The organism is Stenotrophomonas sp. YJH_SMC_91 (assembly GCF_059368495.1).
On the sequence record NZ_JCAFRT010000003.1, the window covers coordinates 171,400 to 229,070 of the forward strand.

Below are 57,671 nucleotides of genomic sequence, written 5' to 3' on the forward strand. Positions count from 1 at the left end.
ATCGTGTGCAGACCTTTGCCGGTCACGCGAAGTGCTGGTATCCGCCGTCGGCGGCTTCGCCATCCACGTGCACGCCCTGCCCTTCGGCGATGCGGCCGATGCGGGTGAGCGGCACGTCCAGCGATTCGGCCAGATAGTGCAGCGCATCGCGCTGGTCGGCGGCGGCGGTGAAGCACAGCTCGTAGTCGTCGCCACCACGCAATGCGTAATCGCGTGCACCGTCGCGGCCGAGCAGCTCACGCAGCGCGTGCGAGATCGGCAACGAATCGGCATCGACATGCGCGGCCACGTTGCTGCGCGTGGCGATGTGGCCCAGATCGGCCAGCAGGCCGTCGGACACATCCACCGCCGCATGCGCGAAGGCACGCAGGCGCAGGCCCAGGGTCACACGCGGCGTCGGCCGCAGCAGGCGCAGGCGCAGGCTTTCGTAGTCGGCCAGCAGCGTGGCGGTGGCGATGCTCAGCGCACCCTGCTGCCACAGGCGCAGCGCACCGGCGGCATCGCCCAGCGTGCCGCTGACCCAGATGTCATCGCCCACCTGCGCGCGGTCGCGGCGCAGCGCCTGGCCACGCCCGACCTGGCCCATCGCGGTCACCGACAACGACAGCGGGCCACGCGTGGTATCGCCACCAATCAGTGCAATGTCATGCTGGTCGGCGAGGGCGAAGAAGCCATCGGCGAAGGCCTCGATCCAGTCTTCAGAGGCTTCCGGCAGCGACAGCGCCAGCGTGCACCACGCCGGGCGCGCGCCCATCGCGGCGAGGTCCGACAGGTTGACCGCCAGGGTCTTCCAACCAATGTCGAAGGCCGGGGTTTCCGCCGGGAAGTGCACGCCGCTGTTGAGCGTATCGGCGGTGACCACCAGTTGCTCATTGGCACGCGGCTGCAGCAGCGCGGCGTCGTCGCCAATGCCGAGCAGGATGTCGTCGCGCTCGAGGGTGCGGGCGCGGATGCGGTCGATGAGGGCGAATTCGGCCAGGGACATGGGGCGTTCCGGCGGGTTGCATGGATGGGCGGCGGGCGCGGATGCCGACCAGGTGAACCGGCTGGGGGGTAGAGTCGACTGTCAGTCGACTGCTCTCCGGTCCGACACTACGACTGCTGATCGAAAGGCAGTCGACTGACAGTCGACTCTACCGAAGCAGATTCCCGCGCCGTTCAATGAACGATGCGGGACGCAGTGGGTCAGTGACCCGATTCGACCTTGCGCCATTCCACGGCGGCACGATCCAGCACGCCGTTGACGTAGGTGTGGCCGTGCTCGGAACCGAAGCGCTTGGCCGATTCGATGGCTTCGTTGATCACCACGCGGTACGGCACGTCCAGGCGGTAGCGCAGTTCGTAGGCGGCCAGGCGCAGCACTGCGCGCTCGATCGCGTCCACTTCTTCGATGCCACGGTCCAGGTACGGGCCGAGGGCTTCGTCGATGTCGCGGCGGTTGTCGAGCACACCGTGCAGCAGCGCCTCGAAATACGCCAGGTCGGCGATTTCGCGGGCCTGCTCGTGGGCGAACTGGGCGATCAGCGACTGTGCGTTGCCGCCGGAGATCTGCCAGGCGTAGATGGCCTGCACGGCACGACGGCGGGCGCGCGAGCGCAGCACCGGATCGACGCCATCGCGGCGGACGGGTTTACCGGAGGGCTTGCCCTGGGTGTTCTTGTTCATGGCAGCTGCTCCAGAAGATTGACCATTTCCAATGCGGCGAGTGCGACTTCCTCGCCCTTGTTGCCGTGGCTGCCGCCTGCGCGGGCCTCGGCGTCTTCAACGCGTTCCACCGCCAGCACGCCGTTCAGCACCGGCACGCCGAAATCCAGCTGCACGCGCATCAAGCCTTCGGCGCAGCGGTCGGCCACGTGCTCGTAATGACGGGTATCGCCACGGATCACGCAGCCCAGGGTGAGGATGGCGGCGTGTTCGTGGGCGGCGGCCAGGCGCGCGGCCACCAGCGGCAGCTCCCAGGCACCCGGCACGCGGATCACGTCGATGTTGGCTTCGGCGATGCCGTTGCCGGCCAGGCTCTGGCGGGCGCCGGCGACCAGCGTATCGGTGATGCGGGCGTTCCAGCGGCTGGCCAGGATGGCGAAGCGCGCCGATTCGGGAGTGCGAAGATCGCCTTCGTAGTGGCTCATATGCGGCTTGGGGGATTCGATTAAGGGGTAATTCTAGCGTGGATGGGCCCCAGGGCGCCCGTGGGTAGTGCCGGCCGCTGGCCGGCAACCCGGGGAACATGGTTGCCGGCCAGCGGCCGGCACTACCGATCCCACGTGCGGTGGAGCTTACGGGGTCACCGTCTCCACCACTTCCAGACCATAGCCGGCCAGGCCGATCTGGCGGCGCGGGGTGCCCAGCACGCGCAGCTTGCCCAGGCCCAGGTCGGACAGGATCTGCGCGCCGGCACCGTTGCGGCGCCACTGGCTCACGTCCTTGTCCTTGCCCGGTACCACCGGTGCCGGCTGCTGGCGCAGGCGGGCCAGCAGGGCTTCACCGTCGCGCGGGGCCTGCAGCACCACCATCACGCCGGCGCCTTCGGCATCGATCGCGCGCAGGGCATCGGTGGCAGCCACGCCGAAGTCGTCACGGCGCCAGTGCAGCAGGTCGGCCAGCGGGTTTTCCACCTGCACACGCACCAGGGTCGGTGTTTCCGCATCCGGCGTGCCACGAACCAGCGCGAAATGCAGGTCGTGGGCGATGCGGTCGCGGTAGGTCACCAGCTTGAACGGGCCGAACTCGGTGTCGATCTCGCGCTCGTCCACGCGTTCAACGGTCTTTTCGGTGGCCAGGCGGTAGGCGATCAGGTCGGCGATGGAGCCCATCTTCAGGCCGTGCTCGCGGGCGAACACTTCCAGCTCCGGGCGGCGCGCCATGCTGCCATCCGGGTTCAGGATCTCCACCAGCACGCCGGCCGGTTCCAGCCCGGCCAGCATGGCCATGTCCACGGCGGCTTCGGTGTGGCCGGCGCGGGTCAGCACGCCGCCCGGCTGGGCAATCAGCGGGAAGATGTGGCCCGGCTGGTGCAGGTCCGACGGCTTGGCGTTGGGCTTCACCGCGGTACGGATGGTATGGGCGCGGTCGTGTGCCGAAATGCCGGTGGTGACGCCCTCGGCGGCCTCGATGCTGACCGTGAAGTTGGTCTGGAACTGCGCGGTATTGGCCTGCACCATCGGCGCCAGGCCCAGATCGGCGGCGCGGGTACGGTTCAGCGGCAGGCACACCAGGCCACGCCCGTGGGTGACCATGAAGTTGATGTCGCTGGCCTTGACCAGCTCGGCGGCCATGATCAGGTCGCCTTCGTTCTCGCGGTCCTCGTCATCGACGATGACCACCATGCGGCCCAGGCGGATGTCTTCCAGGATTTCCGGAATAGGGGCGAAATTCATGCTGCATCTCCTTGCGGGTGCTGACCGTTGGCCGGCACGCTGATCAGGCGCTCGACATAGCGGGCGACCAGATCGATTTCAAGATTGACCGCGCTGCCCACGCCAGCGGCGGAGAACGCGGTGTTGGCCACGGTGTGCGGGATGAGGGCGACTTCGAAGCCTTCATCGTCCACTTCGTTGACGGTCAGGCTGACCCCATCCACGCAGATCGAGCCCTTCTTGGCGATGTAGCGGCGCAGCGAGGCCGGCGCGGCGAAGCGCCAGCGCTGGGCACGCGCGTCTTCGTGGATGGACAGCACCTGGCCGAGACCATCGACGTGGCCGCTGACCAGATGGCCGCCGAGACGATCGGTCGGGCGCATGGCGCGTTCGAGGTTGATGACCGCACCCTCGCCGAGCTGGCCCAGCGTGGTCAGGCCCAGGGTCTCGGTGGAGGCATCGGCCTGGAAGCTGCTGGCGTCGAATGCGATGACGGTGAGGCAGACACCGTTGATGGCGATGCTCTCGCCCATCTGCACGTTGTCGAACGGCAGATTCCCGACATTGAAGGTGAAGCGGACATCGCCGCCGATGGGTTCGCGAGCGGCCAGACGGCCGACGCCTTCGATGATTCCAGTAAACAAGAAACGTTCTCCGCAGGATGTGAGCGAAAAACGCCGCAAGGCAAACAGGCGCACGCAGGGCATTCGCCCTGTGGCACCGTCTTCTTTCATCCGGACTATGACCGTCGGCTCCGGCATTGGACCGGATCTGCTGACCCCCGGCCGTGGGCCGGGGCGCTCGCGGGCTCGTGCTTGCGCACCTACCGCCGGTGGGGAATTGCACCCCGCCCTGAAGACGTTTGTGTACCGGCGAACCGGCCTGGCCAGTGTACCAGCCCGGGCTGAACGGGGTCGGATGCCACAGCTGTGACGGCCGTCGCTCGCAATTTGTAAAACTTTCATTAAAATCCTGCCCTGGACGACATGATGTCGCCACGGGCAGCCGCAAGGGCAGGCCCGCCAATGGACTGAAATTCACAGGAATTCCCATGCGCAAGATCCTGATCGTGGCCGCCCTGCTGGCCGCCGCCCCGTTCACTGCGTCGGCCGACGCCCTGAGCTACACCTACGTTGAAGGTGGCTGGACGCAGGTCAAGGTTGACGACAACGCACTGGACGACCCGAAGGTCGACGGCGGCTACCTGCGTGGTTCGGTCGCGCTGGCCGAACAGGTCTACGTGTTCGGCGGCTGGTCGCGTACCAGCAAGACCCGCCATTACGGCGAAGATTCGCTGAAGCTGGAACTCAACCAGCCGGAGCTGGGCATTGGTTACCACATGCCGTGGTCCGATCGCGTGGACTTCACCGCCGATGCCGCCTGGGTGCGTCAGAACGCCGAATCGACCCTGCGCTATGACGGCGTGCGTTACCACGGCAAGGACCACACCAACCTGGGCCGCGTCACCATGGGTATCCGCGGCAAGCCGTCGCGCATGACCGAAGCCTGGGCCAAGGCCGGCTACATGGATGGCGGCAACAACTTCAAGGGCACCTGGGTTGGCACGGTCGGCGGCCAAATCAACTTCACCAGGACCTGGGGTCTGGTGGGCGAGATCTCCGGCTACCGCGACGTCACCCAGTACTCGGTTGGCGTGCGCGCCAGCTTCTGATCCAACGATCGCTTCTCGTCGAGCGATCGAACGGGCCCCGCAAGGGGCCCGTTTTTTTGGCCGGTGTGCAGCCACCATGTGACCGCTGGTCGCCATCGAAAGTACTGCTGGATGCGCTAGGCTTGCGCGCCTCTGGAAAAGGAAAACACCGTCATGAAGACCTTCACCCGTACCCTGCTGGCCAGCGCCCTGCTGTGCGCCCCGCTGATGGCCGGCGCCGCATCGGCCCAGCTGACCCCCGAGCAGGCCTTCGACCTGTACGCGCGCACCCTGCTGGAAGACGACGCGGCTGCTACCCGCACGCTCAACGATGCGCTGAAACCCGCCTTTGAAGGCCAGGACGCGGTGACCCCGACCCCGGGCGCACTGGCCAAGGCCCTGGCCGAACCGTGGCAGACCGTGCTGGCCAGCGCCGGTGACAAGACCGGCGCTGCGGCCACTGAAGCGCTGTACGCCAAGGCCCTGCGCGATTCAAAGTGCCGCGCGACCAAGAGCGTGGTCGAAGACAACGAATACGTTGAAGACCAGAAGCTGGCGCGCATCAGCTTCAGCTGCCAGGTGCCCGACCTGGGCAAGGTGCGCCCGCTGTTCGCCGCCAGCCTGGCCGCCGATGCCAGCCCGGCCTCGCGCAAGCAGTTCACCGATGCCTATACCCAGGCACTGCAGAGTGGCGCGCGCGTGCCGGTCAGCGGCACCTTCACCCTGTACCCGGCCAAGGACAATGGCTACTGGTACAGCGGCAACTTCGATGATCTGGTAGGCACCGTGGCCGGTGCACTGGCACCGTTCGAAGACTGGATGCAGGACGTGCAGGCCGCCAGCGCACCGAAGGTGACCGGCGTACCGGGCTGCGACCTGCTGCTGCAGCAGCACAGCGCCTGCGTGGCGAAGATCGCGCCGGACCAGATCAGCGGCGTGGATGCGATGGCCGAGGAACTGAAAACAAAGGCGCAGGTGCAGTCGGCCGAAGCGATGACGCAGGAGTGCAAGGCACTGCGCCCGATCGCCGAGATGATGTGGACCGACGAGTGCAGGTGAGGGCGCAGGGGCCGAACGCAGCCGCATTGGCGATATCCGGCTCGACCCCGGCCGCAGGTTCGGACGAGTTGCATGGACAGGCCTGGGGGCGGGGGGCATTCTCCCCCGCCCCGTCCCGATGGAATCACCGTGCACCGCCCTCTTCTCTGCCTGCTTGCCCTGGGCATGCACCTGCCTTTGGCAACTGCCCGCGACAGAACCCCGGAAGACGTCGTTTCCCAGCATCTGCAGGCCATGCATGAACGCAACGACTTCGCACTGCAGATGCTTGTCCAGAAGCAGCAGGCCGACCGGACCGGTGCAACCAGTGATCTCTTCAATGCTCCGCCCATGGCGGAGTTGCTGGCGACCTGGACGAGGAACATCGAGCGCCATGTCGATCCGATCGACGGCGTGGATTCGCCACATCTTGTCTGGGCGCTGCAGGTTCTGGCCAACAGCCGATGCAAGCCCTACCGAAGCGAGGCATGGCACAGTCTGACCGAAGGCATGCAGGTTGCCGACGTGCACTTCAGCTGCCGCGTGGGCGATGTCGAGCGTCTTCGGTACCTGTCCGAGGCTACGGTCTTCGATGGCGGTGAGCAGAGCGAGCAGCGCTTCTGGAGAGCCTATATCGAGACGTTGCGCGACGGCCCCTTCCACGAGATCGTTGGCACCACGCGCGTGGTATCGACCACTCGCGAACCCGCCTGGCACAGCGAGAAGTCGAGGCATCCGAATGAAGACTTCCCCTCCGGCCGCGTCGAACATGACATATACGTGGTTCTGACCGAAGCACTGATCGCACAGCCGCGCCACCTGGACCGCGCGGGCACGCGTGACGCCATCGCACAGATGACAGGCATCGTCGAGTGTGACGACCTGCTGCAACAGCATCGCCGCTGCATGGCACGCATTGCGCCGCAGGAACTGAAGGGGGTGAGTGACCTGGCCACTACCCTGAGCAAGCGGCGACAGCAGATTCCCGAGGCGGAGCTGCTGCAGCAATGCATGGCCTTGCGGCCCGCAATGCAGGCACTCTGGACGCATGAGTGCCACTAGGCCGCGAACAGCCGAACGCACTTTCAGAACCGTTGCATGGCCCATTGCGGTGTGCATGGTCAATGCTGTTGCTCTCTTCCACCGGGGCAACCGCATGAAACATCGTACAGGGTCGACCACGGTCATGCTGCTGGCGCTGATGGTGTGTGGACAGGCCGAAGCGCACAGGCCCAAGACCTTCATCATCCGCCCATCGGTTGCCTTCGAGTCGAACCAGCTACGCGACAGGGACATCGATGCACAGCTGAGCGAAGACGACGACTGCCGTGCATTCCTGATATACCACGATGAATGTGCGCCGACGGTATTGCCGGACGAGTACGACGACGGCATCAGCCGGCGCAGGCTGCGGTCGAAGTCAACGCAACTGACGGGGGAAGCGCTCGGTGCCTACTGCCGGGACCTGCACATGCTGTGGAAGCAGCAATGGGCAGAGCAGTGCCCCGCCGACGAGGACGAGGGCACCTGACGACACAGGAGATGCCGTCATTCCCTCACGGGCGCAACAACAGTCTGATGTCCTCGCCCACCTGGCGCTGGTCAACCACACGCAGGCGGCGCTGCTGGTCCATTGCATCGATGCCGAGGCCGGCCAGCAGCGGGCGTCCGTTATCGCCCAGCAACGTGGGGGCCTGGTACAGCAGCAGCTCGTCCACCCAGCCGCCGCGCAGCAGCGCACCGGCCAGCGTCGCGCCGGCTTCTGTATGCACTTCGTTGATGCCGCGCTCGGCCAGCAGCGCCAGCACCGCGCCCAGGTCCAGCCGCCCTTCAACGCAGGGCACGCTGGCGAATTCGGCGTCGGCCGCATCCGGTGCACTCACCGCTGCATCGTGCAGGTACAGCGTCGGTGCCCCACCCTCGCGCACACGGCTGCACTCCAGTGAGCGCAGGCGCGAATCCAGCACCACGCGCAGTGGCGGCATCACCTCGGTATCGGCCAGGCGCGCGGTCAGCATCGGGTCGTCGGCCAGCACGGTATCGGCGCCGGTCAGGATCGCACCTGCGCGCGCGCGCCAGTGCTGCACGTCTTCGCGCGCGGCCGGGCCGGTGATCCACTTGGAGCTGCCATCGGCCATCGCGGTGCGACCGTCGACGCTGGCCGCCAGCTTCACCCGCAGCCACGGCCGGTTGCGCTCCACGCGCGATAGGAAGCCCTTGTTGAGCTCACGCGCCTGCGTCGCCATCAGTCCTTCGGCAACCTCGATGCCGGCATTGCGCAGCAGATCGAAGCCACCACCATCGACCTTCGGGAACGGATCGCGCATCGCGGCAACGACGCGCGACACGCCCGCTTCGATCAAGGCCAGCGCGCACGGCGGTGTGCGCCCGTAGTGCGCACAAGGCTCCAGGGTGACGTAGGCGGTGGCACCACGCGCCTCGCTTCCGGCCTCGCGCAGGGCGAACACTTCAGCATGCGGACCGCCGGCGCGCTGATGCCAGCCCTGCCCGACCACGCGTTCGCCGTGGGCGATGACGCAACCGACCATTGGGTTGGGGCGGGTGGTATAGGCAGCACGCTCGGCCAGGCGCAGTGCGTTGGCCATGTGCAGGTGGTCGAGGACGGAGAACGGGATGCTCATGCCACCATGGTACCGCCGCTGGCGTAGATCCATGCCATCAGTGCCAACCAAGGTTGGCCCCCACCAGAGCAACGGCCATTGTGCCAACCAAGGTTGGCACCCACCAAGGCAGAAGCGGTCAGCCCTTCTTCTTCTTGGTCAGGGCAATCACGTCGCCCAGCAGCTGCAGCTGTTCGGTACTGGACGGCAGGTCACGTTCCAGCTTCTCGATCTCCTCGCGGAAATCGGCAACGTCCTCGAAGCTGCGATAGACCGAAGCAAACCGCACATAGCCGACATGATCGAGCTTGCGCAGTTCGTTCATGACGAACTCGCCGACCTTGATCGAAGGCACTTCACGCTCGCCGCTGATGCGCAGCTGGTGAACCACCGCCCGCACCGCCGCTTCGATCTTGTCTTCGGCCACCGCACGCTTCTGCAGTGCGCGGTCGAAACCAGCGCGGACCTTGCGCTGGTCGAAGGCTTCGCGGGTGCCATCGCTCTTGATGATCGCCGGCAGCTTCAGTTCAACCGTTTCCATGGTGCTGAAGCGCTCGCCGCAGGCTTCGCATTCACGCCGACGGCGGATCGTCGCGCCGTCTTCGGAGACGCGCGAGTCGATGACCCGGGTATCGGCATGTTGGCAGAAGGGGCAATGCATGGAACGCCTGGCTCAGGGGGCAACCTAGATGCCACGGTCATGGCAGCGTCGCAAAGGTACCTGAGAAAGGGTCCAGCAGCAAATGCTGCCTGCGCGAAAGCCGGAATGGGCGCCTGATGCGCTCTTGGGCCGCCACTCAGCCGGCCGGGCCGGACGCCGGAGTATTCCCGCCCCAGCGCAACCACAACAGGTGCGCGGCCAGCACCAGCAGCAGTGGGCCAAACCCGAGAAAGCCCAAGGTCGAGATCTCCCCTTCCTTGAAGGTGAAATACAGCGTGGCGGCGACGACACCCAGCGCGGCCAGTATTCCCAGCACCAGGCCAATCCATGCGACCACCGGCGCCTGATGCAGGCCTGCGCGACCACGCCACAGGAAGAGGCCGCTCAGCCACATCCAGGACAGCAGGCCGAGCACTCCGGCCGATGACCAGAGCAGCAACAGCGAGTGCTCATCGCCAGTCAGATACTTGCCATCCAGCACGACCATCAACCCCAATACTGCCCCGGTGCCTCCTGCCGCCGCGGTGGGCAGGCCCACCAGCAGGCCTGCTATCCCCATCCATCGTTTGTGCTGCTGCTCATCCATGCGTTCCATTCCCTTTGATTGGCCGCGTCAGGCGCGGCGCTTGAGCCACACCAGCATGGCGGCCGGTACCAGCATCGACGGCCCCAGCAGCAGTAGTTCCAACGCGGCGCCCCCCTGCTGGAAGCCGAACCATGCGGTCATCCAGAGAACCGGCAGCGCTGCCAGCCCACCGGCCAGCAGCAGCCACCACCAGATCGCGCGCACCTGCAGGCCGGCCCGGCCCTGCAGCAGGTAGCCGGCGCTGAGCCACAGCCAGGCCAGGCAACCCGCCACGCCGGCCAGGCCCCACAGCAGTGGCACCAGATCGGGGGAGCGGTTGCCGCCGAAGGATTGCACGCCAACAACCAGGAACATCACCGCGACCGCGCCGCCCATCGCCAGGCCGGGCAGGCCGAGCAGTACCGCCAACGCGGCATACAGGTACTTGAGGCGGCGCTCATCCATGCGCGGTTACTCCGATGCCCGCGCTCGTACGGGCGGCACATCCACGGTATCGGCACGCGCACGCAGCAACATCAGCATGCCGGTGGGCACCAGCAGCGACGGCCCTGCGAAGAGACCGCTCACCACCGCCGGGCCCAACCCGGAGAAGGTATATATCGCCAATCCCAGCAACGGCAGGCCCGCCAGCACGCCCATGCCCAGCAACCACCACCAGCGTGGCGAGGCCGTGCGCAGGCCCTGCAGTCCATCACGCAACCAGATGACGCTGAGCGCGACCCAGGCCACCAGGCCGGCAAGCGCGGCCGTTCCCCAGACGCACATGACGGCAGCGAACCACAGCTTGTCAGCATCCAGCGAGACCAGGCCGATCACCCCCATGACCAGGGCGATGCAGGCACCGACGCCGCCCGCGAAAAGGCTGGGCAGGCCGAACAGCGCGGCCAGCACCACGTACAGATACTTGAGGCGGCGCTCATCCATGCGCGGTTGCTCCAATACCGGGGTCAGAGCCCTTCCCTGCGGGAAGGGATCCGACCCCTGTTTCGATCAGCCGTAGACCGGGTACTTGCGGCACTGCGCGCTGACGGCATCGCGCACGCGGGCAATGACGGCGTCATCGTTCGGCGCGTCGAGCACGTCGGCGATCCAGTTGGCCAGGTCCACGCAGTCCTGTTCGACGTAGCCACGGGTGGTCACCGCCGGGGTGCCCAGGCGCAGGCCCGAGGTCACGAACGGCGAACGCGGGTCGTTCGGCACCGAGTTCTTGTTGACGGTGATGTGGGCCTTGCCCAGCGCCGCTTCCGCGTCCTTGCCGGACACGTCCTTGCCGATCATGTCGACCAGCATCAGGTGGTTCTGGGTGCCGCCGGAGACGATCTTGTAGCCACGCTCGATCAGCGTATTGGCCATCGCCTGGGCGTTCTTCACCACCTGCTGCTGGTAGGCCTTGAAGCCCGGTTCCAGCGCTTCCTTGAAGGCCACGGCCTTGCCGGCGATGACGTGCATCAGCGGACCGCCCTGGATGCCCGGGAACACGATCGACTGCAGCTTCTTGACCAGGTCTTCGTCGGCGCCCTTGGCGACGATGATGCCGCCACGCGGGCCGCGCAGGGTCTTGTGGGTGGTGGAGGTGACCACGTGGGCGTGTTCCAGCGGGCTCGGGTAGACGCCTGCAGCCACCAGACCGGCAACGTGGGCCATGTCGACGAACAGGTAGGCACCGACCTTGTCGGCGATGGCGCGGAAGCGCGCCCAGTCGATCACCTGCGAGTAGGCCGAGAAGCCGGCCACGACCATCTTCGGCTTGTGCTCCAGGGCCAGGCGCTCGACTTCGTCGTAATCGATCAGGCCCTGATCGTTCACGCCGTACTGCACGGCGTTGAACAGCTTGCCCGAGGCGTTCACCTTCGCGCCGTGGGTGAGGTGGCCGCCGTGGGCCAGGCTCATGCCGAGGATGGTGTCACCCGGCTGCAGCAGAGCGAAGTACACGGCCTGGTTGGCCTGCGAACCGCTGTGCGGCTGCACGTTCGCGTAGTCGGCACCGAACAGCTGCTTGAGGCGGTCGATCGCCAGCTGCTCGGCGATGTCCACGTATTCGCAGCCGCCGTAGTAGCGCTTGCCCGGGTAGCCTTCGGCGTACTTGTTGGTCAGCTGGCTGCCCTGGGCTTCCATCACCGCCGGGCTAGTGTAGTTCTCGCTGGCGATCAGCTCGACGTGGTCTTCCTGGCGCTGGGTTTCAGCGGCGATGGCCTTGGCCAGTTCGGGATCGTAGGATTCGATGCGGACGTCACGCGGGAACATCGGGTACTCCAGCAGGCAGGGAAAAGGGGTACGGCTCAGCCCTCGATTGTAGCCCCGCACTGGCCCGCTGGGGCCGAAACAGACGGGGCCGGCATCCCCGAAGGAATCCGGCCCCGTATGGTTTCGATTGATGTCGTGGGGTCAGAGCCCTTTCCGTTGGAAAGGGATCCGACCCCAGCCGCGCCCCTCAGCGGCTGCTGAGTACGTACTGGGCGATCACACCGGTCGCGATGGCGACCAGCAGCATGTTGCCGCGATCATCGCGGATCCACTGGTGCCCGTAGGGCGGGCGACGCAGGTTGTAGCGCGGGTAGTCGTTCACCACGTAGATCGGGCCGCGGTAGTAGTCGCGATAGCGGTGGCCGACCTTCCAGCCATAGCCCGGGCCGTAGGCCGGACGATAGACCACGCGCGGCGGTGCCGGCCGGTAGTAGCGGTCATGGTCGCGATGCCAGTCGCGGCGGTCGCGTTCCCAGTCGCGACGGGCCTCGCGGCGGTCGCGCTCCCAGTCGCGGCGGTCCTGGCGCCACTCACGGCGATCCTCGCGCCACTCGCGGCGATCGTGGTCGCGGCGATGGTCGTTGTCGGCGAATGCCGGGGCCACGGCGCCCAGTGCCAACACAGAGGCCACGGCACTGGCCATTACTCGATTGATGCGCATGTCAGACCTCTGCTTGGTGGGTGGTGAGCCCATATTGCGCAACCGATCTGAACCGTTTCCGGCTGGAAACGCTTCCCGCTGCAGGACTGTGACCGAGTATTCAGGCGATAGCCAGCCCGGCGGCGCCTCCCGGGAGCGGCCCGGAACCGGTTCCGGCTATAATTGGCGGTATTCCATTTCAGTCTGTGCCCGCTGCCGCAACGGGATCTACCCGTGACGGGTCGGGCGCAGGGCCGCGCCTACGGAGACCGCATGTCCTCGCAATACATCTACACCATGAACCGCGTGTCCAAGGTGGTCCCGCCCAAGCGGCAGATCATCAAGGACATCTCGCTGTCCTTCTTCCCGGGCGCGAAGATCGGCCTGCTGGGCCTGAACGGCGCCGGCAAGTCCACCGTGCTGAAGATCATGGCCGGCGTGGACACCGATTTCGAGGGCGAGGCCCGCCCGCAGCCGGGCATCAAGGTCGGTTACCTGGCGCAGGAACCGGAACTGGACCCGACCAAGACCGTGCGTGAAGCGGTCGAGGAAGGCGTGGGCGAAGTGCTGCAGGCCCAGGCCGCGCTGGAAGCGGTGTACGCCGCCTACGCCGAGGAAGGCGCCGACTTCGACGCGCTGGCCAAGGAACAGGAGCGCCTGGAGGCGATCCTGGCCGCTGGCGACGCACACACGCTGGAAAACCAGCTGGACGTGGCCGCCGACGCGCTGCGCCTGCCGCCGTGGGATGCCATCGTCGGCAAGCTGTCAGGTGGTGAAAAGCGCCGCGTGGCCCTGTGCCGCCTGCTGCTGCAGAAGCCGGACATGCTGCTGCTCGACGAACCGACCAACCACCTCGACGCCGAGTCGGTGGAATGGCTGGAACAATTCCTGGCGCGCTACACCGGCACCGTGGTGGCCGTCACCCACGATCGCTACTTCCTGGACAACGCCGCCGAGTGGATCCTGGAACTGGACCGCGGCCGCGGCATTCCGTGGAAGGGCAACTACACCGACTGGCTGACCCAGAAGGACGAGCGCCTGAAGCAGGAAGACAACCAGGAAAAGGCCCGCCAGAAGGCGATCCAGAAGGAACTGGAGTGGTCGCGCCAGAACGCCAAGGGCGGCCGCACCAAGGGCAAGGCCCGTCTGGCCCGCCTGGAAGAGCTGCAGTCGGTCGATTACCAGAAGCGCAACGAGACCAACGAAATCTTCATTCCGCCGGGCGAGCGCCTGGGCAATGCGGTGATGGAGTTCAAGAACGTCTCCAAGAAGTTCGGCGACCGCCTGCTGTTCGACAACCTGAGCTTCCTGGTGCCGGCCGGTGCCATCGTCGGCATCATCGGCCCGAACGGTGCCGGTAAGTCGACCCTGTTCAAGATGATCACCGGCCAGGAAAAACCGGATACGGGCGAGATCGTGGTCGGCCCGACCGTGAAGCTGTCCTACGTGGACCAGAGCCGCGACGCGCTGGAAGGCAACCACAACGTCTTCCAGGAAATCGCCGGCGGCCTGGACATCCTCAACATCAACGGCATCGAGATCCAGTCGCGCGCCTACATCGGCCGCTTCAACTTCAAGGGCCAGGACCAGCAGAAGATGGTCGGTTCGCTGTCCGGTGGTGAGCGTGGCCGCCTGCACATGGCCAAGACCCTGCTGCAGGGTGGCAACGTGCTGCTGCTCGACGAACCGTCCAACGACCTGGACATCGAAACCCTGCGTGCGCTGGAAGATGCGCTGCTGGAGTTCCCGGGCAACACCTTCGTCATTTCGCATGACCGCTGGTTCCTGGATCGCATCGCGACCCACATCCTGGCGTTCGAAGGCGACTCGCACGTGGAGTTCTTCCAGGGCAACTACCGCGAGTACGAAGAAGACAAGCGCCGCCGCATGGGCGACGACGCCGCGCCGAAGCGCCTGCGCTTCAAGGCGCTGAAGTAAGGCAACCGGAAAGGCCGCGCTCGCGCGGCCTTTCTCCTTTTTGCAATGTGTACCGACCATGCATGCCGGCCAGCGGCCGGCATCTACCCATGAGCGACCCCATGTCCCTGTTCGAGCGCCTGTTCCAGCTGCAGCAGCACGGCACCACCGTGCGCACCGAGCTGCTGGCCGGTGTCACCACCTTCCTGACGATGTCCTACATCGTCTTCGTGAACCCCGAGATCCTCGGCACCACCGGCATGGATGCGGGTGCGGTGTTCGTGGCCACCTGCCTGGCCGCCGCACTGGGTTCGGCAGTGATGGCGCTGGCCGCCAACTTCCCGGTCGGCATGGCGCCCGGCATGGGCCTGAACGCGTTCTTCGCCTTCACCGTGGTCGGCGCCGCCGGCCTGCCGTGGCAGCAGGCACTGGGTGCGGTGTTCATCTCAGGCCTGGTGTTCCTGGTGCTGTCGCTGACCGGAGTACGCGCGTGGCTGGTATCGGGTATTCCCTCATCGCTGCGCTCGGCCATCGTGGCCGGCATCGGCCTGTTCCTGGCGATCATCGCGCTGCAGAAGTCGGGCGTGATCGTCGGCAATGAAGACACGCTGGTGGCACTGGGCCCGTTGAACACGGCGCCGCCGCTGCTGGCACTGGCCGGCTTCCTGCTGATCGCGGTGCTGGAAGCGCGCCGCATCCGCGGTGCGATCCTGATCGGCATCCTGGCCGTGACCGGCGCTGGCTGGGCATTGGGCGACGTGCAGTACCAGGGTCTGGTCTCGCTGCCGCCGAGCCTTGCACCCACCTTCCTGCAGCTGGACCTGCCGGGCCTGCTGCACCATGACGGCGGCGCACCCATCGCAGTACTTCTGCAGGTGGTGCTGGTGTTCGTGCTGGTGGAAGTGTTCGATGCCACCGGTACCCTGTACGGCGTAGTCGGCCGGGCTGGCCTGCTGAAGCTGCCGGGCGCGCAGAAGCGTTTCGGCCGCGCGCTGCTGGCCGACAGCACCGCGATCGTGGCGGGCTCGATGCTCGGCACCAGCAGCACCACGGCCTTTGCCGAAAGCGCCTCCGGCGTGCAGGTGGGCGGCCGCACCGGCCTGACCGCACTGGTGGTGTCGGCGCTGTTTCTGGCGGCGCTGCTGTTCTCGCCGTTGGCAGCGATGGTGCCCAGCTATGCCACCGCGCCGGCCCTGTTGTTCGTGGCTGGCCTGATGCTGCGTGAGCTGGTGGAAGTGGACTGGAGCGACCTGACCGAATCGGTGCCGGCGGCGCTGTGTGCGCTGGCGATGCCGTTCACCTACTCGATTGCCAACGGCCTGGCGTTCGGCTTCATCGCCTATGCCGCGCTGAAGGCGGGTACCGGGCGCTGGCGCGAAGTGCATCCGGCGGTGTGGCTGGTGGCGGTGCTGTTCACCCTGCGCTACGCGTTGGAATAAGTGGTAGGCGATGCCGGCCAGCGGCCGGCACTACCAGATGGTGATTCACCTGCCATCCGGGGCGCGATGCCGGCCAGCGGCCGGCACTACCAGATGGTGATTCACCTGCCATCCGGGGCGCGATGCCGGCCAGCGGCCGGCACTACCGGGTGGTGATTCACCTGCCACCTTGGGCGCGATGCCGGCCAGCGGCCGGCACTACCAGGCGCGGGGTTCACCCGCCACGCACGGCGCTCTGGGATGATGCAGGCATGGTTCGGCCCGACCTTCCCGCGGATCCGTCTTCGCCGTTGCGCCGCCGGCTGCTGCGCGCGGCGGTGCTGGCGCCGTTGGCCAGCATGCTCGCCACCCTGCCCGGCTGCTCGCTGCCGGTGCAGGTGGATGGCACCTTCCTGCAGCCGTGGCGCAGCCACCTGCAGTGGGGCCTGGCCGACTGGCAGCGATCCTTGAAGCTTGCGCGTACGTTGGGCTGCCGTCAGCTGGTGCTGCAGTGGACCGGCATCGTCGGTGGCAGCGACGGCGACTGGTCGCTGCCCGACGGCAGCCTGCAGCAGCTGTTCACCGCGGCCAGCGAGAACGACATCCGCATCCGCGTCGGCCTGCCCTTCCAGCAACGCTGGTGGCAGGCGATCGGGGCCGACGATGCCACGCTGCAGGCGTTCCTGGCCGACAGCCTCGCGCATGCACGCAACTGGTTGGCACAGGCCCCCTGGGCGCAGCAGCCGGCCTTCGAGGGCTGGTACCTGCCCTACGAACTGGAGCAGTACCACTGGGCTGACCCGGCCCGCCAGCAGTGGCTGGCGCAATGGCTGCACCGGCTGGTGGAGGCCGCCAGCGCGCGCGGCGGCGACTGTGCGATTTCCTGCTACTTCAGCCGCCTGCAGACCGACGGCAACCTGGTCATGCTGTGGCAGGCGGTGCTGGCACAGGCCACGCTGCGGCCGATGGTGCAGGACGGCGTGGGCGTTGCCGGCGCTGGCAACGTGCAGCAGCTGCAACCGCTGCTCGATCATTTCCACGCACACGGCATCGGTTTCGATGCGATCGTTGAGTTGTTCCGCGAGCTGCCCGGCGGTCCCGCTGATGGCAGCGGGTTCAAGGGCGAAACCGCCGATGCCGCGCGCATCCAGCGGCAGCTGGCGTGGGCACGCGACAGCGGTGCGCAGCACGTGCTGGTCTATGCGCTGGAGCCGTGGCTGACCCAGGACACGCCGCAGGCCGCGGCGCTGCGACGACGTTGGGGCCTGCCTCAGTAGTAGAGGATGGCGGTGGCGAACAGGCCCTTGGCACGCTGCGTATCACCACCGCCGATCGCGAAGCGGTACTGCACGGTCAGGTCCAGGTAGGAACGCGGCGTGTTGTAGTGGTCCTCGCGGAACCAGTAGCGCACGCCCACGCCTGGCCCTGCGCCGAATGACCAGCTGCGCTGCGTATCGTTGAGCGCGAACGACTGCGCCGGGAACAGCGGGGAACGGATGTCGTGCACCCGCGAGCGCTGGTCCAGCCAGTCCGCCCCCACCACCACATACGGCGTGACCACCCAATGAGTCTGCCCGGCACCAAAGCGGAAGCTGCGCCCGGCGCGTAGTTCACCGGCAGCGAACCACTGTTTGCGATGCAGGCGGCCGTTGGCATCGCCGATTCGACGCACCGGCGTGCCATTGGCATCGAGTGCATCGAGGGTGAAGTGCGCGCTGTTGTCATCCCAGGTATAGCCGCCCTGCGCGTAGCCGCTGACCATCCACCACTGGTTGACGTCGGTGCGCAGATCGGTGCCGTGGTAATAGCCATAGGTCAGGTAGGACATCCAGCCACCGGAATCGCTGGCCAAGCGGTAGCGGGCCAGCGTGCTGGCTTCCAGTGGCGGGTTCCGGGCCAGCTGCAGGCGGCACTGCACGGCCGCCGATGCGGGGTAGACCTCGCCCTGGCGGGTTGCGCTGCCGAGGAACTGGCGGCGCTCGATGCCGGCGCTCAGGCCGGTCTGGCCGAAGGCGTAGCGCATGCCGAACGAAGCGATGGTGGACGGCCAGCCGGTGGTGGAACGCGAATGGCTGAGGCGCTCGGCGCGTGCGCGCGCATCCGGCGTTGATTCGCCGGTGCACGGGTCCACCGCGCGGATCGATTCGTAAGTGCCGCCCTCGTCGTACAGCGTGTTGAGCAGGCGTGCGTAGAGTTCCAGCGTGCCATGCTGGTCGTTGAAGGCCGGGGGCCGCCAGAACGCCTCCAGCGTGCTGAACACCGAATCGCCCGGCGTGCTGATCGCTGCACCGCCGACATTGGTCGCCGCCTGGCGCGCACCACGGAAACCCGCCGAGGCGATCACGCCCCACTCGCGCGAGTAATTGGCGATGGCATTGCGCACGTTGTAGCGTTGGCGTTCATCCAGTGGCAGCTCACCGGCATCGGCGCGATCAATGGCGCTACGCAGCAGCGTCACCGCCTGTGGATGGTCACCGTTGGCTGCGCTGGCGTAGGCCTGGTCGAGCACTACGCTTTTCGGTGCCTTGCCGGTGGCCTCGGCGGCCCGGAAGTCGGCCAGTGCGCGCGCCGGCTCATGGGCCTTCTGGTTGAGGTAGCCGCGCTGCATCAGCGCCCCCGCGTCATCAGGGCGCTGTGCCAGTGCCGCATCCAGGCGCTGCCGCGCTTCGTCCTGCTGGGCACGGTTGCCCGCCGCCAGCGTGGTGGTCAGCAGGCCTTGCAGGTTCGCGTCGTCCGGCGCGAGTTGCACGGCCTGCCGTGCCTCACCGATGGCATCGGCGTAATCCTGGCGCGCATAGGCAGCGTAGGCACGCTGTGCGGCACCACCATCGCCCTGCAGGTCGGCCGGCATCAGCTCGCAGACGCTGCCGCTGTCAACGGACTGGCAGTGCTGGACTGGTGCCAGGTACGCTTCGGCACCGATGCGGGGAAGCTCGCGACTGGAGCGGATCGCCCGGCTGCGTTGCTCGATGCCCTGCTGCAAAAGCTGCTGTGACCGTGCATCGCCTTCACCTGCCGGTACCGCCGCCTGCAACGGTGCCAGCAGTGCAGCTGCGCGCAACCGATCGCCTGCGGCCAGCGCCGCATCCACCGCCAGCAGGCGCACGTTGCGCTGCTGCGTTGCTGACCCCGGCGCAGCGAGCGCGGTGTCGAAGTCCTCATTGGCGAGCACGGTATTGCCCTGGCGCTGGCGCAGGTAGCCGCGCATCACCCGTGCATTGAGGTCGTTGGCATCCACCTGCAATGCCGCATCAGCACTGTGCTCGGCGTCGGCCAGTTGATCGCCCTGCAGCTGCGCGGTGATCAGCAGCAACCGGTATGAAGCAACGTCGGGGGCCAGCTCCACGGCAGCGTGCGCCTGCTCAATGGCGGCGGCATTCTCGCCTGCAGACAGCGATTGATAGGCCTGCTGGGCCAGCAGCAGCGCGCGTTGGCGGCCCAGTGCCACGCGCCGCGCGCGCAACTCCTCGACATTCGGTGCGCCCAGCTGCAGCGCGGTACCGATGGCGGCGTCGGCCTGTCCGGGCTGTTGCTGTGCCTCCAGCGCCGCCACCCACAGCAGCGCCCATGCGCCCTGTTGCGGCTGCTGCCGGAACGCCTGCTCGGCCTTGCTGGCGGCGACGCCCATCTGGCCGGCGTCGTAGGCCGCATAGGCTTCGGTTGCCAGCATATAGGCCTGCCGGCTATTGCGGTCGGTCACCGTCGCGGGTGCACGCGGTACCGCTCCGGTACGCGCCGCACCTCTCCTCGTCCTGGGCGCAGCGGCCAGCGCCGGCAAGGCCGGATCCTTCAACCCCGCATCCAGTGCACGACGTGCCTGCTGCTGCGCCTCGGCACCCCGCCCCAGTTTCTGCAGCGCATAGATCTGCAGCAGGCGCAGCCGCACCACGTCCGGGCGCAACCGGATTGCTTCGCTGGACTGCCGGTAGGCCGCGGGGTAATCGCCACGTTCATAGGCGGCAAACGCCTGCTCGGCGATGCGGTAGGCGGCACCGGACAATGGCAGTGGTGCATCGGTCTGTGCCAGCACCGGCGCGGCGGCCGTGGCCAATGCCACGGTGATGACAGTGGACAGCAGCGTGGTCTTCATGCCGGCAAGGCTCCGGGCGGCGGTGACTGCAGCGTGGCCGCACGCCGGCGCTGCTCCTGCATGGCCTGGGCCACGGCCTCTTCAGTGGTGATGCCCTGCTTGACCAGGTAGTCGCCGATGCGGCCGTCGCGCTGCGGCATGTAGTCGTCCAGTGCGATCTCGAAGCGTGCGTGATCGATCAGGCGCATTTCCACCAGCAGATCGCCCAGCAGGGGCACGGTGTCCAGCTGCCATTGCCGGTCGCCACCGATCAGCCGCAGGCCGGCGTTGATCTCGCTTTCGCGGGCGATGCTCTGTTCAATGTGGTTGCTGCGCGTCTCCTGCTTCAGCAGGGCCAACGCGTCTTCGGGCAGCGGGCTGGCCACGGCCAGCCGCAGGGTGCCTTCCTGGCGCGGCGGCAGCGGCAGCATGCGCCATTGCACGCAGGCATCGGCACTGATCGGGAACTGGCAGGCGCGCAGGTAGTCCACGTCGATCACCGCGCGTGGCAGGTCACCCTGGAAGGCGATGGCCTCGGCCAGCGTTTCATCATCCAACCAGCCCTGGGTGAGCAGGATGCGGCCCAGCGGTTGCTGGCGGCCTGCCTGCTGCTGCTCCAGCGCCTGCTGCAGGCGTTCGGGTTCCACCGCCTGCCAGGTGGTCAACAGCTCACCGAGCTGCTTGCGGGTCTGCACCAGCTGCGCCGCATCGGGGAAGTCGTGCATGGTCTTGTCCCAGACCATGCGCTTGCCGAACAGCAGGTAGGCCAGGAACACCTTCCAGGCACGGGCGGTGGCCATGAAATTGATCATGTTGCCGACCACCATGCGCGGGATCGACATCAGCGCGTGCTCCCAGCCGTACAACCGGTTGACGAAGTAGAAGCGCTGCACGATCCGGGTCGCCAGCGCTGCGGTGGTCAGCAGCGCGACATTCATCTGCCAGGTACCGGCCTGGAACACGCTGGGAAACTGCATCGTCCACAGCCCGGTCATCTTCAACAGCCAGAACAGCAGCAGCTGCAGGAAGATGATGTAGGCGATGATGCTGACGAACGAGGTGATGATGCCCTTTCGGTCGCGCGCCAGCAGGTACTTGGTGGCCAGCGATCCGCGCCAGCCCAGCGACTCCCAGCTCTGCAGGCCGATGCCCAGCACCCAGCGCGCCTTCTGCCGGTACGACGCGCGGAAGTTGTCGGGGAAGTACTCGCGAACGCACAGCGCCATCTGCTGGGTGCGCTCGCGCACCGGCCCCCAGCCGAACCAGGATGGGCGGCGCACGCGGAACTGCACGGGGAAGCGGGCGAAGATCGACTGCATGCCCATGGCTGCCAGCCTCGCGCCGACGTCGTAATCCTCGGTGAGGCTGTCGGTGTTGAAAGGCTGGTTGTCGGTCTGCGCGCTCAATGCCAGCAGCGCGCGCCGCGAGAAACAGGTACCAACACCGGCCGACGGCACCATGCCGGACACGCTCTCGCGCACCACCAGATCCTTGGCGTGCCATTCGGCGAACTCGTCCATGTAGACCCCGGCCACCAGTTCGTACCACTCGCGGTCCAGCGAGGTGACCGGCAGCTGGATCATGTCCTTGCGCGGCAGCAGGTAGTTGTAGAAGCGCAGTTCCATCGGGTGCAGCACGTCCTCGCTGTCGTGCAGGATCACGCCGGCGAACTCGATGTCGTGGCGCTTCTCGTAATCGAAGATCGCCAGGATCAGCCAGTTCAGGCAGTCGGCCTTGCTGGTCGGCCCGTCATGCGGCACCTCCACGCGGCGCAGGCGCTTGTAGCGGCGGCGCATGCGCTCGACTTCATCGATGGTCTGCTGGTCGTTGGGATAGGTGCCGACGAACACGACGTACTCGCGGTAGTCGAGCACGTTGATCATGTTCTCCACCATCTGCGCGATGACGTCGTACTCCATCCACGCCGGCACCATGATTGCCAGCGGCTGTTGCGGCCGCTGCATCAGGTCTTCCTGGGTCAGTGGCCGGTACGCTTCGCGCCGCTTGATGGTGAGCGCGCGCCAACTCTCGCGCACCCAGTACCAGACGTCGATGAACAGATCATCGAGGCTGGAGATCAGGATCAGCACGGCCACCGCCGCCGCCGTGGTTTCCAGGACGGCGTAGTAGTTGGCCAGCTGGATGTTCCAGAACAGACCGTCCACGGTGGATCAGTGCCCTGTGTTGGCGGACTTGCGGCGGCGCACCTGGGTGACGCGGGCGGCCAGCAGCGCGAACACGATCACGCCGACCAGCAGCAGCAACCAGACCATGTGCCGTTCCCACTTCGATTGTGGATTGCCATCCTGGGCAACTCGGCCCCCGTAAGGATCCTGGCGATCGAACTCGCGCACGGCATCACTGCCGTCGAGCACCGCCAGATCACCGCGCAGCAGCCGGAACGGTGCGCCGAACGACGGTGCCTGTGCACCCAGATCGCTGTACAGCACGCCAAGCTGGCCGCCGGAGGTGCCGACCTGCACCACCGCGGCGCGATCCAGGCCGCTGACATCCAGCAGCGGCTGAGGCTTCCCGCCGATCAGCAGGTGGCCGTCCTTCAGGCCGGCCACATCGACACCCGACGGCGCCACACCGAAAGCCAGCCACGGCGCATCCGGGCTGATCGCCGCACCGGCATCGACCACCTTCAGCTCCGACGCCTCTGGCGAGGCCCCCACTGCACTGGCCACCGCGATCACCTTGCGCAGCGATGCCGGCGCGTCCTGCAGCCACGTAGCGGGCACGAACATCTGGTTGCCGCGTGACAGCTGGCTGCTGGCACCGACGAAGTCACTGCCCAGCGACCGTTTGGCCAGGGTCAGGTGGCTGCTGGGCAGGATCGAGACCGGATACGCGGTGGCCGGATCGTGGCAATAGGGGCGTGCCGGCTGGCGCAGGAAGCTGACGCGGATCTCGTTGCGTGCCGACAGCGCGTAGGCCGGCACCCTGGCCACCAGCCGCTGCGGCTGGCCGTTGGCCGACAGCACCTTGCCGCCCAGCAGATAGTCGTTGAAGTAGATCGTGGCCACCGCGCCCTGCCCGGCCGCGTTGGGGGCCGCCGAGACATCGATCACCACTTCCTCGGGCAGGCGGCCGTCGGCCGACAGCGCCCCCAGATCAAAGCTGGCGCTGCGGTCGGCGCGGGTCACCACATCCATGGAGCCGGCAATGTTGCCGAGCCGGCTCAGCAGCACCTGGTCACCGTCCAGCTTCGGCGTGCCCGCTGCGCTGACCTGCAGGCTACGGCCCAGCGCATAGCTACGCCACTGTTCGGCGAACAGCCCGGCGACCTTGCCCGCCGCCGCCGGGTCGACTACCAGCGTCGGACGGCCGGCAACGGCCACCACGCGGACCGAGGCGGTGGCCGCGGGCTTTTCCAGGCCGCCCATGTCGGTACCGCGCCACGCGGCGAACGCGGTGCCCGCATCGGCGCCGGTGGCGCCGACCTGTGCAGCGAGCGCATCCAGTCCCGCGCGCACGCCGGCCCGCAGCGCATCGCTGCCGATCATCACCTCGGCGGCCAGCGGCCCACTGTCACGCAGCGACAGCAGTGCCCCCACTTCGGCCAGATCCTTGATCGCATGCGCGCGCTCGCCAGTGGCCAGCGCGGCATAGGCCGGCACGACCTGCAGGCTGGCCGGGATGCTGATGCCGGTCAGGTCGACGCTGTCACCGACCTTGGGCAGCGCCAGCACCTGCACCTGCTTGCCACCGGCCTGCAGGGCCGTGCCAATGCGCCAGGCCGCGTCGTAGATGGGGGCCTGCAGCGCCTTGCCGTCCACCAGCAGGCGCACCTGCGGGGGCAGCGCGCCCCAGGCCTTGGCCACGGTGTCCACGGCGCGGCCGTCGAAGCGGTAGCTGAAGCGCGAGTCCGGCGACAGCCGCAGCACGTTGGCCGGCGCGCTCTGGTCGGCACATTGGTAGTCGGACACGATCGACCACCAGCCGACGCCGACCCGAACGAAGCCGTTCTGGCGGGGTTCGCCATCGATGGCCAGCAGCTGGCTGGCGTCACCCTGTGCATCGGTGATCGAGCGTGCGGCGATCGGATCGCCATCGACCGACCACAGGCCGGACGTGCGCCCGGCATGGCCGCGCACGTAGCGCCCGTCCAGCTGCAGCTGCGCATCGCGGGTGGCGACACCGGCCGGCACCGGCAGGTAGATCTCGCGCTGGCTCTCCTGCCCGCTGAGCACCAGCGGTTGGCGGAAACCGAGTTCGCGCAGGGTCATCTGCCGGCTGACCGTGCTGTCACCGCTCCACTCGGCGAACTGGCCGGCGACGCTGTCGGCGGCATGGGCACTGCCAACCACGCCCGACAGGACGAACGCGGCGGCGGATGCAAACAGGGGAGAGCGGCCGGTCTGGGTCATGGCGTCACTTCGCGTGGGTGGGGGTGGACGGCGCCGCTGCTGCGGAGGCCGGGCGAGAATTCGGGAAGCGGCGTGCCACGCAGGGCGGCGACGATGCGCGCGCTGGCACGGCCATCGCCGTAGGGGCTGGCGTGGGGATCGAAGCGGGTCGGGTGCGGTGGTTGTGCCAGTGCCGCATTGACAGCTTCGACAATGCGCGAGGGCGCGGTGCCGACCAGCGTCACCACACCGGCCTCGACCGCCTCCGGGCGTTCGGTGACGTCGCGCATGACCAGTACCGGTTTGGCCAGCGCCGGTGCCTCTTCCTGCACGCCACCGGAGTCGGTGAGGATGACGTCGGCGCGCTGCATCAGCCGCACGAAGCGCAGGTAGTCCTGCGGCGGCACCAGGTGCACGTTGTCGAGATGGCCGAGGTGGGCGTTGACCGGGCCCTGCACGTTCGGGTTCAGATGCACCGGGTACAGCACCTGCAGGTCCGGCCGCCGTGCCAGTTCAGCCAGCGCACGGCAGATGTCCTCGAAGCCCTGCCCGAAGCTCTCGCGGCGGTGGCCGGTGACCAGCAGCAGGCGACGATCGGGGTCAAGCATGTGGAAGGGTTCGTCAGCCCGCGCACGCAGCGCCGGGTCGGCATCCAGGCGCTCTACGGTCTGCTGCAGGGCATCGATGACGGTGTTGCCGGTGACCAGGATCTGCCCGCCCAGGTGTTCACCGGCCAGGTTGGCGCGCGAGCTGGGCGTGGGCGCGTACAACTGGTCGCCGACCACATCGATCACCCGCCGGTTCATTTCCTCCGGCCACGGCCGGTTGATGTCACCGGTGCGCAGTCCGGCCTCGACATGACCGATCGGAATGCGGTGGTGGAACGCGGCCAGCGCGGCGGTCATCGCCGTGGTGGTATCACCGTGCACCAGCACCCGGTCGGGACGGACCTGCGTGTAGAGCGCGTCAAGCCGTTCGAACAGCCTGGAACACAGGCCATTGAGGGTCTGGTTGGGCACCATGACATCCAGGTCATGGTCGGCGGTGATCTCGAACAGCGACATCACCTGGTCCAGCATCGCCCGGTGCTGGCCGGTGATGCAGACCACCGATTCGATGTCCGCAGCCTCGGCCAGGGCCCGCACCAGCGGCCCCATCTTGATCGCTTCCGGTCGCGTGCCAAACACCGACAGGACCTTCACCGCAGCGCTCCGGACAGCCGGTGCGGGGAAATGCCAGGAGCTGTAGCCACGTCTGGATCCTTTCGGCGTTCCCGTCCAATACCCGCAGGCAGGAGACGGTCACCTCATGAGGAAACTCCAAAATCGCGACGTACATCACATTCGAATGATGGTACGCGCGTCGTGGCATTGATCTTCATCGTTGGAAGATCAAGACGCAGTCAACGCCGCCCGTGTCACGGGCGACGTTGCGGTGGAACGCAGCAGTGGCTGCGGCCTGGGGCCGCCTTACTCGTACTGGATGGTGAAGGTGGCCTGGCCGTTCGCGACACCGGCACCGACCGTGCCGGCCTGGGTCTGCACATAGCGGGCGCGCAGCGGCAAGGTCATCGTGCTGGTGCCGGGGGTGGTGGTACCGACATTGACGGTCTGGCCGAAGCGCACTTCGCGCTCGGTGGTGCCATCGCGCTGGACCATCTGGATGCCGATGCGGGTGGCGCTGTTGGTGGCCGCACTGAGCTTCAGCACGCCCGGCATGTTCGAGCTGTCCTGATCGGCATCGAGGCGGATGCCGATCTTGCTCTGGTACTGCGCGACATTGCTGCCCTGGCAGTTCAGGCGGATCTCGAAATCGCGGTCAACGGCCTTGGAACCGACACCGGTGAAGGTAGTGTTGGGCACGCTGCCGAAATCGACGGCGATATTGCGGCTGCCGGCCTGCACTTCACAGGTCGGGCTGACCACGGTGGTGCCCGAGCCCTTGAAGGTCGAGGTCAGTTCCGGACGGCCAGGGCCGTCGCCGTCGAGATAATAGGTGGTGAAGCGGCCGTTAGGCGCGATGATGCCCGAGCCCGTCTGCGCGGCGGTCTTGATCAGCTCCACCCGGAAGCGGCCACCGTTGAGGGTCAACGTCCGGCTGCCCCCCAATTGCAGGGTATGCGGGTAGTAAGTCTGGATGGTGCCCGAATCACGATAGACACGAATGCCCACCCCGGCTACATCGGTGGCATAGACGTTGCTGAAACCCGGGACCGCGTTCTGCTGCGCGGCGTTGACGAAACGGCCATTGGCACTACCGCCCCAGCGATCGCAGTAACCGATGCTGTCGCGCTGGTTGATAGGCACGATCAGCTCCTTGATCACACCACCGACGGGCAGACTGGGCAGGATTACGATCTGCCCCATGTCCATCTGCACGTCCTGCGCGACAAAGCCCTGTTGGGTGATGTAGCAGGTCGCCAACGCCGGGCTGGCCACGGCAATACCAGCCAATATGGCCACCGCACTCAGCGCCTTGCGGCCACGGGAAGAGATCATCGGCATGCTGCCTCCAGCGGGATGAAGCCGGTCTTGGACGCATCGGCGCCCGCCGGAACCTGGTAATCGACGGTGCAGCGCTGGTCGGCGCCGGCGCCCCACTCCACCAGCAGGCGGCCCTGGTTCTTTTCACTGCGCACGTACAGGCGGCCACCCTGGCTGACCATGCCCACCGGCTGGCCCTGCTCATCCTTGACCTGCGCACCGAACGGCATGGTGCGGCCATCCGGGTTGCGCACCTGGATCAGCAGCGCGTTGCCCTTGCGGGTATCGAAGCGCAGGTAGCTGATGGCACCGGCGAACGGCGCGATCGACTGGCTGGTGCTTTCCAGCTCGACGTCGTGGGCCATGCCCTGCGGGTCGAGGGTGACGGTGTTGAGGCGGTACGGGGAAACGTACGGGACCACCGCGTAGCCGCGGCCATCGACGCGCAGGCCCGGGGCGTTGCTGACGATCGCATCGCGTGCGCCCGGCGCTTCCACCAGCACCATGGTGTCGCCACGCTGCGGGGTGAAGGTGAAGCCGCCCGGATGCACGACCACGCTGCCGTTGGCACCGACCGAAGCCTGGCGGAAATCGCGCGAGTGGCTGTAGGTCGCGTTCAACGCGGAGTAGCGGCTGCGGTACTCGGCGTTGCCGACCGCGGTGGTGCCACCTTCGCGGGAATCGGACAGCGCCACGCCGTAGCTGAAGTTGTTGTCGACACCGGCCGAACCGGTGATGCCGACGCGGCTGTTGTCGTAGCCACCGCGGTCGCGCACGCCGAGATCGGCGCTGAACGACACCGGGTGGGAACCACGACCCAGCGGCACGCTCATCGACAACAGGTACTGGGTGTCGGAACGGCCCAGCACGCCCTCTTCGGTGCGCAGCGCCGAGAAGCCGTAGTTCACCGAACGCCAGGCATTGTTGTAGCCCACCTGGTACTGTTTTGAGGTGCCGGAACGGTCGTAGAAGTCACGCACCGAACCGGTCACGTACAGCGCGCCGCCGCGACGGCCCAGCGGCTGGTTCAGCGTTACCTGGAACTGGCTGCGCTGGCGGCCACGGGTGGTCGGATCGATGCCGCGCTTGTCCGAATCACGGCCGTACAGCGCGTCCTGCAGGCTGTAGAAGCCTTCGGTCGAATAGCGGTAGGCGGCCAGGGTCAGGTTGGTCCCGGTCTCGCCGATCATGTTGCTGTAGCTCAAGCGCACGCTGGCACCGGTGTGGTTGCCGTAGTGATCGAACGAGGTACGCGCATGGGTGACGTCGGCAGCGAATGCGCCGACCGGCGTGGACAGGCCGACGCCGTACAGCAGCGACAGGTAGCCATCGCTCAGTGCACTGCCACCGTACAGGGTCAGCTGGTTGCCGATACCGCGCTGGTAGGTGCCCTGCACCAGCCACGGCTCATCGGCCAGCAGCTTGTTGCGCACCTGGCCAGCCGTCAGCGAGTAACGCGACACGCCTTCGCGCAGCATCTGCGGCACCGAACCGAACGGCACCTTGAATTCGCGGCGGCGGCCATCGGCCTCGATCACGCTCACTTCCAGATCACCGCCGTAACCGGTCGGGTACAGGTCGTCGATGACGAAGCTGCCCGGCGACACGGTGGAGGAGTAGATCAGCTGCTCGTTCTGGCGCACTTCGATGCGCGCGTTGGTCTCGGCGATGCCGCGCACGACCGGCGCGTAACCGCGCAGCGAATCGGGCAGCATGCGGTCGTCGCTGGCCAGGCTGGCACCGCGGTAACCGATCGAATCGAACAGTTCACCGGTGGTGTAGGCCTCACCGATGGTGAGCATGCCGCGCACCTGCGGAATGCCGCGCTGCGCATAGGTGGCGATGCTCTGCCAATGGCGGCCGTCGCCCTCGGACCAGGTCAGGTTCGAATCGTGGCGGAACTGCCAGCCACCCAGGTTCATGCCGGCGTTGAGGCCGAGGTAGGCACTGCGGTTGCGCTGGCCACCTTCGACGCGGCTGTCGCTGTCGATGGCATTGAAGCTGTAACCGACGAAACCGGCATTGATGCCACGGTCCCACAGCGCCGGGTTGACGTAGCCACGCGCCTCGCGGCGCAGGAACACCTGCGGGATGCTCAGGTCGTAGCGCAGGTTGCCGCTGTCATAGACACCATAGGCGTTGGCCATGCGCTGCTGGACCGGCACGCAGCTGGTCTTGTCGGTGGGCACGGACGGATCCTGCTGCAGCAGCACGGCCTCGCTGTCCACGCCCATTTCTTCCAGCATCGGCAGCGGCAGGCAGGCGTCGACACGGCCCTGCGCATCGGCCTTGAACTGCAGATCGCGACGGCCCTGCCAGGCACCGTTGACGTACACGTCGACACGATAGTTGCCGGCCACCATCGGGTTGCCGTTGCTGAAGGCCGCCAGGTCCACCTGCTTGGCCTGGCCAGACAGGAAGCTGGAGTTGAACTGCGCCGATTCGGGTGCACGCGCATTGGCCGCACCACTCTGCGCCATGAGCGCCTGTTCGCCGAGATTGGCCGGGGCAGCCAGCGCCCATCCTGGGCAGGCCACGCCAGCAACCAACAGGCAAAGCGCCTGATGGATCGACAATGTCAATCTGTTTCCGATCACACTGACATTCCTTCAATTCGCCGCACAGCGGCGGTGGCGGGATGCGCAGGCCAGGGGCCGGCGCGGCGCGTTCAGCCCCCGGTGCTGCCGAGGCGGATGGTGTGTTCCACCCGGCCGCCGTAGTCGTTGATGGTGATGAAGCGGACCTGGTCGGTGCCCGCCGGTGCGGCGAACTCCAGGCTCTGCTTTGGCGCGACCATCGCGCCCTTGTCCTCGACGGCCTTTTCACTGCTGCCGGTCACGGCATGTACTTCGGCCAGAGTGACGTGGAAGGGGCTCGGGTTTTCCACCCGCAGGCGGTCGCCATTGCGGGTCCAGCGCAGCGCTGCCGGTGCATCGTTGGCGACGCCCTTCAGGCCCTGCGGCCGGTAGAAAAGCTTCAGGCGCGAACGAAACGCGACCTGCAGGTAATTCTGTTCGCCGCTGTCAGCGTTGTCCGGGGACGGCGGCACATCCAGCACATTGAGCCAGAACACCGACTCGCGGTCGGTCGGCAGCTGCGCGCCGGAGAAGATCAGTCGCAGCGCCTGGCTGCGGCCCGGCTCGACACGCGCGATCGGCGGCGTCAGTACGAACGGGGCATCGCTGGTATCGGCGGTCTGGTTGGCGTCGCCGCTGTCGATCCAGGCCTGCACCAGCGCCGGCGAATCGCCCACGTTGTCGACCTGCACGGTGACTTCGCGCGCCTGCGCCGGATAGATCACTCGCGTGCCATTGACCACCACGCCGGCCAGAGCGTTCTGGCAGAAGGGCAGCGTGAACGCTGCCAGCAGCAGCGCCCGGGGAAAGAATGCTTTCATCGGAAGTACTACGCTCGAGGTATGTGGCCAGGGGCCGCGATGCACTGGCCGGCGCGTACGCCGGCCAGTGCGGGTACGGCTACGATCAGTTGTAGATGATCGTGTACTTGACGCTGCTGGTGACGTCGCCCGGGGTGGCGGCGGCAGTGGCGTAGTACTCAGCGTAGTAGTTCAGGTCGGCCGAGCCGTCGGTGCCGACGGTGACCCACTGCGAGTTGGTCTGGGCCAGGCCAGCGCCAGCAGCCTTGATCGGCAGGACCTGGTTGTTCGAGCCCAGCAGCTGCAGCTGCACGTTGGTGGCAGCGTTGGCCGAGGCCTGGTTCAGCAGGCGGCCGGTGTTGAAGTCGACGGTCGAACCCGGCTCGAAGTAGGTCGCGACGTTGCCGGCGCTGCACTTGGTCAGGTTGATGGCGAACGGGGTACGACCGGCAACGGCACCGGCGGTGGCCAGGGTGTTCTTGGACACGGTCGGCAGGTTGACGGCGAAGTCCTTGCCGCCCGGGGTCGAGATGGTGCAGGTCTTGTCGGTCACCTTGCCGTTGAAGGTGATGGTGCCGTCGGCGGCGTTGGCGGCCAGCGGAGCGGCGGCCAGCATCAGAGCGGCAATGAGGTTGATCTTGTGCATTCGCTTTTACCTAACCCTACTGAAGAGATGAGAAGTAGAGGAGGAAGCAAGGAGCACTGCCGGGCTATCAAGACCCATCCTTGCGTCTCACCTGTGGCCGGACTCGGACATACCTTCCCCTGAATCCGTGACGCAAGTATAGGCACAACTGTGATGAAAGTCTCATTATTTTTCTGAACGCCAATTCATTGACGCCCCAAATGTGACGTGTTAGGCGAAATCGAGGTTGGGGGAGCGCAAGGGATTTGACGGTAGCCGGATCAGGCCACAAACGACCCTGCATGACGCACCTGGTGGCGCGTTCGGCATGCGCGGAAACAAGCCTTTTTAAGGTGGAAATCACCTTATTTGATGCGCATCACTCTTTGTTGGTGATGGCCCTAGCAGATTCGGAATCGTCCTATTAAAGACGGATCGAACCTGTCGCTAACTAGGACACACCGAACCAGAGAACGTGTCATGAGAACCTCCCTTCTGCTGTGCGTGGCCCTGATGTCCGTCAGTGCGCTGGCCCAGGCCAGCAGCGGCAGCATTCGTTTCAGCGGCCGTATCGCCGAGCCGGGCTGCACGACCAACCTGTCCCAGGGCGAGCTGAGCCTGGCGGCCTGCCCGCCGTCGGCCAAGGGCTCGACGGTGGCCGTGACGGCGCTGGCCGATGGCCAGGCCGCGACGCTGCGCGACGGCAAGCGCCAGGGGCAGAAGCTGTCGGTGTCGGCCAGCGCGATGCGCGCCGGCGATATCGCCTTCTCCGAGCGCTACAGCGTGCAGGCTTCGAAGCAGCAGCCGCTGCAGGGTGCCTACCTGGTGGTGGTCGACTACCTGTAAGCCGACGTGTTTACGCCGGCGGCAGCTCGAAGACCTGGCGCAGGTAGGCCAGGTAGCCGGGGTCGTCGCACATGCTCTTGCCCGGCGAATCGCTGAGCTTGGCCACCGGCTGGCCGTTGCAGCGGACCATCTTGATCACGATGTTCAGCGGCGTCGGACCCAGATCATTGGTCAGGTGGGTGCCGACGCCGAACGCGACCTGGCAGCGACCACGGAAGTAGTCGTACAGGCGCATGACCTTGGCGATGTCGAGCCCATCGCTGAACACCAGCACCTTGCTGCGCGGATCGACGCGGCGCTGCTGGAAGTGCGCCAGCATGCGGTCGCCCCAGTCGAACGGATCGCCCGAATCGTGGCGGACACCGTCGAACAGCTTGCAGAAGTACATATCGAAGTCGCGCAGGAACGCATCCAGGCCGACCACGTCGGACAGCGCGATGCCGAGGTCGCCGCGATACTCGCGTGCCCACGATTCCAGCGCCGCCACCTGCGAGTCACGCAGGCGTGGGCCCAGCGCCTGGAAGGCCTGCAGATACTCATGGGCCATGGTGCCGTGCGGGGTCATGCCATACAGGCGGGCGAAGTGCACGTTGCTGGTGCCGACCAGCTGCGGGCCCAGTGCATCGCGCAGCAGCGGCAGCAGGCGCGCGTGCCAGTCGCGCGAGTAGCGGCGACGGCTGCCGTAGTCGGCGATGCGGCACTGTTCGAAACCGGGGGTATCGCGCAGCAGCGCGGCCTTGGCCTGCAGGCGGCGCTCGCCTTCGGCGAAGTCAGGCGTGGTGGTGTTGCGGAACCAGACTTCGTTGATGATCGCCAGCAGCGGCACTTCGAACAGGATGGTGTGCAGCCACGGGCCGGTGATGTCCAGTTCGATCTCGCCGGGCACGGTCTTCGACGCGCGCAGCTGGATGTACTTGCGGTCGAGGTGGAACAGGCCGAGGAAATCGGCGAAGTCGGGCTTCACGAAGCGCAGGCCACGCATGTAATCCAGCTCCGCGTCGCTGAAACGCAGGCTGCACAGGTGATCGATCTCTTCGTCGATCTGGTCGATGTAATGGGCCAGGTCGATGCCGGGCGTGCGGCACTTGAACCGGTACTGCACCTGGGCACCGGGGTGCTGGTGGAGCACCGCCTGCATCATGGTGAACTTGTACAGGTCGGTGTCGAGCAGGGACTGGATGATAGGCATGGGGCGGATTATGCGCCCAGCAGGGTGAACCGGGGGCGCGGCCAGTGGATCCACACCATGCGTGGATGACCCTATCCATGCAGCCGAGCGTGGGCTCGGCTCTACAACGACCTGCGCACCAGGCGCGGCACCAGCATCAGGGCGTGCGCCCAGATCGCGCCCCACACCGCCACGCGCACCGGCAGCGAACGCTGACTGGCCTCGAACTTCTGGAAATAGCGCCACAGGCCCCGGTGCTTGTGCCATTCCACGAAGAACGGCCGTGAGCGGCTGGAGACACCGCGCACATGGGTGACCTGCAGGTCGTTGGCGATCGCCACCACCGCGCCAGCCTCACGTGCGCGCCGGCACAAGTCCAGGTCTTCGGCGTGCAGGCGATAGCCGGCGTCCCAGCCACCGATGCGGTCGAACAGCGCACGCGGCATCAGCAGCAGCGCGCCAGACAACGCCGGCACCCGCTGCAGCGCCTGCTGCGGATCGCGCGGGACCGACAGCTTCGAGCCTTTGCCGGGCGAACGCAGCATCAACAGGAAATCCGGATCACGACGGCGCACGGCCTCGTCGGCATGGCCATGCTCGTCCAGCTGTTCGACACCCAGCAGGCAATCCCCCAACCGTTCGGCACGGCTGCGCAGCTCGGCCAGAGTATCGGGCTCGACCATCAGGTCCGGGTTGATGAAGGCCAGCCACGGGCTGTGCGAATCGGCCACCCCCTGATTGTTTGCGGCGGCAAAGCCGGGATTGTCCGGATTGCCGACAAAACGCACGCGCGGGTCGTGGCTGGCATGGCGCTGCACGATATCCAGCGTGCCATCCATCGAGCCGTTGTCGATCACCCGGATTTCGGCCACGTCCCGCGCCTGGCACAGACGGGAGAGACAGGCATCGATGGTGCTGCCGCTCTGGTAGGTGACGACGATGGCGGCGATGGCAACATTCAAACGGGTGGCTCCGGCGCGGAAGGAACGAACAGGTCGCCCTGTTCCTTCGGCATTATCGCCTGCCGCATGCGCTGCTGCAGGTCGGCACGCAGCCCGTGCAGCGGGTCGTGCATCAGGAAGTCCGCCAACCGAGGCACCCAGCCCGGCCAGCGCGCAGCCAGCGCTTCAAGATCGCCGTCACGGCTGACCGCCTCCCCCGCCCGGCTGACGAAGGCGGTCTCGCACAGCACGTTGCGCCATCCCAGGCCGGCCATGCGTAGGCTCAGGTCCACCAGCGCCGCGTTCCAGCCGGCGTAGCTGTCCACGTCCAGGCCCCCGGCACGTCGACGCGCGTTGCCCCGCACCAGCACCGCATGGGTGACTGCGGACGGCAGCTCGGGGTGCAGGGTTGGCAATGTGGCACAGGTATGCGCCAGCAGGGCCGGATCATGGGGTTCGGGATTGATTTCGCCCAGCCGTGGCCACGCAGCGGTTTCGCCGGCATTGCACCACGGGGTTGCGGTGGCGATGGCGGCATCGCGGGCGAAGGTGTCCTGCAGCTGCTGCAGCCAGCCTGGCGCGGGCACGCTGTCCGGTGCCAGCACCGCCACGTCCATGCCATCGCAGGCGCGCAACATCTCGTCCAGGTGGGCCACCTCGCCCAGCGGCCGCGCGCGGCGGGTGTACTCGGCCTGCAGTGGCGTATGCGCCAACCAGTGTTCCACCACCGCCTGCGCGCGCGGCCCGGTCTGCGCATCGTCCGCCAACCAGACCGCGGTGCCCGGCGCGGTGCCGGCATCCAGTGCGGCCAGGCAGCGGTCGAGCGCGGCATCGTCCACGCACAGCGGCAACAACACGATCGCCCCCATCCCGCCTCCGTGGTTGTCGTTAGCCACAGCCTAGCACCGGGAGGGTATCGGCCGGGTTGCACCCGGCACCCGCAGAGGCCGAAGCCGAAGCAACAGCAGAAGCCGGCTATCCGTGGGATGGCGGGGTGGGTCCGGTTGCGGGGGACGCCGTGAATACGTCCCTGTAGGCTTGGCCGCGGCATCCATGCCGCGGACACCCCCGCAACCGGACCCACCCCGCCTTCGACAGATCTCCGCGATCTGCAGTAGATCCACGCCATGCGTGGATGAATCTCCATCAGAATCGAATATTTCGAATTGGAATCGAAAAGCATCCACGCATGGCGTGGATCGTGTCGACCAAGGTCGACACCTACCAACAGCAGCAGGAAACTGTCGAAGGCGGGGCACTGTGGGTTTGCGGGGTGTGAGCCGCATGGATGCGGCGACCAAGCCTACATGGACGTATTTACGGCGTCCCCGCAAACCCACAGTGCCCCGCCACCCCTCAGTAAACCCGCTGTTGCCGTTGCTCTGGCTCTTGCTCCGGCTCCGGCCTCTGCGGGTGCCGGGCGCAGCCCGGCCGCAAACCCCTTACTTCTTTGCGCGCGGCTGGTTCAGCGGCTCCATCGCGCGGAAGCGCTGGCTGTACTCGTCGGTCAGATTCCGCGCTTCCTGCCCGTTACGCACGATGCTCGGGGTCAGCAGCACGATCACCTCCGAACGGCGGCTGGTGCGGCTCTTCTGCCCGAACAGCGCGCCGACCACCGGAATCCGGCTCAGGCCGGGAATGCCGCTGCTGCCATCGGTGGCCGAATCGGTGATCAGGCCGGCCAGCATGATGGTGTCGCCGCTCTGCACCGCCGCTTCGGTCGACAGCTTCTTGGTGGAAATCCGCGGGTTGCAGTTGCGCTCGGTCGGATTGCAGTTGTCGGGCACGTTCGAGGCGCTGCTCACTTCCTGCACGATATCGAGGAACACCGTGCCATCGCGGGTTACGCGCGGGCGCACCTTCAGGATCACGCCGGTGTCGATGTACTGCACCGAACTGTAGGTGCCGGTGCCGATACCGGTGTTGACCGTGGTGGTGTTGATCGGCACCTTGTCGCCCACGTTGAGCGTGGCCTCGGCGTTGTTGCGCACGAACACCGAGGGGGTCTGCAGCAGGCGTACATCGGTGACCTTGTCCAGCGCGCTCACCACCGCCGCACCATTGTGGCCGGTGAATGCCCAGCCCAGGCCTTCGCCACCGGTTGCGGCACCGGCGAAGCTGCTCCAGGAGCCACCCGCTGCTGCCGGCAGGGTCACGCCGCCCAATGCTCCCGTCAGGGCACGCCCGGCCACGGCATTGTCGAAGAACCAGTTCACGCCGTACTTCAGGTCACCATCCAGCGATACCTCGGCCACCTGGGCTTCGATGTGCACCTGCAGCGGCATCACGTCCAGCTTCTCGATCACCTCGCGGATCGAGCGCCAGGCCTGCGGGCTCGAACGCACCAGCAGGGTATTGGTCTCCTCCACCGCCGAGACGCCCACGCGATCGCCTTCCACTTCCAGGCTGACGCTGACGTTGCCGGACTGGCGCTGCGGCAGGTTCATGCTGCCGTTGCCGGAACCGCTGGAACCGCTGCCCGGGGTCGAACCGAAACTGCTGCTGTTGTTGCTGTCCATGCCGCGCTCGCCGTCGCTGCCCAGCTGCGATGGAATCGCGCCGGGTGCCAGCGATGCCGGGCTGGAGCCGCCGCGGTTGCCGCTGCTGGCGAAGGCTTCACTCAGCCGCTCGGCCAGGTCGCGCGCCTTGATGTAGCGCAGCTCGTAGGAGAACAGGCGGGCGCTGCCACCGGCGGTATCGATACGGTCCAGCCACTGCTGGATCTGGTCCAGGTAACGCACCTGCGGGGTGATCACCAGCACGGCGTTGGCGTTTTCCAGCGGCAGGAAACGGAACATGCCGGCGCTGGGGGTCTTGCTCTCCTCGCCGAACACCTTCTCCAGGTCGGCAGCGACCTGCTCGGCCTTGCCCGACTGGATCGGGAACACGCCCACCGACATGCCCGACAGCCAGTCGACGTCGAAGATCTCGACGGTGCGCATGTAGTTTTCCAGCTCGGCGCGGGTACCGCCCAGGGTGATCACGTTGCGGCCGCTGTCGACGTTGACGATCGCATTGGGCCGCGCATAGGGCTCCAGCACCTTCTTCATCTCGGTGGCGGAGATGAACTGCAGCGGGATCACCCGTACCTCGAAGCCACGCGCACTGGCTGCAGGCGCCGTGCTCGGCGCAACCGTACCGGCCAGCGCCTGGTCGGCAGCGACGATGTTGTAGCGGCCACCGCTGTAGACCATGCGGGCGTTGTTCCAGCCCAGCACCATCTCCAGCAGGTTCAACGCCTGCGCCGGCGACACCGGCTTGGGCGTGGCCAGGGTGACCGTGCCCTGCACGCCCGGTGCGATCACGTAGTTCTGGCCCAGCATGTCACCGAGGATGGCCTTGACCACCGCGTGCACCGACTCGCCTTCGAAATTGAAGGTTGCTTCACCGGTGCTGGCGCCATGCAGCGCCGGTGCCGGTGCACGTGCTGCTTCGCGGTTGATCATGGTGCCGGTGCCACGGCGGATCACCGCCTGCGGAGCGCCCTGGGCGTCACGGGCAGCATCTGCTGCGACATCAGCTGCCTGGCCGGCCTCGGCAGTGGGCGACAGATTGCCCTTGCGCTGCACATGCGGCGCGGACACGGTGCTGCAGCCGACCAGCAGCGCGAGGGCAAAGGACCAGGGAAGAAAACGCAGGCTCATGCATTCACTCTATCGGTTGGTGCCATCGCCCGGGGGCGGCGACGGTTGTTGCTGCTGTTGTTGCTGCAGCTGGCGGCGACGGGCCTGGATGCGTTCGCGGATGGCCTGCATCTGCGCTTCGCTGGGGCCATTGGTGTTGGCAGGAGGTGCCGCGGCGGCGGCTGATGGCACGCTGCTGGCGGGCTGCGGCTGCGCGGTTGCGGTTGCAGCAGCCGGAGGTGGGGATGGCATCGGCGGAGCGCCCGCCGGCGGTGGCACAACGACCGCACCCGCCGGCGGCGCGCCATTGGCACCCCGCAGTACGGTGGGCGGCTCGCCGCCCTGGCCATTGAACACGGCCAGTTCCAGCACCTGGCTGCCACTTGGGCCGATCACCGTGGCCTGGCGCGGCGCAAGCCCCACAAGTTGCCAGCCGTCCACCGCTTCGCCGTTGAGGCGCAGCCGCAGCGAACGGTTCTGTTCGGTGGTGAAGGTGGCCATGCCGAAGTCGCCGGTCAGCAGCACGCCGGTCAGGCGCAGCGCGGCGCTGGCGGCCGGCTCGCTGCCACCGAGCAGGTAGGGCTTCGGCCTGCGGTCCTCGGCGAAAAGCGGTCGCTCGCCGATCGCGCTGTAGCTGTCGGCGCTGGGCATGCGTTCTGCGGCCAACGGCGGCAGCACCGGCAGCGAAGGCACCGCATCGGCATCGCCATCCGCACCTGGCAACTGGCTGCCCAGACCGAAGCCGGTGGCCAGCCAGACCGCCGCAGCCCAACCGGCCAGGGCCAGCAGGAAGCCGGTGCGCAGGCTGATCTGCTCAAGTTTCATCAGCGACCTCCTGTCCCTCGACCGGCGCCGCCGGTGCGGGGGCGGGTGGCGCTGAAGGCGGCTGCGGCGCGGACACCGGTTCGGCGGCAGGCGTCGGCGCACTGCCATCGGCAGCAGCCCCCGGCAGCAGGTAACCAGCCAGTTCGAATGACACATCCAGGCCGAGCCCGGATTCATTCGGCGACTGCTGGAAGCGCTGCGCGATCAGGTTGAGGTTGTCGACGAACAGGCGCGGGCTGCCGGTCTCCAGGCTGTGCAGCACCGTGGCCAGTTCGGCCACGCCACAGCGCAGGCGCACCTGCATGGCGACGCGCACGAACTCGGCGTCGCGGCGGTTGTCGGTGAGCGGCGTGCGGTTGCTGATGGTGCAGCTGCGGTTGCCCGGGCTGGCCATCGCCACCGCATCCTGCAGCTTCGCGCCGAGCGCAGCGGCTGCAGCCTCGGCGGTGGCCTCGCGCAGGAAGCCCGGCCGCTGCTGCAGTGCCTCGCGGGTGGCACGCAGGCGCTGTTCGATCTGCGGCTGCTGCTGCAGCTGCGCCTGCACGCGCTGCTCGCGCTCGCGCAGGGCGGCGACATCAGCATCGATTTCGCGCAGCGGCTGGGTGAACCAGGGGTGCACCAGCAGCAGGTAGGCCAGGCCCAGCACTGCCAGCAACAGTGCCAGTGCCAGCCAGCGGTCACGGCGTGCGCTTGGCATCGGCATCGGCCGCCTCCCGGTTCGGGGCTGCCGCCGGCAACGGCTGCAGTTCAGCGGTCATGGTGAAGCGGTCGCGGCCACTGGCGGCGCCATCGGCCTGCAGTACGCCGGTCAAGTTGACCTTGCGCCACTGCGGCGCATCCTGCAGCAGCTGCACCAGCTGCGAGGCCTCGCGGCTCAGGCCGATCAGCTGCAGGTTGTTGTTCTCGATGGCCAGTTTTTCCAGGTACGTTCCCTCCGGCAGGCGCCGGGTCAGTTCGTTCCAGATCTCCACCGTACCCGCGCGCTGGCCGCGCTGCTTTTCAAGGAACGCGGCACCGTCGATCAGCGCCTGCAGCTGGGCACGTTCGCTGGCTACGCCACGCGCACTGCGCGCGCTGCGCTCCACCTGGGCACGCAGTTCGTCGGCCGCCGCGCGGCGATTGTCCAGCACCTGCAGGCCAGACAGCACCAGCATCACCACCGCGGCCACGGCCAGCAGAAGGTTCCAGCGCCGCATCGGGTCGGCCTGCAGCTGACGCTGCGCGGGCGGCAGCAGGTTCACCTGCAGGATGTTGCCCTGCGCATCAATGGCATCGACACCGGACAGTGCATCGGCCCATTGGCCCACGTTGCTGCGCCAGGCCTCGAGCTGCCGCAACGGCCAGGCCACCAGTTCGACCTGCAGCTGGCCCTCGCCCGCCGCGCCACGTTCACGCACGTCATAGCTGACCTGGCTGGATTCAAAAGGCGTCTGCCGGTCGATCTCGAAACCGACCACCGCACGCAGGCGGTCAGCCGCCGCCGCCGGCAGGCGCAGCTGCCGGCGCAGCACATCGCTTGCCGGCAGCAGCCACACCCGCGGCAAGCTGCGCAGGCGGGCTTCCAGCACGCGATCCAGTTCGGCCGGGGACAGCGGCCACGGCAGCCGTACGACCGGTTCGCGGCGCTCCCCCGCCTCACGCCAGACCTGAAGGTGGTCGCCTTCGCGCTGCAGCAGCAGGCGCGCCTGTGCCCAGCCCAGTGCCCACTGCCAACGTGCCGGCACCCAGGCCAGCAGCGATTGCCGCCACCAGCGCAGGAAACGGCCGGCGCCAGGGCCGATCCGGCCCTGTACCTGCCGCACACTGTCCTGCCATGCCGTCATCTTGCTGTCATTCCCTGCTCCCAGCGAAGCACTGTGTAGGACCGCCCGGGAACCCCGCCCGAGCCATTGCGTACCACTGCCTGCAACACCGACCGGCGTCCACTGCCGTCGGTTGCACGAGACTCGATACTATAGGTGCCGCTGCTGCTGGCAAGCGTTGTCGCACCGCCAGCGGTATCTGCGTCACGCTCCTGCTGTGCGCGCTGCGCCAGCACGGTATCCGCATCCAGGCCCAGTGCGGTCAGCACCGGCGCGCTGGCAAACTGGGGATCCGGGCGCGCCTGGCGGCTGTACAGGGTCAGGTGCGGCAGCATGGCCTGGTACAGCGGGCCGCGCATGCCGAGTACCCGCTGCAGCTCGCCCAGCGTCTCGAAACGCTTGTTGCGGGGGCCATAGGGCAGGCCTGCTGCGGCATAGTCGGGCGCTTCGGCACCGCCGCCGGGCTGCAGCAGGCTGTCTTCGTCGCGCCAGTCGACGATCGCGCCGGCCAGCTGGCGGGCCTGCGCTTCGTCTTCACCCAGCGCCTTGAGGAAGGCGCTCAGCAGAGCCACGTCGGCCAGGTTCAGGTTGATCTTGCCGTTCTCGTCCAGCACCTTGATCTCGATGCTGGCGTCATCGAACTGCCAACGATAGACACGGCCATCGGCGCGCCAGGGCGCCCGCTGCGGATCGGCGGACAGGCGCGTCAGCGCGTACTCAAGTCCCGCCCGTGCACGCTCCTGGCCACGCGCATCATCATCCAGCACCCGCTGCTGCAGATGCTCGACCCGCGCGCTCAACGCGAACGCGCCCACCAGCGCCGTCATCAGGGCGATCAGCCACAGGACCAGTACCAGCGCCGCGCCGTGCGCCCGGCTCATCGCGCTCCTCCACTGCCGCCCGCGCGCGGAGCGACCACCAGTGCAGGCCAGGGAGCGCCCTTGGCGGGCACGATCTGGATCTCCACCAGCATCGGCAGGCGCCGGGTATCATCCCAGCGCGGCATCCAATCAGTCACCTGCCCGGTGCTGGCATCGATGCCGCGATAGCGCAGTTGCACCGACTTGAGGTTCTCCACCAGCACCTCCGGTGGGCGCGGCGGAGTTTCGGCGATGCGCTCGCCCTCCTGCAGCAGCACCAAGTCGAGCAGGAGGCGTTGCTGGCCGCTGCGGCCATCCACCTGCAGTGCGTGCAGGTAGGCACCGCCACGGCCCAGATAGCCCGGTAGATCGGCCGCGAACAGCATGCGTTGCTCTTCGCCCTGGAAGAAGATCGGTTCGCGGGTGGGATCGGGCACTTCCAGCGGCGTGCGCAGCGCACCGGCCAGCTGCCGCCGCAGCAGAGCCTCGACCGCACGCATGCGTTCGCTCTCGGCGGCAATCTGCTCGCCACGCTGGCTCACCGCCATCGCCGAGCGCACGCTGGCAAAGGCCAACGCCAGGCCACCGGCCAACAGCACCGTGGCCAACATCACTTCCACCAAGGTAAAGCCTGCGGCGCGTCGCTTCATCGCGCGCTCTCCAGGTCCGGCGGCAGCAGGCGCAGGCTGCGCCAGCGCAGTTGTTCGCGTTCGCCTTCGCCCCAGCGCACCTGAAGCTGCAGCTCGGCCAGCCAGGGAGCCCCCGGCGATTGCGCCTGTGCCTGTACCGCGCTGGCGGCACGCGGCTCGACCCATGGCTGTACCTGCAGCTCCCAATGGTATCGGCCCTGTTCCCAGTCGCCCTGCTGGCTGCCCACCTGCAATGGCGCGGCGACACCGGCTTCGGCCAGCAGCGATTGCGCATGCAGCACCGCACGCGTGCGCAGCTCGGCCTCTCGGACCTGTTTCGCGCCACCTGACAGGCTGCCCAGAAGCAGCGTCAGCGCCAGGCCCAGCAAGGCGAAGGCGATGATCACTTCCAGCAACGTAAAACCACGCGCCTGCCGTTTCATGGCGCCTGCCACGGGCCGGAGCGGACCTCGCCGGTCAGCCAGCCGACATCGATGCGCCATTCGGCGCCCTCACGTTGCAGGCGGATGCGGCCACCACTGGAACCACCGTCGGGATGGAACTCGATCACGCCCTGCCCCGGCGCGGTGGCCAGCTGCGCGGCGCCTTCGAACTGCACCTGCAGCTGCGTCGGCACATCGCCCTGCCGCTGGTTGGCCCCCTGCCAACGGCGACGCGCCGGCTCGATCACGAAGCGCTGCGGCTCACCGCGCGCGATGGCCTGGGCGCGCACCATGCGCAGCTGATTGGCGATGTCCTTGCCGGCGCTGCGCAGCTGCATGCCTGCAAAGCCGCGCGACAGACCCGCGGCGGTGATCAGGCCGATCGCGGCGATCAGCGCGATCACCAGCAGCATTTCCAGCAGCGACAGGCCCGCTGCGCGCCTGCCGTGCAGGCGCGGGCGAGGCAGCCGGCGCGGCAGGAAATGCATCATGCCTGGTTACGGCTGGTAGCGGATGTCAGCGTCGACGCTGCTGCCGCCGGACTTGCCGTCCTTGCCCAGGCTGATCAGTTCATACGGCTGGCCTTCGCCCGGCGCGCGGTACTCCAACGCGTGGCCCCACGGGTCATTCAGGTCGGCCGGCTTGGCGTACGGGCCCAGCCAGCCACCGACACCTGCTGGTGCGGTCACCAGATCGTTGAGCGAGCCAGGCAGCTTGCCGGTATCGATCTGGTAGTTGTCGACCTTGGAGGCAACGGTCTGCACCTGGGCCTTGGCGATGTTCGCCTTGCCACGATCGGCACCGCCCAGCACGCGGCTGGCGACCAGGGTCAGCACCGCGCCGATCAGCACGATGACGATGATGATCTCCAGCAGGCTCATGCCCGACTGGTTGCGCGCGGCAGTGAAGGAAAGGCGGATCGGTCGACGGGAAGCAATCATGGTCGGTCCTTTCAGTTGCGGAGTGTCGGGGTTGCGTAGGGAGCCATCATCAGCCGATGGCATTGGTCAGGTCGTACAACGGCACCAGCACGGCGACGATCACCGCACCGACCACCGAGGCCAGCACCAGGGTGATCGCCGGCACCATCGCGGCCAACAGGCGGTCGATGCGACGGGCGCTGTCCTGTTCAAACGTGTCGGCAGCTTTCAGCAGCATGGTATCGAGGGCACCGGATTCCTCGCCGACCTGGATCATCTGCAGGGCCAGGCGTGGGAAACGCTTGCCGCGTGACAGTGCCAGCGACAGGCCGGCACCGTTCTTCACTTCGTCGGCGGCCGCTTCCACATCAGCGGCCAGCGCGCGGTTGCCCAGCACGTTGCGTGCGATGCCCAGCGCCCCGAGCAGCGGCACGCCATTGCGCAGCAGGGTGCCCAGCGTGCGCGCCAGCCGCGCGGTTTCCAGTTCGCCCAGCAGGCGGCCGATGCCGCGACGCTGCAGCAGCCATCCATCCAGCGCCAGCCGGAACGCCGGTTGCCGTACCTTGCGTTCGAAGAACAATGCCAGCAGTGCGGGCACTACCAGCAGCAGCACCCACCAGTCGCGCACGAACAGGCCCAGCTGCAGCACCGCATTGGTGAACCACGGCAGCGCCACGTCCAGGCTTTCGTACATCTGCGCGAACTGTGGCACCACGTAACCGAGCAGGAACAGCAGCGCACCGCCCACCACCACCAGCAGGATGGCCGGATAGACCAGTGCGTTGATCACCTTGCCCTGCAGCGCGCGGCTGCGTTCGAGGTAGTCGGCCAGCCGCTGCAGGGTCTCGTGCAGGCTGCCACCCGCCTCGCCGGCACGCACCATGTTCACGTACAGGCGCGAGAACAGGCCGTGCTGGCGCTCCAGCGCGGTCGACAGCGGCGCACCGCCGCGCACCACGTCGCGGATGTCGGTGATCGCACGCCGCGAGCGTTCGTCTTCCGGAAGCCCGAGCAGGATCGACAGTGCACGGTCCAGCGGCTGGCCGGCACCAAGCAGGGTCGCCAGCTGCTGGGTGAACTGCAGCAGCGCCGCGCCCTGCAACGGGCGCTGGCGCAGCAGCGTGCGCCAGCTGCTGCCGCCGACCACGCCGCCATCGGCCAGCTGGGTCTCCATCGGCAGATGGCCCTGATCCTGCAGGCGCGCGACCAGTTCGGCCTCGCTGGCGGCTTCCATCTGCCCGTCGAATATCTCGCCGTGCGAATTGAGCGCTTTGTAGCGGTAGTTCGGCATGTCAGCCCCGGCGTCCTGCGCGCATCAGCTTTCCTCGGTCACGCGCAGCACTTCCTCGATGGTGGTCTGGCCGCTGAGTGCTTTGGCCAGGCCATCCTCGTACATGGTGCGCATGCCGGCTTCACGGGCGATGCGTTCGATCTCGCCCATGCCATCGCGGCGCATCACCGCACGCCGCAGCGCGTCGTTCATCACCAGGAATTCCATGATGGTGGTGCGGCCCAGGTAACCAGTCGGCGCCAGTGCCGAAGGCTTCGGGCGGTATAGATGGATCGGCCCTTCCGGCTGCAGGCGGCGCAGCTCGAAACGCTCGATCTCCTCCGGCGAGGCTTCATAGCGCTCGGCGTGGGTCGGCTCCAGCCGACGCACCAGGCGCTGGGCCAGGATGCCGTTGATGGTGGACGTGAGGAGATAGTCCTCCACGCCCATGTCGAGCAGGCGGGTGATGCCGCCGGCCGCATTGTTGGTGTGCAGGGTGGACAGCACCAGGTGGCCGGTCAGCGCCGACTGGATCGCGATGCGCGCGGTTTCCAGGTCGCGCATTTCGCCGATCATGATGATGTCCGGGTCCTGGCGCACGATGCTGCGCAGTGCGTTGGCGAAGTCCAGGCCGATCTGCGGCTTGGCCTGGATCTGGTTGATGCCCTCGATCTGGTACTCGACCGGATCTTCCACCGTGATGATCTTGACGTCGGCGGTGTTGAGCTGGCTCAGCGCGGTGTACAGCGTGGTGGTCTTGCCCGAACCGGTCGGGCCTGTGACCAGCAGGATGCCGTGCGGTTGTTCCAGCACTTTGCGGAACTGCGGCAGGAACGCATCGGTAAAGCCGAGACGATGGAAATCGAACACCACCGTTTCGCGGTCGAGCAGGCGCATCACCACGCTCTCGCCGTGCGCGGTCGGCACCGTGCTCACGCGCAGGTCCAGCTCCTTGCCCTGCACGCGCAGCATGATGCGGCCATCCTGCGGCAGGCGGCGCTCGGCGATGTTGAGGCGGGCCATGATCTTGATGCGGCTGATCACCGCTGCGGTGAGGTTGGCCGGCGGGCTTTCGCCCTCCACCAGTACGCCATCGACACGGTAACGCACCTTCAACCGGCTCTCGAACGGCTCGACATGGATATCCGAAGCGCGCAGTTCCACCGCACGCTGGATCACCAGGTTGACCAGGCGGATCACCGGCGCTTCCGAGGCCAGGTCGCGCAGGTGCTCGATATCGTCGACCGCGCCGCCCTCGCCGTCTGCGGTTTCGACAATCGCGCCCATCGCGCTGCGGCCCTGGCCGAACCAGCGCTCGACCAGATCATCGATCTCCGCACGCATGCCCAGCACCGGAGTCACCGGTACGCCAAGTGCCAGCTGCACAGCCTGCTGCGGATAGGGATCGTGGGCATCGGCCAGCCACAGCCGTACACCCTGTTCATCCAGCGCCAGCGGGCATACATGGAACTGTTTGAGGAAACGCAGGGACAGCGGCAGGCCCTCGGCCAGACCCTGGGGCGGTGAATCCGGCAGCTGCTTGCCATCCAGCAGCGGCAGGCCCAGCACCTCGGCGCTGGCCTGCGCCTGGTCACGTTCGGACACCAGCCCCAGCCGCACCAGCAGGCCAAGCAGGCTGCCGCCGGCCTCCGCGTGCAGCGGCCGTGCCCGTGCAAGATCGCTCTCCTTGAGGCGGCCACGCGCCAACAACGCATCCAGGATGCGGCCTTCGGCGTCGTCGGCAGCGGTTGCAGCAAGGGCGTTCACGTGACTCTCCTGTCAATCGGCTCGACTTTAGCAGTTACGTCGTGATTTCCGTCGCCCCGCCGCCCGCTTTCGTAAAAAGACGAAGCCCGTCACATGCGGGTGACGGGCTTCGGCCATTCAACTACCGCACTGCGCGCTTACTGCGTGGCGAGAATGCTCACACCGCTGTAAGCCGCCTCGCCCACCACCTTGATGTAGTAGGTGCCGGCAGTCGGTGCCGTCACCCGCACCGTTTCCGAGGTGCCCGGGCGGGTCGAGCGCGCATCGTTGTCGGTGGCACTCGGCTCGCGGCCCTTGGCCAGGTAGACCGACACGTTGCCGGTGCCACCATAGGTGATGACGCTGAGCTGCTTGCCTGCCGCGGCTTCGAAGCTGTAAAGCACGCTGCTGCCGGCGGCACCACTCAACCCGCCGATGGCCACCTTGTTGGTCAGCGGCTTCGCCACCGGCCCGCAGTTCTCGGTGCACGGCTCTTCCAGGGCCTTGTCCAGCGCGGCCTTGGCATCGACGATGCCGGTACCGATCGGGGTGGCGGACGGAATGCTGACCGGGAACGGACGTGCCGTTTCCTTCAGCAGGGTACGCATGCCCGCCGGCGCGAGCGGGTCGCGGTTGGCGGCGATCAGCGCGCTCTGCACCAGCGCGGCGACGGCAGCCACATGTGGCGCCGCCATCGACGTGCCGGCCTTGCCGCCAAGGGTGTAACCCTCGGTGGAACCGGCTGCCGGCGGCGACGTCTTGCTGCTGGACACCGCCTGCCAGACATAGCCGTTCGGATTGCCGTCGGTGACGCCACCGCCCGGGCCGGACAGATCGATGCGGGTACCGAAGTTGGAGTAGTAGGCCATGGCGCCTGTGATGCCGGTAGCGCCGACCGAGACCACGCCATCGCAGTTGGCCGGGCGGGCGTTGGCGACATTCATCGAGTCGTTGCCGGCTGCCACCACCACCAGGGTACCGCGGTTGGTGGCACCGGTGATGGCCGCCTGGTAGGCCGGATCGCAGCTGCCGGAGCCGCCCAGGCTCATGTTGATGATCTCGGCCGGATTCTGGTTGGCAGGGATGCCGGCCACGGTACCGCCCGAGGCCCAGGTGATGGCGTCGGTGATGTCCGACAGGGTGCCACCGCAGTAGCCGAGCACGCGCACCGGCAACACCTTGGCCTTGTAGGCCAGGCCGGCGGTATGCAGGCCGTTGTTGGTGGCCTCGGCGATGGTGCCGGTCACATGGGTACCGTGCCAGCTGCTGTCGCGTACCGGCGAACCGTCGTAGCAGGCATTGGCGGTGGGCATCCAGTCACCGTAGTCGAGTGCACCCGGCACGCGGCCATCGGCGGCACGACGCGAGCGGCTGGCCTGGCTGATGAAGTCGTAGCCCTCCAGCAGGGTGCCGGCGGCGAAATCCGGGTGCTCGGGCAGGATGCCGGTATCGAGCACGGCCACCACGATGCCCTCGCCCTGCGAGACGTCCCATGCGGCCGGTGCGTTCACGCCACCGACCGGGTTGTGGAAGTGCCAGTTGTGGCTCTGGTAGTACGGATCGTTGGGCACGAAGCTGGGCGACGCATCGGACTTCGCGACGGCGTCCGCACGCGGCGACGACGCGGCATCGATCGGATACATGATGGCGTCGGCCACCGCATATTCGACGGTCGGGTCAGCCTTCAGTTCGCCCAGCACCTTGTCCAGTTCGGCGCGCGCGATCCCTCCCTGCAGGCGGATCAGATCGGCACCGATGCCCAGCTTGCGGGCCACCTGCGGGCGCAGCGCGGCACTGCGCGCAGCCGCGTTGGTACCTGCCGGCACGGCGCGGGCGATGGCCGAGTTGACCACGGCCAGCTTGGCGTTCGCATCGGCAGCTGCGGCGCTGCCAGCGCGGTACTTCACGATGATGCCATCCACCTGCTGCGTCTTCGGGCCGGACAACGGCGCATTTGCTTTCAGGTCGGCGGCCTGTGCCAGGCCAACACCGGTCAGCGACAGCACGGCGGCTGCCAACACATTGATGCGAAGGTTCTGCTTCTTGATCACGTCGAATTCCTCTTCTGGGTCATGGATCGAACCAACACTGCGGCCATCATTCCTTGACGACTCCCGGCCGGCCCAGCCGGGATTGCCGTGACCTCCCCCCAGGCCCTCGTTGCAGGTGCTGCGCCGGCGTGGGTGGCCGCCGGCGCGATGGAGTGGCTTACCAGCCGAAGCCGGCACCGACGCCGACCGAGCTGTCGTCGCTGCTGAAGGCGCCGCCGAACGTCACCGTGGCGCGATCGCTGATCGCACGCTGGTAACCCAGCGACAGTGCCGATTCACCGCCCTGGAAGCCGATGCCGACGCCGACCCGGTTCTGGGTACGGATGCCGGCAGCACTGGTGGCCATGTTGAGCATCGCCGCGCTCATCGCGCCCTGGCGGTCGATGCGGCGATCCATGTGGCGCAGGCGTCCGTCGATCTCGCCCTTGAACACATCGAAGCTGTCGGCGACGGCCTGGACGCGGCTGTCGGTATAGCTGTTGGCGGTAGCCATGCCACGATCGAGCTGGCCCTTGTTGACCGCATCGGTGGCGGCGGTACCGGCCGCCACGTTGGTGACTTGGCGTTCGTTGCCTTCGCTGCCCACCGACACCGTGTTGGCACGATCAGCAACCGAGCCCTGGCCCAGCGCCACCGCGTTCGCAGCGGTGGCATTGGCACCTTGGCCGATTGCGGTGGACGAGGCGCCGCTGGCCACTGCGCCGTCGCCCATGGCGACCGCGTTGAGGCCCGATGCCGGGGTGCCCACCGGGATGCCCGCGCCCGCCGCCGCAGCGGTCGGCGTGCCCTGCACGCGTGCGCTGCTGGCCGGTGCTGCATCGGCCGCCGCCGGTGCTTCGGCAACGCTGGCCAGTGCGCTTTCATCCAAGGAGGCACTCATTGCGCGCAGGCTGGCAGCACCTGCACGCGTGCCACCTGCAGTACGGCGGTCAATCTCACTGACCTTGCGGTCCAGCGCACCCAATGCATCGCCGACGTTGCTGTAGGTGGCGCCCTGGATCACATAGTTCGGTGCCACGAATACGCCCTGCATGCCGACGCTGGCACCGCCGCCGAGGAAGCTGGCGGCATCGCTGAGCGATTGGAACAGCTGGCCGCCATTGATCGCCTGGCGGCTGCCGGCGGCGATGCTGCCGGCACCGACATTGTCGATGGTGGTGCCCTGGAAGCCGGACAGGGTCAGGCGGTCACGACTGGCGTCGTCGTAGCCGACCGCACTGGCCGCCGTGGTCTCCACCGTGGCGATGCGTGAATCGAAATCGCCGACGCGGGTTTCCACTGCGCCCACGCGCTGATTGGTGACATTGAGCTGGGAACCGGTCACCGCGTCACTGCTGCCGGCAGCGATGCGGCCATCAGCCACGTTGACGATGCGGCGGGTGGCCGGGCCATCGGTGGGGTTGCCACTGCCCACCGACACAACATTGGCATCCAGCGCACGCGCTCCAGCACCGATTGCAACCGAGTTGACGCCGACCGCACCCGCACCGGCGCCAACGGCCAGTGCGCCGGAGGCAGACACCGTGGCATTGGCACCCAGCGCGATGCTGCGTGCGCCCGCCGCATTGGCCACCGAGCCCATCGCTACCGAATCGGTACCGATGGCGTTCGCGGTTCCCGTGCCATTGGCGCGGAAATATCGGTTGGTGGTGTTGGCGGTGAACGCAACGGCGTCCAGCTGCCCGCGATTCACTGCGTCATTGATTTCGGTACCGTTGGCGACATTGGTGACCTGCCGGTTGTTGACGGCACTGCCGACGGACACGGTATTGGCACGATCGGCCACCGAGCCTCCACCCAGTGCGACACTGCCGGCAGCCGAAGCGTTGGCACTGACACCCACCGCCGTGGCATTCAAACCGGTGGCCTTGCTGCCGTAACCGACCGCGGTACCCAGGCGGCCGCTGGCTTCGGCATAGCTGCCCAGCGCCGAAGCGCCATCGGCCGAGGCACTGGCGCGGAAACCACTGGCCTGCGACTGCGTGCCGGTAGCCGTGGCCTGCGCACCGTTGGCCGTGCTGTAGGGGCCCTTGGCCTGGGCCCCGGCGCCAGTGGCGCTGGCGCCGGTTTCACTGGCGCTGGCGCCGCTGCCCAGCGCAACGCTGTCGACACCACTGGCCTGCGCAGCATTGCCCAGTGCGGCAGCGTTGTTGCCGGTGGCCAGTGCATCGAAGCCAACCGCCGTGGCGTTGGTGGCCATGGCGTTGGCGCCGCTGCCCAGCGCGGTCGCACCGTTGCCGATCGCATTGGCCGCATTGCCGGCCGCCAGCGCATTTTCGCCATCGACCAGTGCACCGGCCTCGCCATCGGCATTGCCGCTGGCCTGGAACTGCCGGCTGGTCTTGTCGGCGACACTGGCAACGGCGTCGAGCTGGCCCTTGTTCACCGCATCGGTGGCTTCGGTACCGGCTGCAACGTGGGTGACCTGGCGTTCGCTGCCGGCCTTGCCAACGGCCACCGTGTTGTCGCGGTCAGCCTTGGAACCGGCACCGAGCGCAACGCTGTTGCTGCCATTGGCGGTGGCATTGGCACCGAGCGCCGTGGCGTTGCTGCCTGCCGACCAGGCATTCCAGCCGATGGCGGTAGCGTAATCCTCGGTGGCCCATGCACCGGCACCGAATGCTGCCGCACCGGTGCCACTGGCGCGCGACGGAATCAGGCCGAAGAAGGTGCTGCCGCCGATCGCCACGCTTTCCGCACCGCTGGCTTCACTCGACTGACCCACCGCAACCGCGCCGGTGCCCGCCGCCGCGGCCCCGAAGCCCACCGCCGTGGTGTTGGCACCGCTGGCAGCCGAGCCGTAGCCGAGTGCGGTGCCAAGGCGACCGGTTGCTTCGGCATAGCCACCCACCGCTGTGGTGCCATCGGCGGAGGCCGCGCTGCGGAAGCCGCTGGCAAGGGACTGTGCGCCACTGGCGTTGGATTCGGTACCGTTGGCGGTGCTGTAGACACCGCTTGCCTGTGCACGCGCGCCCGCCGCGCTTGTCCCCACTTCGCTGGCGCTGGCACCGCTGCCCAGGGCCAGGCTGTCCTCGCCGGTGGCCTGTGCGGTGTTGCCCAGTGCCGCCGCGTTGGTGCCGGTCGCCAGCGCATCGATGCCGACGGCGGTGGCGTTGGCCGCCAGCGCATTGGCACCACTGCCAAGCGCAGTGGCACCGTTGCCGATCGCGTTGGCCGCATCACCTGCTGCCAGCGCATTGTCACCCTCCACCAGCGCGCCGGTTTCACCATCGGCATTGCCACTGGCCTGGAACTGCCTGCTGGTCTTCTCCGCAGCGGCGGCTACGGCATCGAGCTGGTTCTTGTTGACCGCATCGTTGCCCTGCGTGCCATCGGCCACGTTGGTGATCTGGCGGGTGTTGCCGCCGCCGCCCACCGATACGGTGTTGTCGCGGTCCGCAATCGAATCCGCACCGAGCGCCACGCTGTTGGCCGCGCGCGATTCCGCCGCATTGCCCAGCGCGGTGCTGTTGATGCCCCCCGACCAGGCGCCACCGCCCACCGCCGTGGAGTAGTTGCCCGAGGCTTCGGTCGCCAGCACGCCGAACAGCGAGCCGCCGACGGCGACGCTGTTGGTGCCGGTGGCCAGGCTGCCCTGGCCGGTGGCGGTGCTGTAGGCGCCGGACGCTTGCGAATCACCGCCCAGGGCCACGCTGTTGGAACCCGAGGCGTTGGCGAAGTTGCCGAAGGCGGTGGCATTGAAGGCCGAGGCCTGTGCGTAGCCGCCGATGGCGGTGCTGTAACCACCGGTGGCTTCGGCACCGATACCGAACGCTGCCGCAGCCGTGCCGCTGGCCACGCTCTCGCTGCCGACCGCGGTGGCACCACTGCCACTGGCGTTGCTGAAGTAGCCCACGGCTACGGCTTCTTCGCCGGAGGCTTCGGACAAGGCACCGCTGGCGGTGCTGCCCGCGCCGCTGGCGATGCTGGCCGCGCCGAACGCTGCACTCTGCTCACCGCTGGCTTCGCTTTCCGCACCCTGCGCGGTGGCGTATTCGCCGGTGGCCTGTGCATTGGCGCCTACGGCACTGGCATTGGCGGCGGTCGCCAGCGCGTTGAAGCCGATCGCCTGCGCGTTGCCGGCCAGCGCATTGGCACCGCTGCCAAGCGCGGTGGCACCATTGCCGATGGCGTTGGCTGCATCACCTGCGGCCAGTGCGTTGTCGCCCTCCACCAGCGCACCCGCCACATCGTCGCCGTTGCCGCTGGCCTGGAAGAAGCGGCTGGTGGTTGCTGCGGTACTTGCCACCGCATCCAGCTGTGCCTTGTTCACCGCATCGGTGGCCTGGGTACCGGCGGCGACGTTGGTGACCTGGCGCTCGTTGCCGCTGCTGCCCACCGACACCGTGCGTGCGCGGTTGGCGACCGAGCCCGCGCCGAGTGCGACGGCGTTGCTGGCACTGGCATTGCTGCCCGCACCCAGCGCGATCGCACTTTCGCCGCCGGCCACCGTGTTGGTGCCGATGGCGATGCTGTTGACGCTGTTGCCCAGCGCCTGGAAGCCCAGCGCCACGCTGTTGTCGCCATAGCCGAAGGCACCACGGCCGACTGCGGTGGCGCTGGTTCCGTTGGCCCAACTGTTGTAACCGATCGACGTGGCGCCAGCGCCGCTGGCCCACGCCGCGTTGCCGAACGCCGAGGCATTGGTGGCGGTCGCCCACGCACCGGAACCAAAGGCGCTGGCGCCGCTGGCGGTGGCCCAGCTGTAGCCGCCCACCGCGGTACTGTCATCGCTGCTGGCAAACGCACTGTCACCCACCGCCACCGCATACGCGCCGGTGGCGCGCGACTTGCCGCCGGCGGCGAAGCTGTTGTCACCACTGGCCTTGGCCGCATTGCCGAAGGCGCTGCTGGCTGCACCGCTGGCCTGCGCAGCGCTGCCGACCGCCGTGGCATCGGCCACGGCCGTGGTACCCACCTGCTGCGCCTTGCCATCTGCACCGATGATGGGTTGGTTGAACTCGTCGTAGGCCTGGCCCAGGCCACCGATGGCGACACCGCCATTGCCGGTGGCCGTGCTGTTGCGGCCCACCGCCACGCTGTCATCGCCGATGGCCGACGCGGCCGCGCCATGTGCAACCGCGCCGGTACCGATCGCATTGCTCGACGAACCGGCCGCGATGGCACCCTCGCCTTCCGCCAGCGCACCGGCATCACTGCCAGCTTCAGGCTGGGCCTGGAAGAAGCGCGCGGTGCTGTCGGCGGTGCTGGCCACCGCATCCAGCTGCGCCTTGTTCACCGCATCAGTGGCTTCACTGCCGGCTGCAACGCTGGTGATCTGCCGCTCGTTGCCGGCACTGCCGACGGCCACGCTGTTGGCACGCACCGCTTCGGAGTTCGCGCCCAGCGCGACGCTGTTGGCGCCGCGTGCCGTAGCGTAATAGCCCACTGCGGTGCTCTGCGCACCACTGGCCCAGGTCTGCGCGCCAAGCGCGCTGGCGTTCTCGCCCGGCGCATAGGCGAAGTAGCCCACCGCGGTGGCTTCGGCGCCGGAGGCTTCGCTGAGGCTGCCGTTGGCCACGGCACGGTCGCCGCTGGCGATGGCGCCGGCACCCACCGCGGTCGCGGCTTCACCACTGGCCTGTGTCTGTACGAAGAAGCCCAGGCCGGGAATCAGGTCGGCCGGGCCACCAATGGCGACGCTGCTGGTGCCCGTGGCATTGCTCTGCGTACCCAATGCCGTGGAGTAATCACCGATGGCATTGGAGACCGCACCGAACGCCGACGCCTGCGCGCCGGACGCATAGGCCCCCACGCCATAGGACGACGCGGCAAAACCGCTGGCATCGGCGCTGGCGCCGACGGCCGTGCCACCCACGCCGGCACTGGTGGCGCCGGTGACCACCGGCACGCCACCACTGGTGATCAGCGGGTTGCCGTTGGCATCCACCGCAGCGCCACCGACGGCCACGCTGCCCGGTCCGTTGGCCTGCGCGTTGTTGCCGAATGCCGCGCTGTTCTGGCCCGAGGCCAGCGCGTTGTTGCCCACCGCAGTCGCGTTCTGCGCAACGGCAGTGGCACCGGCACCGACCGCCGTGGTGCCAGTGCCGATGGCATTGGCGGCCTCGCCTGCGGCCAGCGCGTCGTCACCTTCAGCCAGCGCACCGGCATCGCTGTTGCTGCTGCCGGTGGCCTGGAAGCGCTTGGCGGTGGCATCGGCCACTGCGGCAACATCCTTCAACTGGCCAACGTTGACCGCATCGGTATCTTCGGTGCCGGCGGCAACGCTGGTGATCTGGCGGGTCAGGCCATATCCGGCGGCACCGACGGACACGGTATCGACACGGTCAGCCAGCGAACCGGCGCCCAACGCCACGCTGCCGGTAGCGACCGCGGCCGAATTGGAGCCCAGCGCGGTGCTGTATTCACCGACGGCCGTGCTGAACGCACCTACTGCAATCGAGGCTTCGTTGGCAGCCGTGGCGCCGCGGCCCAATGCGGTACTGCCGGGGCCCATCGCTACGGCACCGCCACCGACGGCGGTCGCGCCATCGGCGGTGGCTTCGGACAGTGCACCCAGTGCCGTTGCTGCACCGTTTTCGCTGGCGGCGTACGCGCTGGCACCGACGGCGGTATCGCCAAGGCCGAAGGCTGCTGCGCTTTGCCCGACCACCACGCTGGCATCGCCGATCGCCAGCGCGCCCTGGCCGAATGCGCTGGCGCCGATGCCTGCGGCAATGGCCTGGGTACCGATGGCAGTGGTGGCGTTGGCCAGCGACTGCGCACCGGCACCGGCGGACAGTGCGCCTTCACCCTCGATCTTCGCCGCGTCGCTGTCATCGCCTGCGCCGTCGGCCTTGAAGTACCGGTTGCCGTCGGCGGCTACGTCGGCCAGCGCGGCCTGCGTGGCGCGCGCCTGCGCGTCCAGCTGCGCCTTGTTCACTGCGTCGGTCGCCTGCGTGCCTGCGGCGACATTGGTGACCTGCCGTTCCTTGCCGGCATCGCCGACGGAGACGGTGTTGGCACGCGTGGCTTTGGAGCCGGCGCCCAGCGCCACGCTGTTGGCCGCACTGGCACTGCTGTTGCTGCCGATCGCCACCGCATTGCTGCCCTTGGCCGTGGCCGAGCCTTCGATCAGGCACTTTTCGAGCAGCTTGCCGCTGAATGCCACGCAGGTGGCGCTACCGCCGATCTGCACCGACTGTGCGGTGGCAGAGCCACTCATGCCCAATCCCAATACCAGGCCCAGTGCCACCGCCAGCAGTGCGGGCGTGGCCTGTGTCGCATCGCGGCGCTGGTCGACGACCCCACCGCTGCTGCTGTCGGAGGAAGCCAGTTCCGAGGCCACCACCAACTGACCCAATGCTTTGTTCCAGACCTTGCGATAAATCCGATTCATCGGTACGGCTCCTGATTGGACTGGTTTTGGGCAAAGCAACGCCACCGCTGGGCTTTCCGGCCCAACGTCCCCTGGGGGCGTTTATTCGCGTGATTTACTGCGGGGTATTGCCGAACGGCGCGCAGCGACAGAAAACCGAGCGCGTGCGCCAACCGGTTACTGCGAAATGAATGATTCTGAAACGGGGTTCAAGTGTTAACGGCAACTTTGCAGATCGTCAAGACTTTGACACGACAAATCCTATTGCCGTGAAGCAGTTCACTCTTTTCCCTGTTTATGAAAGGATTTTGTTAGCGGCGCGTGACGCAACCCTGTCGCCTGAAAATCCATGTAACTCGCGGGTGCATCAGGATTTTCACACGCGCAAAGAAAAAACCCGCCGATCAACGGCGGGTTTTTCCATACGCAACGGCATTGAAGCCTGCGCGGTGTGGTGCGATCAGCCGCACCACACCCGCGCGTTGCGGAACATGCGCATCCACGGCGAATCACCCTGCCACTCGGCCGGGGCCCAGCTCATGTTGAGCGCGCGCGGGGTGCGTTCCGGGTGCGGCATCATGATGGTCACGCGGCCGTCGCTGCTGGTCAGGCCGGTGATGCCGTCCGGCGAACCGTTCGGATTCAGCGGGTACTGGCTGGCCACGTTGCCGTGGCCATCGATATAGCGCAGCGAAACACGGGCCGCGGCCTGGTCGACCGCGTTGTCGAACACCGCCTGGCCTTCGCCATGCGCCACTGCTACCTGCAGGCGCGAACCGGCCATGCCACGCAGCAGGATCGACGGAGATTCCACCACTTCCAGCAGCGCGGTACGGGCTTCGAACTGCTCGCTGGCATTGCGGCGGAACTGCGGCCAGTGTTCGGCACCGGGAATGATGTCCTTCAGCTGGCTCATCATCTGGCAGCCGTTGCACACGCCCAGGGCGAAGCTGTCCTCGCGCGCGAAGAACGCGGCGAAGGCATCACGCAGCGCGCTGCGCTCCAGGATCGAGGTGGCCCAGCCACGGCCAGCGCCAAGCACGTCGCCGTAACTGAAGCCGCCGCAGGCGACCAGGCCGGTGAAGTCCTGCAGGGCGACGCGGCCTTCGATCAGGTCGCTCATGTGCACATCGAAGGGCCGGAAGCCGGCACGTTCGAAGATGTTCGCCATTTCGATCTGGCCGTTGACGCCCTGCTCGCGCAGCACGGCCACGCGCGGACGCGCACCGGTGCTGATGAACGGGGCGGCCACGTCTTCATTGATGTCGAAGCTGAGCTTGGGCTTCAGGCCCGGTGCGTTGAAGGCACGGGCGATCTCACGCTCGGCGTCGGCGTTGGCCGGGTTGTCGCGGCGCTTCTGCATCGCGTGGGTGACCGACCACCATGCGTCGAACAGCGACTCCCAGCGCCATTCAGCCAGGTTCTCGCCAGCCAGCGACACGCGCACCACCGGTGCGGTGGTCGGCTTGGCGATGCGCTGCGCGCACTCGGTCAGTGCATGGCGCTCGACCAGGTCGGCGAACGCTGCGCGGTCTTCGCGTGCGATCTGCACCACCGCGCCCAGCTCTTCGTTGAACAGGCTGCGGAATGGATCGTCGCCCCAGGCATCGAGGGTGATGTCCAGCCCCAGGCGCGACGTGAAGGCCATTTCGCACAGCGCGGCGAAGGCACCGCCATCGCTGCGGTCGTGGTAGGCCAGCAGCAGGCCGGCCTGGCGCGCATCGCGGATCAGCTCGAAGAAGCCACGCAGGCGCTGCGGGTCGTCCAGATCCGGGGCAGCGCCGGCGAACGCCGGCAGGTCACCGTGGTCGGCATGCACCTGGGCCAGGATGGAACCGCCCAGGCGCTGCTTGCCGGCGCCAAGGCCGATCAGCCACAGCTCGCTTTCCACGTCGCGGTCGAGCAGCGGGGTCAGCTGCTGGCGCACATCGGCGACCGGTGCGAACGCAGAGATCACCAGCGACACCGGCGACACGCTCTTGTGCGCTTGGCCCTGGTCGTGCCACTGCGCCTGCATCGACAGCGAGTCCTTGCCCACCGGAATGCTGATGTCCAGCTGCGGGCACAGTTCCATGCCCACGGCCTTCACCGCGTCGTACAGCAGCGCGTCTTCGCCCGGGTGGCCGGCCGCGGCCATCCAGTTCGCCGACAGTTTGATCTCATCCAGCGCATCGACCGGGGCCGCGCACAGG

45 protein-coding genes and 1 riboswitch (1 of these 46 running past the window's edge) are annotated in these 57,671 nt (G+C 67.4%); of the genes, 8 read left to right on the plus strand and 37 right to left on the minus strand.

Annotated features, from left to right (window positions below; genetic code table 11):
• Positions 1-22 precede the first annotated feature (22 nt).
• The 5 genes from thiL to AC5P5X_RS06365 all read right to left on the minus strand — a co-directional run bounded on the left by thiL (position 23) and on the right by AC5P5X_RS06365 (position 4,000).
• Positions 23-985, minus strand: coding sequence for a thiamine-phosphate kinase (gene thiL / locus AC5P5X_RS06345; RefSeq protein ID WP_111188858.1), 963 nt, complete (start codon positions 983-985; stop codon positions 23-25).
• Between the two features lie 200 nt (positions 986-1,185).
• Positions 1,186-1,665 (minus strand): transcription antitermination factor NusB, encoded by a 480-nt coding sequence (gene nusB, locus AC5P5X_RS06350; protein ID WP_005408062.1) that lies wholly within the window; start codon positions 1,663-1,665, stop codon positions 1,186-1,188.
• Complete coding sequence (gene ribH, locus AC5P5X_RS06355; RefSeq protein ID WP_012479138.1) at positions 1,662-2,129, minus strand: 6,7-dimethyl-8-ribityllumazine synthase; 468 nt, start codon at positions 2,127-2,129, stop codon at positions 1,662-1,664. The genes nusB and ribH overlap by 4 nt, the downstream gene beginning before the upstream one ends.
• Positions 2,130-2,276: 147 nt before the next feature.
• Entirely contained in the window at positions 2,277-3,377 is a 1,101-nt protein-coding gene (ribB, locus tag AC5P5X_RS06360) for a 3,4-dihydroxy-2-butanone-4-phosphate synthase (protein WP_111188859.1), read from the minus strand.
• Positions 3,374-4,000, minus strand: coding sequence for a riboflavin synthase (locus AC5P5X_RS06365; RefSeq protein ID WP_049397406.1), 627 nt, complete (start codon positions 3,998-4,000; stop codon positions 3,374-3,376). Before AC5P5X_RS06365 ends, ribB begins: the two co-directional genes overlap by 4 nt.
• A 74-nt stretch (positions 4,001-4,074) precedes the next feature.
• Positions 4,075-4,220: riboswitch (FMN riboswitch) on the minus strand.
• A gap of 187 nt (positions 4,221-4,407) precedes the next feature.
• Between AC5P5X_RS06365 and AC5P5X_RS06370 the strand changes: the two genes are divergently transcribed.
• The 4 genes from AC5P5X_RS06370 to AC5P5X_RS06385 all read left to right on the plus strand — a co-directional run bounded on the left by AC5P5X_RS06370 (position 4,408) and on the right by AC5P5X_RS06385 (position 7,576).
• Positions 4,408-5,028, plus strand: a complete 621-nt coding sequence (locus AC5P5X_RS06370) for a hypothetical protein (protein WP_049397405.1) — start codon at positions 4,408-4,410, stop codon at positions 5,026-5,028.
• 153 nt (positions 5,029-5,181) lie between these two features.
• The gene (locus AC5P5X_RS06375; RefSeq protein ID WP_111188860.1) at positions 5,182-6,066 is read left to right on the plus strand and encodes a hypothetical protein; all 885 of its coding nucleotides are present in this window, start codon (positions 5,182-5,184) and stop codon (positions 6,064-6,066) included.
• 129 nt (positions 6,067-6,195) lie between these two features.
• On the plus strand, positions 6,196-7,107 hold the full coding sequence (locus AC5P5X_RS06380; RefSeq protein WP_133050600.1) for a hypothetical protein: 912 nt from the start codon (positions 6,196-6,198) through the stop codon (positions 7,105-7,107).
• Between the two features lie 124 nt (positions 7,108-7,231).
• A complete protein-coding gene (locus AC5P5X_RS06385; protein ID WP_060380869.1) occupies positions 7,232-7,576 on the plus strand; it encodes a hypothetical protein in 345 nt (114 codons plus the stop codon).
• A gap of 25 nt (positions 7,577-7,601) precedes the next feature.
• Here the strand turns inward: AC5P5X_RS06385 and ribD are convergent, their stop codons facing one another.
• The 7 genes from ribD to AC5P5X_RS06420 form a co-directional block, all read right to left on the minus strand.
• On the minus strand, positions 7,602-8,687 hold the full coding sequence (gene ribD / locus AC5P5X_RS06390) for a bifunctional diaminohydroxyphosphoribosylaminopyrimidine deaminase/5-amino-6-(5-phosphoribosylamino)uracil reductase RibD (RefSeq protein ID WP_049397401.1): 1,086 nt from the start codon (positions 8,685-8,687) through the stop codon (positions 7,602-7,604).
• 118 nt (positions 8,688-8,805) lie between these two features.
• Positions 8,806-9,327 (minus strand): transcriptional regulator NrdR, encoded by a 522-nt coding sequence (gene nrdR, locus AC5P5X_RS06395; protein ID WP_049397400.1) that lies wholly within the window; start codon positions 9,325-9,327, stop codon positions 8,806-8,808.
• A 136-nt stretch (positions 9,328-9,463) separates the two neighbouring features.
• A complete protein-coding gene (locus AC5P5X_RS06400; RefSeq protein ID WP_049397456.1) occupies positions 9,464-9,913 on the minus strand; it encodes a hypothetical protein in 450 nt (149 codons plus the stop codon).
• Between the two features lie 27 nt (positions 9,914-9,940).
• On the minus strand, positions 9,941-10,357 hold the full coding sequence (locus AC5P5X_RS06405; protein ID WP_049397398.1) for a hypothetical protein: 417 nt from the start codon (positions 10,355-10,357) through the stop codon (positions 9,941-9,943).
• A 6-nt stretch (positions 10,358-10,363) separates the two neighbouring features.
• Entirely contained in the window at positions 10,364-10,837 is a 474-nt protein-coding gene (locus tag AC5P5X_RS06410; protein WP_049397397.1) for a hypothetical protein, read from the minus strand.
• Between the two features lie 66 nt (positions 10,838-10,903).
• Entirely contained in the window at positions 10,904-12,157 is a 1,254-nt protein-coding gene (gene glyA / locus AC5P5X_RS06415; protein ID WP_005408051.1) for a serine hydroxymethyltransferase, read from the minus strand.
• Between the two features lie 187 nt (positions 12,158-12,344).
• Entirely contained in the window at positions 12,345-12,818 is a 474-nt protein-coding gene (locus AC5P5X_RS06420) for an RcnB family protein (RefSeq protein ID WP_033834700.1), read from the minus strand.
• A 252-nt stretch (positions 12,819-13,070) separates the two neighbouring features.
• Between AC5P5X_RS06420 and ettA the strand changes: the two genes are divergently transcribed.
• The 3 genes from ettA (at position 13,071) to AC5P5X_RS06435 (ending at position 17,409) form a co-directional block, all read left to right on the plus strand.
• Positions 13,071-14,735 carry an energy-dependent translational throttle protein EttA gene (gene ettA / locus AC5P5X_RS06425; RefSeq protein ID WP_005408049.1) on the plus strand — a complete coding sequence of 555 codons (1,665 nt, stop codon included), beginning with the start codon at positions 13,071-13,073 and terminating at the stop codon, positions 14,733-14,735.
• Between the two features lie 101 nt (positions 14,736-14,836).
• Positions 14,837-16,153, plus strand: a complete 1,317-nt coding sequence (locus AC5P5X_RS06430; protein WP_005408048.1) for an NCS2 family permease — start codon at positions 14,837-14,839, stop codon at positions 16,151-16,153.
• Positions 16,154-16,404: 251 nt separating this feature from the next.
• On the plus strand, positions 16,405-17,409 hold the full coding sequence (locus AC5P5X_RS06435) for a DUF4434 domain-containing protein (RefSeq protein ID WP_044569513.1): 1,005 nt from the start codon (positions 16,405-16,407) through the stop codon (positions 17,407-17,409).
• Here AC5P5X_RS06435 and AC5P5X_RS06440 read toward each other — a convergent pair.
• From AC5P5X_RS06440 to AC5P5X_RS06475, 8 genes are all read right to left on the minus strand, one after another.
• A complete protein-coding gene (locus AC5P5X_RS06440) occupies positions 17,403-20,222 on the minus strand; it encodes an NfrA family protein (protein ID WP_109337052.1) in 2,820 nt (939 codons plus the stop codon). The two genes, AC5P5X_RS06435 and AC5P5X_RS06440, sit on opposite strands and share 7 nt — an antisense overlap.
• On the minus strand, positions 20,219-22,366 hold the full coding sequence (locus AC5P5X_RS06445) for a glycosyl transferase family protein (protein WP_109337051.1): 2,148 nt from the start codon (positions 22,364-22,366) through the stop codon (positions 20,219-20,221). Before AC5P5X_RS06445 ends, AC5P5X_RS06440 begins: the two co-directional genes overlap by 4 nt.
• Before the next feature lie 6 nt (positions 22,367-22,372).
• Positions 22,373-24,574 (minus strand): hypothetical protein, encoded by a 2,202-nt coding sequence (locus AC5P5X_RS06450; protein WP_111188862.1) that lies wholly within the window; start codon positions 24,572-24,574, stop codon positions 22,373-22,375.
• On the minus strand, positions 24,571-25,755 hold the full coding sequence (gene wecB, locus AC5P5X_RS06455; protein WP_005408042.1) for a non-hydrolyzing UDP-N-acetylglucosamine 2-epimerase: 1,185 nt from the start codon (positions 25,753-25,755) through the stop codon (positions 24,571-24,573). The genes AC5P5X_RS06450 and wecB overlap by 4 nt, the downstream gene beginning before the upstream one ends.
• Positions 25,756-26,022: 267 nt before the next feature.
• A complete protein-coding gene (locus tag AC5P5X_RS06460; protein ID WP_005408041.1) occupies positions 26,023-27,057 on the minus strand; it encodes a fimbrial protein in 1,035 nt (344 codons plus the stop codon).
• A complete protein-coding gene (locus tag AC5P5X_RS06465; RefSeq protein WP_005412212.1) occupies positions 27,048-29,612 on the minus strand; it encodes a fimbria/pilus outer membrane usher protein in 2,565 nt (854 codons plus the stop codon). Before AC5P5X_RS06465 ends, AC5P5X_RS06460 begins: the two co-directional genes overlap by 10 nt.
• A 92-nt stretch (positions 29,613-29,704) precedes the next feature.
• Positions 29,705-30,433, minus strand: a complete 729-nt coding sequence (locus tag AC5P5X_RS06470) for a fimbrial biogenesis chaperone (RefSeq protein ID WP_005408039.1) — start codon at positions 30,431-30,433, stop codon at positions 29,705-29,707.
• Positions 30,434-30,518: 85 nt separating this feature from the next.
• Positions 30,519-31,058, minus strand: a complete 540-nt coding sequence (locus tag AC5P5X_RS06475) for a fimbrial protein (protein WP_005408038.1) — start codon at positions 31,056-31,058, stop codon at positions 30,519-30,521.
• 459 nt (positions 31,059-31,517) lie between these two features.
• Between AC5P5X_RS06475 and AC5P5X_RS06480 the strand changes: the two genes are divergently transcribed.
• A complete protein-coding gene (locus tag AC5P5X_RS06480; protein WP_044569511.1) occupies positions 31,518-31,883 on the plus strand; it encodes a hypothetical protein in 366 nt (121 codons plus the stop codon).
• A 10-nt stretch (positions 31,884-31,893) separates the two neighbouring features.
• Here the strand turns inward: AC5P5X_RS06480 and pncB are convergent, their stop codons facing one another.
• The 17 genes from pncB to purL form a co-directional block, all read right to left on the minus strand.
• Positions 31,894-33,072 carry a nicotinate phosphoribosyltransferase gene (pncB, locus tag AC5P5X_RS06485; protein ID WP_005412211.1) on the minus strand — a complete coding sequence of 393 codons (1,179 nt, stop codon included), beginning with the start codon at positions 33,070-33,072 and terminating at the stop codon, positions 31,894-31,896.
• 101 nt (positions 33,073-33,173) lie between these two features.
• Positions 33,174-34,013 carry a glycosyltransferase family 2 protein gene (locus AC5P5X_RS06490; RefSeq protein ID WP_111188863.1) on the minus strand — a complete coding sequence of 280 codons (840 nt, stop codon included), beginning with the start codon at positions 34,011-34,013 and terminating at the stop codon, positions 33,174-33,176.
• Positions 34,010-34,861: a glycosyltransferase family 2 protein gene (locus AC5P5X_RS06495; RefSeq protein ID WP_005412209.1), complete on the minus strand. Its 852-nt coding sequence runs from the start codon at positions 34,859-34,861 to the stop codon at positions 34,010-34,012. The genes AC5P5X_RS06490 and AC5P5X_RS06495 overlap by 4 nt, the downstream gene beginning before the upstream one ends.
• Positions 34,862-35,434: 573 nt before the next feature.
• Positions 35,435-37,636 carry a type II secretion system secretin GspD gene (gene gspD, locus AC5P5X_RS06500; RefSeq protein ID WP_049397571.1) on the minus strand — a complete coding sequence of 734 codons (2,202 nt, stop codon included), beginning with the start codon at positions 37,634-37,636 and terminating at the stop codon, positions 35,435-35,437.
• Positions 37,637-37,645: 9 nt separating this feature from the next.
• The gene (locus AC5P5X_RS06505; RefSeq protein ID WP_005408032.1) at positions 37,646-38,440 is read right to left on the minus strand and encodes a type II secretion system protein, XpsN-like; all 795 of its coding nucleotides are present in this window, start codon (positions 38,438-38,440) and stop codon (positions 37,646-37,648) included.
• Positions 38,430-39,143, minus strand: a complete 714-nt coding sequence (gene gspM / locus AC5P5X_RS06510; protein ID WP_005408031.1) for a type II secretion system protein GspM — start codon at positions 39,141-39,143, stop codon at positions 38,430-38,432. The genes AC5P5X_RS06505 and gspM overlap by 11 nt, the downstream gene beginning before the upstream one ends.
• On the minus strand, positions 39,118-40,263 hold the full coding sequence (locus AC5P5X_RS06515; protein ID WP_012479115.1) for a PilN domain-containing protein: 1,146 nt from the start codon (positions 40,261-40,263) through the stop codon (positions 39,118-39,120). The genes gspM and AC5P5X_RS06515 overlap by 26 nt, the downstream gene beginning before the upstream one ends.
• Entirely contained in the window at positions 40,260-41,123 is an 864-nt protein-coding gene (locus AC5P5X_RS06520; RefSeq protein ID WP_005408029.1) for a type II secretion system minor pseudopilin, read from the minus strand. The genes AC5P5X_RS06515 and AC5P5X_RS06520 overlap by 4 nt, the downstream gene beginning before the upstream one ends.
• A complete protein-coding gene (locus AC5P5X_RS06525) occupies positions 41,120-41,752 on the minus strand; it encodes a type II secretion system protein J (protein ID WP_012479114.1) in 633 nt (210 codons plus the stop codon). The genes AC5P5X_RS06520 and AC5P5X_RS06525 overlap by 4 nt, the downstream gene beginning before the upstream one ends.
• Positions 41,749-42,174, minus strand: coding sequence for a type II secretion system protein XpsI (gene xpsI / locus AC5P5X_RS06530; RefSeq protein WP_005412203.1), 426 nt, complete (start codon positions 42,172-42,174; stop codon positions 41,749-41,751). The genes AC5P5X_RS06525 and xpsI overlap by 4 nt, the downstream gene beginning before the upstream one ends.
• A complete protein-coding gene (gene xpsH / locus AC5P5X_RS06535) occupies positions 42,171-42,665 on the minus strand; it encodes a type II secretion system protein XpsH (protein WP_024958716.1) in 495 nt (164 codons plus the stop codon). The genes xpsI and xpsH overlap by 4 nt, the downstream gene beginning before the upstream one ends.
• A gap of 6 nt (positions 42,666-42,671) precedes the next feature.
• Positions 42,672-43,115, minus strand: coding sequence for a type II secretion system major pseudopilin GspG (gspG, locus tag AC5P5X_RS06540; RefSeq protein WP_012479112.1), 444 nt, complete (start codon positions 43,113-43,115; stop codon positions 42,672-42,674).
• A 49-nt stretch (positions 43,116-43,164) separates the two neighbouring features.
• Positions 43,165-44,385, minus strand: a complete 1,221-nt coding sequence (gene xpsF / locus AC5P5X_RS06545) for a type II secretion system protein XpsF (RefSeq protein ID WP_005408025.1) — start codon at positions 44,383-44,385, stop codon at positions 43,165-43,167.
• 24 nt (positions 44,386-44,409) lie between these two features.
• Positions 44,410-46,131, minus strand: a complete 1,722-nt coding sequence (gene gspE, locus AC5P5X_RS06550) for a type II secretion system ATPase GspE (RefSeq protein ID WP_005408024.1) — start codon at positions 46,129-46,131, stop codon at positions 44,410-44,412.
• A 137-nt stretch (positions 46,132-46,268) separates the two neighbouring features.
• A complete protein-coding gene (locus tag AC5P5X_RS06555; RefSeq protein WP_005408023.1) occupies positions 46,269-48,161 on the minus strand; it encodes a S8 family serine peptidase in 1,893 nt (630 codons plus the stop codon).
• Positions 48,162-48,318: 157 nt separating this feature from the next.
• The gene (locus tag AC5P5X_RS06560; protein ID WP_100438867.1) at positions 48,319-55,500 is read right to left on the minus strand and encodes an ESPR-type extended signal peptide-containing protein; all 7,182 of its coding nucleotides are present in this window, start codon (positions 55,498-55,500) and stop codon (positions 48,319-48,321) included.
• Positions 55,501-55,939: 439 nt separating this feature from the next.
• Positions 55,940-57,671 carry the 3' end of a phosphoribosylformylglycinamidine synthase gene (purL, locus tag AC5P5X_RS06565; RefSeq protein ID WP_012479109.1) on the minus strand. The gene runs 2,153 nt beyond the window's last position, so the window shows 1,732 of its 3,885 coding nt (coding positions 2,154-3,885); its start codon lies off the right edge, out of view — the gene reads right to left on this strand; it ends in the stop codon at positions 55,940-55,942.

Bases quoted from the DNA above. Each gene is read 5' to 3' on its own strand.
- thiL (WP_111188858.1), bottom strand. From the start codon at position 985: ATGTCCCTGGCCGAATTCGCCCTCATCGACCGCATCCGCGCCCGCACC.
- nusB (WP_005408062.1), bottom strand. From the start codon at position 1,665: ATGAACAAGAACACCCAGGGCAAGCCCTCCGGTAAACCCGTCCGCCGC.
- ribH (WP_012479138.1), bottom strand. From the start codon at position 2,129: ATGAGCCACTACGAAGGCGATCTTCGCACTCCCGAATCGGCGCGCTTC.
- ribB (WP_111188859.1), bottom strand. From the start codon at position 3,377: ATGAATTTCGCCCCTATTCCGGAAATCCTGGAAGACATCCGCCTGGGC.
- AC5P5X_RS06370 (WP_049397405.1), top strand. From the start codon at position 4,408: ATGCGCAAGATCCTGATCGTGGCCGCCCTGCTGGCCGCCGCCCCGTTC.
- AC5P5X_RS06375 (WP_111188860.1), top strand. From the start codon at position 5,182: ATGAAGACCTTCACCCGTACCCTGCTGGCCAGCGCCCTGCTGTGCGCC.
- AC5P5X_RS06385 (WP_060380869.1), top strand. From the start codon at position 7,232: ATGCTGCTGGCGCTGATGGTGTGTGGACAGGCCGAAGCGCACAGGCCC.
- ribD (WP_049397401.1), bottom strand. From the start codon at position 8,687: ATGAGCATCCCGTTCTCCGTCCTCGACCACCTGCACATGGCCAACGCA.
- nrdR (WP_049397400.1), bottom strand. From the start codon at position 9,327: ATGCATTGCCCCTTCTGCCAACATGCCGATACCCGGGTCATCGACTCG.
- AC5P5X_RS06400 (WP_049397456.1), bottom strand. From the start codon at position 9,913: ATGGATGAGCAGCAGCACAAACGATGGATGGGGATAGCAGGCCTGCTG.
- AC5P5X_RS06405 (WP_049397398.1), bottom strand. From the start codon at position 10,357: ATGGATGAGCGCCGCCTCAAGTACCTGTATGCCGCGTTGGCGGTACTG.
- AC5P5X_RS06410 (WP_049397397.1), bottom strand. From the start codon at position 10,837: ATGGATGAGCGCCGCCTCAAGTATCTGTACGTGGTGCTGGCCGCGCTG.
- glyA (WP_005408051.1), bottom strand. From the start codon at position 12,157: ATGTTCCCGCGTGACGTCCGCATCGAATCCTACGATCCCGAACTGGCC.
- AC5P5X_RS06420 (WP_033834700.1), bottom strand. From the start codon at position 12,818: ATGCGCATCAATCGAGTAATGGCCAGTGCCGTGGCCTCTGTGTTGGCA.
- ettA (WP_005408049.1), top strand. From the start codon at position 13,071: ATGTCCTCGCAATACATCTACACCATGAACCGCGTGTCCAAGGTGGTC.
- AC5P5X_RS06430 (WP_005408048.1), top strand. From the start codon at position 14,837: ATGTCCCTGTTCGAGCGCCTGTTCCAGCTGCAGCAGCACGGCACCACC.
- AC5P5X_RS06435 (WP_044569513.1), top strand. From the start codon at position 16,405: ATGGTTCGGCCCGACCTTCCCGCGGATCCGTCTTCGCCGTTGCGCCGC.
- AC5P5X_RS06440 (WP_109337052.1), bottom strand. From the start codon at position 20,222: ATGAAGACCACGCTGCTGTCCACTGTCATCACCGTGGCATTGGCCACG.
- AC5P5X_RS06450 (WP_111188862.1), bottom strand. From the start codon at position 24,574: ATGACCCAGACCGGCCGCTCTCCCCTGTTTGCATCCGCCGCCGCGTTC.
- AC5P5X_RS06460 (WP_005408041.1), bottom strand. From the start codon at position 27,057: ATGCCGATGATCTCTTCCCGTGGCCGCAAGGCGCTGAGTGCGGTGGCC.
- AC5P5X_RS06470 (WP_005408039.1), bottom strand. From the start codon at position 30,433: ATGAAAGCATTCTTTCCCCGGGCGCTGCTGCTGGCAGCGTTCACGCTG.
- AC5P5X_RS06475 (WP_005408038.1), bottom strand. From the start codon at position 31,058: ATGCACAAGATCAACCTCATTGCCGCTCTGATGCTGGCCGCCGCTCCG.
- AC5P5X_RS06480 (WP_044569511.1), top strand. From the start codon at position 31,518: ATGAGAACCTCCCTTCTGCTGTGCGTGGCCCTGATGTCCGTCAGTGCG.
- pncB (WP_005412211.1), bottom strand. From the start codon at position 33,072: ATGCCTATCATCCAGTCCCTGCTCGACACCGACCTGTACAAGTTCACC.
- AC5P5X_RS06495 (WP_005412209.1), bottom strand. From the start codon at position 34,861: ATGGGGGCGATCGTGTTGTTGCCGCTGTGCGTGGACGATGCCGCGCTC.
- gspD (WP_049397571.1), bottom strand. From the start codon at position 37,636: ATGAGCCTGCGTTTTCTTCCCTGGTCCTTTGCCCTCGCGCTGCTGGTC.
- AC5P5X_RS06505 (WP_005408032.1), bottom strand. From the start codon at position 38,440: ATGAAACTTGAGCAGATCAGCCTGCGCACCGGCTTCCTGCTGGCCCTG.
- gspM (WP_005408031.1), bottom strand. From the start codon at position 39,143: ATGCCGATGCCAAGCGCACGCCGTGACCGCTGGCTGGCACTGGCACTG.
- AC5P5X_RS06515 (WP_012479115.1), bottom strand. From the start codon at position 40,263: ATGACGGCATGGCAGGACAGTGTGCGGCAGGTACAGGGCCGGATCGGC.
- AC5P5X_RS06520 (WP_005408029.1), bottom strand. From the start codon at position 41,123: ATGAGCCGGGCGCACGGCGCGGCGCTGGTACTGGTCCTGTGGCTGATC.
- AC5P5X_RS06525 (WP_012479114.1), bottom strand. From the start codon at position 41,752: ATGAAGCGACGCGCCGCAGGCTTTACCTTGGTGGAAGTGATGTTGGCC.
- xpsI (WP_005412203.1), bottom strand. From the start codon at position 42,174: ATGAAACGGCAGGCGCGTGGTTTTACGTTGCTGGAAGTGATCATCGCC.
- xpsH (WP_024958716.1), bottom strand. From the start codon at position 42,665: ATGATGCATTTCCTGCCGCGCCGGCTGCCTCGCCCGCGCCTGCACGGC.
- gspG (WP_012479112.1), bottom strand. From the start codon at position 43,115: ATGATTGCTTCCCGTCGACCGATCCGCCTTTCCTTCACTGCCGCGCGC.
- xpsF (WP_005408025.1), bottom strand. From the start codon at position 44,385: ATGCCGAACTACCGCTACAAAGCGCTCAATTCGCACGGCGAGATATTC.
- AC5P5X_RS06560 (WP_100438867.1), bottom strand. From the start codon at position 55,500: ATGAATCGGATTTATCGCAAGGTCTGGAACAAAGCATTGGGTCAGTTG.